The following is a 55,438-nucleotide window of genomic DNA, read 5'->3' on the forward strand; positions in this document are numbered from 1 at the left end:
GAAAGGGTCATGGTGATTCGGACCTGCAGCCCTCACCCTTCGGGCTGCCTGCGGCAGTCCAAACGGCGTTGCCGTTTGTCAGGCTTCTAAATAAAAGAAAGGGCCACCCAATCGGGTGGCCCTTTTTTTATTTACAGTGCCCGACGATGTCGTATTGCCTGGCATCGTGAGAGTAGGGCCAGGGGGCGCGTTGGCGAAGCAATGCTTCGCGCGCCCCATAGCGACCGGCCAAGGATGGCCGGGCCGGGGCCCGACCGAGCGCACAGCAGTAGCGCCAGGGAAGGCGACTGCAAGGCTAGTCATCACTGCACACATGCTTTCATTCCAAAGGCCCTGCCTGCCGATGACCCGGACGGCGTTCCGCTACTTTCGCTGTGCGAAAGAGTCAAGGTGATTCCGGCTACCCCCTTCACCCTCGGTTCTGCGCCACCCAAATCCACATGTAGTCTAAGCCGCTACCCCGATGGCTCAGTCTCCACAACTTGGAACCAGTTACCCTGACGTAATTTTCACCATTATCGCCTGCTCCACGGTATGCCTGCCCATCCTGTAACTTTCCAACGCTTATGCACAGATGTTTCCAGTCTCTCTGTTGGTAACTGAGCAGTTGGTTTGAGGGTGGCATCAGCTGGTAAATATGCGGAAGGAATGTTCACAGACAAAGTTGGCTGTGGGGATAACTCCGGGGTTGGAACCGGATCTCTGAACTCGTATCGAGCGTGCAATAATTTTCTGCCCTGTGAGTTGATTTAAAAATACTGTTTGTACATACAGGCTCGTGCTGGCTCGCGGCCAACGGTGTTTTTTTATGCGCCCTTCTGCAAGCCTCGGCATTTCGAATCCCGCGGTGGCTATTCCATGGTTATGCACAGATCCTTCCAGTGAATCTGTGGGCAACCGGGGAGACGAAGTCAGTGAACAGAGTGTCCACCAGGGTGGGGTATGGTTGTGAATAGACCGGGGCTTATTCCAGAGCAGCGTCGCCCAGCGTGTTGCAAAGAGAATCAGCAAATGGAGACGGCTGCAAAGTGCCGGAGGGGCCTCTACAATGCGCACCTTCCTGATCGAGGTGCGCCCAAAGGGTTGGCCTTCTTCACATCGTAATTGTTAGCGAGTTTTCTATGCAGAGAGTGACGTCCCGGTTAAACAGTGAGTTTTCCATGTCCCGCGTGGCCATGGGGTTGTGGCGAATGGATAGCTGGGAAATGAATCCGCAAGAGCGATTGGGCCTGGCCGAGCAGCTGCTCGAGCTGGGTGTGACGACATTCGATCTCGCCGACATCTATGGTGATTACCAGTGTGAAGCGCTGTTTGGAGAGGCGCTCCAAATCGACCCGTCCGTCCGTGCACGTATGGAGATCGTCAGTAAATGTGGGATCAAGCTGTGCGGTAGCCGCAATGACTATCGGCTGAACCATTACGACTCAGGTGAAGCGCACGTGCGGCGCTCGGTTGAGAGCAGCCTCAGCAATCTCGGAACCGACTATCTGGATCTGTTGCTGTTGCATCGCCCAGATCCATTAATGGATGCGGCAGAGCTTGCTGCGGTGCTGGACGACCTCGTAGATACGGGAAAAGTGCGGTCAGTGGGTGTCTCGAACTTCCTGCCCCATCAGGTGGAGCTCCTCCAGTCGCGTTTGAAGGCGCCGCTGGTGGTCAACCAGATCGAGGTTTCCCTGCTGCACAGTACGCCCATGTTCGATGGCCAACTCGATCACTGCCAGAAGGAGGGTATCCTGCCCATGGCCTGGTCGCCCTTTGCCGGCGGAGATCTCTTTACCGGCGGTGCCGAGGCAGCAGCCCGGGTTCGGGGCTGCATGGAGTCCCTGCGTGGGGAGTTGGGTATGGATGCCCAGCAGATTGCACTGAGCTGGCTGTTGAGGCATCCGAGCCGGATGGTGCCGGTGCTTGGCAGCGGTAACCTGGAGCGTTTGAAGGGAGCCCTCGCCGCAGCTGACCATGAAATGCCGCTTGAGCCCTGGTTCATGCTGTTGCGCGCCGCCCGCGGCCGGGATGTTGACTGACGTCAGCGATCCCGGGCGTTCTCGGGAACCAGGTCGAAGGTAGGCTTGCCGAGGTCGAACTCTTCCAGTGGCGCCAGGTGGGTGGGTACCGAGAGCCTGCGCAGGGGCTCGAGGCCGCGGCAGTCCATGACCTCCAGCATATTGCCTTCAATGCCCTGAATCAGGCTCTCGGGATCGCCCATGGCCTCTGCAACCAGGCTGCGGTAGTCCTGGGTGTTGCCCAGGCGGATAAAGCGGGACTCCTCCCCGGCCTGCTCCACCCGTAGCCAGGCCACCCCGCATTCGCCATTGCCCTCGGCAAGCAAGAGCGGGCCCCGGTCGTCCTCGAAGAGGGGGGTGAATTCCGCCCTCGCGGGCGGTTGCTCAAGATGGCCGACCCAGACCCAGCCGGACAGGCCGATACGGCCGAGGTGCCATTCGCTCAGCCACACGGTCTGTTGATCATCGATACGAAGCTCGCCCCACTCGCGCGGACCATTGCCCGGGTCGAGGCGGATCTCTGCGGAAGGGTTCTCCTGACGGAACTGATGCAGTTGCCGCGTCATCTCGTAATTCACTTCCCAGTGCTTCCGCAGGCGCCATTGAATCGGGTAGGCCCCCCACTCAACGATATATTCCTGGCCGGGCTTCACCGTTTCTGCGACGCGCCACAGAGATCCGTCAATCAGGATACAGGTGTCTCCAGGCCTGCTGCCCGGGGCAATGATGCTGCAGTCCGGGGAGGGTTCGGAGGCATTGACCACGAATTGATTGCGCCCTTCGATGACCTCGTACCAGGGGAATCCGTGGCGGAGCGGCGGTGGGAAGGTCAGGGCCGGTCGGCCTGCCAGCAGTCGGCGGAACAGGACCGATTTCTCGATCTCCAGGTCCGACAACTCAAAGCCCTCCTGGTGGGCAATCTGTCCCCAGGCAAAAGCGGCCCGGATCAGCTGTTTCTCTCGGTCGGAAAAATTCATGGCTGTGGTCGAGTGAGGAGCAAAATGCGACCTTACCACTGCGCCGCCGGCTGCGCTAATGGCCTTGACGGCGACGGCAGGGCGGTTTTTTCGATAAACTGGGCCGGCTTATTTGAGGAACACTGGGAGAAGTGGCTGATGGCAAAGGAATTGGCCAGAAAACGCGCGGGGTTCACCATCCTTGCGCTGTTGTTGGCTAACGTTGCGCTGCTGCGCAGTGCGGACGTTTTCGCCGGGGAGTCCGGGGAGAAAACCTGTTTTCTCGACGGCTGGTCCCAGCCTCTGCATTGTTACCAGGTCCCGGTCGGGGCAGGGGAGCAACCTGCAGAGCTGGCCGTGGCGGTTGCACCTGCGGTGAACCCGGACGGCAGTGAGCCGCTCTATCTGCTGGCGGGAGGCCCGGGCCAGGCCGCCAGTGACCTGGTTCCGTTGCTGCCCAGCTTCAACAGGATCAATCGCAACCGGGACATCGTGATGGTGGACCGCCGTGGCGCGGGTCGCTCCGGTGCCTTTGATTGTGGCCTCGAGGAGGAGCTCCCGGCAGATCTGGATGCATTTGCGATGCACCTCAGTGGCTGCTTTCAGGAGCAGCGTGCTCGCACCGAAGATCTTTACAGTCGGCGGACCGTGGACGACCTGGAGGAAGTGCGGACCCATCTCGGCCACGAAAAGATCGTCCTGTGGGGCGGCTCCTGGGGAACGCGGACGGCACTGCTGTACCAGCAATGGTATCCGGAGTCCCTCAGCGCCCTGGTGCTGGATGGAGTCGCACCGATTGAAACGAAGGTTTTTCTCAGTGCGCGCGCTGCAGAACAGGCGCTGCAGCAATTGCAGGATGCCTGTCGGGAAGATCCGTCCTGTGCCGGGTTTGGAGACTGGCGAAAGGATCTCGACCGCCTGCTGGCGGAGTGGGGCTCGGGTGACGCCCGGCTGGCGGACCCGCTGACCGGTGCCGCGATCGGAAGACGGGTGCCGCGCTGGGAAGTGGCCAATGCCGTGCGGACTGCCCTGTACGATCCGGGCGTCGCCGCACAGTTGCCCTACGTCATTCACCAGGCTGCCCGCGGTAACCTTCTGCCCCTGTCGGGGCTTTCCAGTCTGTTCCTGCCCGCCAGTGACACCATGTCCATGGGGCTGACTTTTTCTGTCGCCTGTGCGGAGGAACTCAATCGCATCAGCGCGGAAGAGGTGGCCGCTGACAGTCGCGAGACATTTCTGGGCAGCGGTTTTTACGACCTGTTCGAGGCCGGCTGCAGGGTGTGGCCGGTGGCGGAGCGCTCCTACCCCACCCCTGAGCCCAGAGACCACCCGGTATTGCTGATTTCCGGCAGCGCCGACCCGATTACCCCGCCGGATTATGCGGATACCCGGCTTGACTACCTGACTCACAAACAACACCTGGTGGTGGCTGGCGGGGGGCATATCAACTCTGCGCGGGGTTGCATCCCTGATCTGATCGCTGAGTTCCTCGATACACCGGACGAGCCGCTGGATACACAGTGTGTCGGGGAGATTCGTCGCCCGCCGTTCATGGCCGATGCCTTCGGCCCTGCGCTGGACGCGGCACCGCAAAAAAACTCAGGGGGAGAGGGCTGATGATCGAGGTGAAATCCCTGCGCAAGCAGTTTGCAGGACGGCCGGTGCTGCGCGACCTGAGTTTTGAGATTCCCGACGGCCGTATTACTGCATTGCTCGGTGCCAACGGCGCGGGCAAAACGACCTGTCTGAGAATTGTTTCCGGGCTGCTGAACGCTGACGCGGGCGAAGTCCGCGTGGGCGGTATCGACGTGGCCCGGGATCCCCTGGCAGTGCGTCGGCAGCTGGGTGTGGTGGGTGATCGGGAGGGGCTCTACGAGCGACTCTCCGTGGAAGAATACCTGACCCTGTTTGCGCAGATGCAGGGATTGCGCGGCAGTGACCTCTCCCGCTCCCTCGACGGAGTCCGTTCTGAACTGGAGCTGGGGGACCTGTGGGATCGGCGTACCGTCGGCTTTTCCCAGGGCGAGCGGATGAAGGTTTCCCTCGCCCGCGCCCTGGTGCATCGACCGCAACACCTGATCCTCGATGAGCCGACCCGGGGGCTGGACGTGCTCGCTGCGCGGCTCCTGCGGCGCACACTGCTGCGCCTGAAAGAGGCCGGTACCACCATCGTGTTTTCCAGTCATGTGATGTCAGAGGTGCTGGAGCTGTCGGATCGCGTGCTGGTCATGGCGGAAGGCCGTCTTGTTGGCGATGGCGAGCCCGCTGCCCTGATGGCGCAGGCTGGCTGTGACAACCTCGAAGACACTTTTGTCTCCCTGGCGTATGGCCAGAGCAAATTAACCGAGCAGGAGGCGCTGGCATGAGGATGGTCAGGCAATGGCTGCGGGGGCCGATGGGAGCGCTGCTCTACAAGGAGCTTCTGGAAGCGTGGAGAGACAAGCGGGCCCTGCTCACGGCAGTGACTTTTGCATTGTTATTCCCCGCCATGATCACCGGAGCTACGGTGTTCATGTTCAAGGTCAAGTCGGAGAACGAGTCCCGGCTGGCCCTGATCGGCGCCGAGCGGCTTCCCCTGCTGGCGCAGCAGCTGGCCGGAGAGCAGCTGCTGGTGGATGTACTCGAAGCCGGCGAACCCGCAGAGCTGTTGGCCGGAGAATACGATCTGGTTCTGCAGGTGGGCGAGGATTTCGCCAGTGAATACCGCCAGTTCGGGGTGCCGCGGCTGTATGTGTATATGGACGGCGCTTCCAAGGATGCTGGCCGGGCGCGGCGGCAGCTGCAGGAGCGTCTCGCTCCGCTGCAGCAGCAGGTCGTACAGCAGCGGTTGGTCGCCCGCGGCGTGGCGCCACAGTTGCTGGCGCCCTGGCGTATGGAGATGCGGGACATCAGCACGCCGTCAGACCGCGGCAAAATGATTCTCGCCTCGGTGCCAGCACTGTTGATCATGACGTTGTTCGTGGCCAGCCTGGCCACCGCGGTCGACGCCTCTGCCGGCGAGCGCGAGCGCCTGAGCCTCGAGCCCCTTTTGTTGCAACCACTGCCCCCCTGGCAGGTGGTGTTGGCCAAGACCCTGGCGGTCGCCAGCCTGGGCTGGCTCGCGGGACTGCTGTCGGTGTCCGCCTTGACGGCACTGATGCCATTGATGCCCATGGCGGAGCTGGGGATGCAGCAGGCCACCAGCCTGTCCGGCGTGCTGGCGATGGGCTTGCTGTTATTGCCGTTGGCACTGCTGGTGGCAGTAGTACAGCTGCTGCTGGCACTGGGATCCAAATCGTTCAAGGACGCGCAGATGCGCCTCAGTATCCTCCAGGTTGCGCCGCTCTTCCTGTTGATGGCCCTCGATATGTCACAGGTCCAGTTGGACCGACCGGCCTGGCAGCTGCTGCCGCTGGTGGGCCAGCAGCAATGGCTCAAGGCGCTGCTGGTGGGCGATTCTGTCTCCCTGTTCGCAGTGCTGGCGGGCTCGGTGGTCACCCTGGCGCTGGTGGCGGCGTTCATTCTCATTGGTGCCCGCGCGCTGCGCCGGGAATCCCTGTTGGGGGCGACCTGAAAATGAAGCATCCCCGGGAGCAGTCATGGGGGCCTGGTGACGAAGGGCTGTTACAGATAGACCTCGGCGCGATCGGCCGCAATTACGACCTGCTGCAACGCAGGGTCGGGTCGGTGGAGCGCTGCGGTGCGGTGGTGAAGGCGGATGCCTATGGGCTGGGCATGAGCCGGGTGGCGCCGGTGCTCTGGGCGCGGGGATGTCGCCACTTTTTTGTCGCCACCCTGGAGGAGGGCACTGTACTCCGGCGGCTTCTGGGTGGTGATGCTGAAATCGTGGTGCTCACGGGCGCTCGTCCAGGGACCGAGCGGGACTTTCTGGAAACGAACCTGGTGCCGACCATTTTTACGACGGCAGGGCTGCGGTCCTGGGCGGATACCCTGCAGGCGACGGGCCGGGCAGGGCGTTGCGCGCTCAAGATCGATACCGGCATGACCCGCCTCGGCATGGGGGCCGAGGAGTTCGACCTGTTGTGCCACGACCGGGGCCTGCTCGAGGCGGCACAGGTCGATCTGCTGATGAGCCATCTCGCCTGTGCTGACGAACCGCGCCACCCGCAGAATCTCCTGCAGCTCGACGCTTTCCAGCGCGCCGCGAGACAGTTGCAGGCGTTGCTGCCTTCAGTGCGGCTCAGCCTGGCCAACTCGTCGGGGGTGTTTCTCGATGAGGCCTATCACTTCGACCTGGCGCGGCCGGGCTCTGCGCTCTACGGCGTCAACCCGGTGCCTGGCACGCAAAACCCGATGACTGCGGTCGTCACATTGGAGTTGCCGGTGATCCAGGTGCGCGAGGTGACGCGGGATTGTCGGGTCGGTTACGGTGCCACCGAGGCCGCTGCGGCGGGTTCATGGCTGGCAGTGGCCCGCGGTGGCTACGCCGATGGCGTGTTGCGGGCCCAGGGCGGGCGCGGTTGCGCCTGGGCCTGTGGTCAGCGGGTACCGATGATCGGGCGGGTGTCCATGGATAGTGCCACCTACGACATCACCGGCCTGTCCCCGGAAAAGCGGGGCTCCCTGGAGCATATCCAGCTGCTGAATCAACAGCTTACCGTCGATGAGGTCGCCGGCTATGCCGGCACCATCGGCTACGAGATCCTGACCAGCCTTGGGTGGCGTTACCGGCGCCAGTACCTGGAAACCGCCCGTGAGCCAGAAAGTCGTGACAAGTAATCCCATGGCATCACTGCGCCCATTGCTGGAACTGCTGGCCGATGGCCAGCAGCATTCCGGCGAATCCCTCGGGGCGGCGCTCGGCATCAGTCGTGCGGCGGTATGGAAACAACTGCAGAAGCTGGAGCAGCTTGGCCTGTCGGTGGAGTCGGAAAAGGGGCGCGGTTATCGCCTGCCGGGTGGGCTCGACCTGCTGGCAGCCGATCAAATCCGCGCATTCATGAGTCGCTCCGGCCAGGCGCTTCTCGGTACGCTGCAGGTCCTGGATCAGGTCGACTCCACCAATGCCCGGGTGCTCGCACAGATGGATGCCGGTGAGGGTCACGGCCTGGTGATGTTGGCCGAGCAGCAGACGGCCGGCCGCGGGCGTCGCGGGCGCCAGTGGGTGAGCCCTTTTGCGGGCGGGATTACCCTCTCAATCGGCTGGGAGTTTCAGGGGGGCGTGCAAATCCTTGAGGGACTCAGCCTGGCGGTCGGCGTTGCGCTGGCGCGGGCGCTTGAGCGTTTTGGCGTGCCAGACGTGCGGCTGAAATGGCCAAACGATGTCTGGTGTCGGGGGCGAAAGCTCGCCGGGGTGCTGCTGGAGCTCAGCGGCGACCTTACCGACCGCTGTGGTGTGGTGGTGGGGGTCGGCCTCAACGTCGGCCTGGCTGAAGGCGCAGGGCGGGACATTGACCAGCCTTGGATCGACCTGGAGTCCGTGCGGCCCGGTGTCGCGCGAAACCACCTGGCGGCAGCCATGCTGGAGGAGTTGCTGACCCTGCTGAGCACTTACCCCAATGCCGGTTTTGCCGCTTATCGGGACGCGTGGAAGGGCCTGGACCAGTTTGCCGGCCGGCAGGTCACTGTGCACAGCGGTCCCCGGCAGTGGGTCGGGGCCAGCCGGGGGGTTGATGAGAGCGGGGCGCTGCTACTGGAAATCGACGGTGAACTGCAACGTTTTCACGGCGGTGAGGTGTCGTTGCGCAGCGGGGAGGCGGGCGAATGATTCTCGAAGTGGATCTCGGTAATACCCGTAGCAAGTGGCGCCTGGCGGAAGCAAAGGCGCCACGCTCCGGTGTGGTGGATACCGCCAGTCTCCGTGCCTCTGTTGTACCGGAGGCCTGGCTGGATCTGCCGGTGAGCCGCGTGCGGGCAGTCAATGTGGCCGGCGCTGAGGCAGCGGCGGGACTCACCTGGGTGATCCGGTCGCTCGGTTGGGCTGTGGAGTTTGCCCGGGTGCAGCGGGAGTGTGCCGGGGTCACCTGTGGGTACCGGGACCTTTCCCGGCTGGGCGTGGATCGCTGGCTGGCGGTGCTGGCGGCGCACAGGCAGTTTCGGCAGCCGTGTGTGGTGGTTGACTGCGGAAGTGCGGTCACTCTGGACCTTCTTGGGGCTGGTGGGCGGCACCTCGGCGGCTATATAGTCCCCGGTCTGGCATTGATGCGCGGCGCCCTGTTTCGCGATACGGCTGCGGTGAAGGTCGCCGACACCATCGAGCCGGGGATGAGTCTGGCTCCCGGGTGTGATACCGGCGATGCGGTCAATCGCGGGCTGATGCTGATGGTGATCGGGGCTATCGACGTGGCCATGCAGCAACTCTCGACAGAGGCGGCGAATCCATTACTGGTGCTGACCGGAGGCGACGGCCCGGTCGTGGCTTCATTGACCCGTCACCCGGCAGAGCTGGTGCCTGAGTTGGTGCTGGATGGGCTGGCGCTCAGTAATCCGTAATACAAACAGAATCAGGACAGAAACCCCTTCGGGCCATTTATGCGCTGGATAGTTCTCGCTCTTGTTATAGGCAACCTGGCAACCTTTGCCTGGTTCAGGTTTTTTGCCGAACCCGCCGCCGAGGCGCAACCCGCGACAGCGCCTGTGCGTCAGGAGGGTGCCCGTATTGACCTGGTGGACGAGGTCCCGGCGGAGTCCCTGGGGCCTCCGCAGCCGGCCCCACCGCCGGTAGAGCGGCCCGCCAGCAAGGCGGAACGCGATGGTCAGACGCTGTGCACCATCATCGGGCCGGTAGGCGAGGAGTACCAGGGCAGTGACATCGTTGAGCGCCTGGGCGCGCTGCAGGTCGCAGCAGAGCTGCGGGAAGTCGAGATGGGGGGGCAGATGCGCTACTGGGTATACCTGTCCCCGCTCGGATCCCGTCGCGAGGCGTTCCGCAAGTTGCGGGCACTCCAGTCCGAGGGTATCGATAGTTACGTGATTCCGAAGGGTTCGCTGACGAATGGCATCTCGTTCGGGATATTCTCCGAGCGCGACCGGGCCGAGACTCTGGCCAGCGAGTTACAGGAGCGGGGATACCCGGCGTTGACCCGCGAAGAGCCCCGCACCTATCTCGAGCGCTGGGTGGTGCTGGCGGCCGGGGGCGAGGCGCAGCTGGCTGACGCCTTCTGGCAGCAGCTGCAGCTTGACTATCCGGAGATGGAGCGCAGGCAAAATCTGTGCGAGGAGCTAGAGTCAGACTAGGTGGGCAGTAATCCGCCAGCCAGACTGATTCTCCCGGGCTGAAAAAAGTGCTTTCGCAACAGTTGCTTGTCAGCGGAAGTTCCCCTAGAATCCCGCCCTCACTTGAGGAGGTCGACATTCGACACCTTGGGGAAAGAGACGAAGCTGGCGTAGCTCAGTTGGTAGAGCAGCTGACTTGTAATCAGCCGGTCGGGGGTTCGACTCCTCTCGCCAGCTCCATTTTTTGTCTCTGCGTTGTCACATGAAGTTTTGCGGCTAAGTCTGTGAAATTGAAAGAAAAAGTGTTGACAGCGACGTGGCCGGTGTAGAGAATGCACACCGCTTTCGAGCAGGGGTTCCCGAGTGGCCAAAGGGATCAGACTGTAAATCTGACGCGCAAGCTTCGGTGGTTCGAATCCACCCCCCTGCACCATTTTGAGATGCCTTTTTAAGGTATCGCCAGCGGAAGGTTTGAAGTGAGGCCTTTTGCCTGGAGCTCCCGCATGCGGGCATAGTTCAATGGTAGAACCTCAGCCTTCCAAGCTGATGATGCGGGTTCGATTCCCGCTGCCCGCTCCATGCCTTTTTGGTGTGTTGTGCGAGGATCTGGTCACCAGGATGGTGGCCTGATAGCCGGTCCAACCGGTTGTCGATCCGCTGCCCTTTGGGGTGGCAGGATGTGGCAGTAATATGCTCATGTAGCTCAGGGGTAGAGCACACCCTTGGTAAGGGTGAGGTCGGCGGTTCAAATCCGCCCATGAGCTCCATTTTTCGATGGCCGCGGGGGCAGGTGTCTCTGCGGCTATTTGTATCCGGGTGTTGCGTTTCTGGTGCCCGGTTCGGCGGGTTCTGCGAATAGGTGTCGCCCCGGCGGGCCTATCTTTAGGAGGCTAGCAATGTCAAAAGAAAAGTTTGAGCGTTCCAAGCCCCACGTAAACGTGGGCACCATCGGTCACGTTGACCACGGCAAGACCACCCTGACTGCAGCCCTGACCCGCGTATGTGCGGAAGTCTGGGGCGGTGCTGCCGTTGCTTTCGACGGTATCGATAATGCGCCGGAAGAGAAGGAGCGTGGTATCACCATCGCTACCTCCCACGTTGAATACGAGTCCCCGACCCGTCACTACGCGCACGTTGACTGCCCGGGACACGCTGACTACGTGAAGAACATGATCACCGGTGCGGCCCAGATGGACGGCGCTATCCTGGTATGTTCCGCTGCTGATGGTCCCATGCCGCAGACTCGCGAGCACATCCTGCTGTCCCGTCAGGTAGGTGTACCGTACATCGTGGTATTCCTGAACAAGGCCGACATGGTCGACGACGAAGAGCTGCTCGAGCTGGTGGAAATGGAAGTTCGCGAGCTGCTGGACCAGTACGACTTCCCGGGTGACGACACCCCGATCATCGTTGGTTCCGCTCTGATGGCCCTGAACGGCGAAGACGATAACGAAATGGGTACCACTGCTGTCAAGAAGCTGGTTGAGACCCTGGACGAGTACATTCCGGAGCCGGAGCGCGCGGTAGACCAGCCGTTCCTGATGCCGATCGAAGACGTATTCTCCATCTCCGGTCGCGGTACCGTAGTAACTGGTCGTGTTGAGCGTGGCATCCTGAAGACTGGCGACGAGATCGAGATCGTTGGTATCAAGGAAACCACCAAGACCACCTGTACTGGTGTGGAAATGTTCCGCAAGCTGCTGGACGAAGGCCGTGCTGGTGAGAACATCGGTGCACTGCTGCGTGGCACCAAGCGTGACGAAGTGGAGCGTGGCCAGGTTCTGGCTCAGCCGGGCTCCATCACTCCGCACACCAAGTTCGAGTCCGAAGTATACGTGCTGTCCAAGGATGAAGGTGGTCGTCACACTCCGTTCTTCAAGGGCTACCGTCCGCAGTTCTACTTCCGTACCACCGACGTAACCGGTGACGTACAGCTGCCGGAAGGTACCGAGATGGTAATGCCGGGCGACAACGTCCAGATGACCGTTACCCTGATCGCTCCGATCGCCATGGAAGAAGGTCTGCGCTTCGCGATTCGCGAAGGTGGCCGTACCGTTGGTGCCGGTGTGGTATCCAAGATCGTCGAGTAATCGCTGATCGAGAAGCCGCTCTGGCAGGACCCTGTCGGGGCGGCTTTGCCAAATCGAGGGGAGGGTGCTAAGATCCGCCCCCTCGTTTTCAGGTGCCAAGGCGCCTGAATGTGTTTCTAGGCCAGTAGTTCAATTGGTAGAGCACCGGTCTCCAAAACCGGCTGTTGGGGGTTCGAGTCCCTCCTGGCCTGCCAACTTTTCAATCGCCCCGCCTTTCTGAGTGCCTGAGGGCGTCGCAAGCTCCAATCAGTGAGTGTGGCTTGTGTTTGTAAGCGCTAAGGGCTTCTTTGTATGAATGCTAAAGTAGAGGCGAAAACCTTTCGTCTTGACGGCCTGAAGTGGCTGCTGGTGGTTCTGCTCGTCGGCGCTGCCGTGGCGGGTAACTCCTACTACGCCGAATTCCCCCTGTTGTACCGTGTGCTGGCGATCGTGGCTCTGTGTCTCGTTGCGCTGGTGGTGGCCGTGAAGACGGAGAAGGGGCATGCGCTCTGGACCCTGCTTCGTGAGGCGCAGACAGAAGTGCGTCGCGTTGTATGGCCTACCCGTCAGGAGGCGACCCAGACCACCGCTATCGTGGTGGTGTTCGTACTGATCATGGCGCTGATTCTGTGGGCGCTGGATTCTGCCCTTGGCTGGGCGGCTTCCAAGATCATCGGCTGAAGGATGACGCATGTCTAAGCATTGGTACGTAGTGCAGGCCTATTCTGGCTATGAAAAGCGTGTTGCCTCCTCCCTGAAGGAGCGCATCGAGCTGCACGAGATGGATCACCTTTTTGGTGAGGTTCTCGTGCCCACTGAGGAAGTGGTGGAAATGCGCGCCGGCCAGAAGCGTAAGAGTGAGCGCAAGTTTTTCCCCGGTTATGTGCTGGTGGAGATGGAGCTCAATGACGATACCTGGCACCTGGTCAAAGAGACCCCGCGGGTGTTGGGTTTTATCGGTGGCAAGGCAGACAAGCCCGCTCCGATCACGGACCGTGAGGCCCAGGCGATCCTGAATCGCATCGACGACTCTGTCGACAAGCCCAAGCCTAAGACCCTGTTCGAGCCCGGTGAGATGGTTCGGGTAATCGACGGTCCGTTTAATGATTTCAATGGCGTGGTGGAAGAAGTCAACTACGAAAAGAGCCGCCTGCGTGTGGCGGTGTTGATCTTCGGGCGTTCCACCCCGGTCGAGCTGGAGTTCGGTCAGGTCGAAAAGACCTGAGTCTGAGCTGAAGGATCAGGCCCTCTCCCGCCCATGGTGGGGGAGGGCTTTCGCGTCCCTGAAACATGCTGCCTGTGTGGTCATTTCAGGGGGAAAGGGGAGCCGAGCGTTGCAGCCTTGTCGCTGTCCAGCGCAGGCGCTAACACCCAAACTGAGAGGAAGCTGTAATGGCTAAGAAAGTAGAAGCTTATATCAAGCTGCAAGTTAAGGCCGGTCAGGCCAACCCGAGCCCGCCCGTCGGCCCCGCGCTGGGTCAGCACGGCGTGAACATCATGGAGTTCTGTAAGGCGTTCAACGCACAGACCCAGGGTCTGGAGCCGGGCCTGCCCGTGCCGGTCGTGATCTCTGTATACAGCGATCGCTCCTTCACCTTCATCATGAAGTCCCCGCCCGCTGCAGTACTGCTGCGCAAGGCTGCGGGTATCAAGAGCGGTTCCGGCCGCCCGAACACTGAGAAAGTAGGCAAAGTGACCCGCGCCCAGCTGGAAGAGATCGCCACCACCAAGATGGTCGACCTGACAGCAGCCGATATGGACGCAGCCGTGCGCACCATCGCCGGTTCTGCCCGCAGTGCCGGTATTGAAGTGGAGGGTGTGTAAATGGCCAAGCTGAGCAAGCGTCAGCGCGCGATCGCTGAAAAAGTAGAGTCCGGCAAAGCCTACGGCATCGATGAGGCCGTTGCTCTGCTGAAGGAGCTGTCCAACGTCAAGTTCGCCGAGACTGTGGACGCGTCCGTCAATCTGGGTATCGACCCGCGTAAATCCGACCAGGCTGTTCGCGGTGCGACCACCCTGCCGCACGGCACCGGTAAAGACGTGCGTGTCGCCGTCTTCACCCAGGGCGCCAATGCCGACGCCGCCAAAGAAGCAGGTGCTGACCTGGTGGGCATGGACGAGCTGGCTGCTGAAGTGAAAGCCGGCAAGATGGATTTCGATGTCGTCATCGCCTCTCCGGACGCCATGCGTGTTGTCGGTCAGCTGGGTCAGATCCTCGGTCCGCGCGGCCTGATGCCGAACCCGAAGACCGGTACCGTGACTCCGGACGTCGCCACTGCCGTCAAGAATGCCAAGGCTGGTCAGGTGCGTTTCCGCGCTGACAAGGGCGGCATCATTCACGGTGGCATCGGCAAGGTAAGCTTCGACGCCAAGCTGCTGAAAGAAAACCTGGAAGCCCTGATTGCTGACCTGAAAAAGGCCAAGCCGGCTTCCGCGAAGGGTGTCTACCTGAAGAAGGTCACCCTGAGCACCACCATGGGCCCGGGTCTGACCATCGACCAGGCCTCCCTGGACATCAAGTAATCCCGTCCAGGGGAACCGAACTTTGGGGTCCGCGTGAGAGCGCGGGCCGTCAAAGACCGTAGGCGACGGGAGGGTCGGCAAGCCGGCCCGAACGACTTAATTCAGTGGTGGCTTTGTGCCATGCCCTGTGCCTACGCAGACGGTGACGCCCAAACCAGTATTTTTGCTGGATTTGAGCTGTAAGCACCGGAACGGATCGGGGCGGAAGCGCCGGTCTTTTTTCAAATCCAGGAGTGACACTATGGCTATTGGACTCGAAGACAAGAAAGCGATTGTCGCAGAAGTCCAGCAAGCTGCTTCGAGCGCTCTGTCAGCGGTAGTTGCGGATTCCCGCGGCGTTACCGTGAATGACATGACCGCTCTGCGCAAAGAGGCGCGCGACAACGGCGTTTGGTTGAAAGTCGTCCGCAACACTCTGGCGCGTCGCGCTCTGGCCGGTACCGAATACGAATGTCTCATAGAGAAGTTCGTCGGTCCCAGCATCATTGCATTCTCCAACGAACACCCGGGTGCCGGTGCGCGCATCCTGAAGGAGTTCGCCAAGAAGAATGACAAGCTGGAACTGAAGGGTGCCGCCTTCGAAGGCGTGGTCACCGACGTCGCAATGTTGGCAAGCCTGCCGACTTACGACGAGGCGATCGCCAAGCTGATGAGCGTGTTGAAAGAAGCATCTGCTGGCAAGCTGGTCCGCACTATTGCGGCCATTCGCGACCAGAAAGAGCAAGAAGCTGCTTAATTACTTCGCCAGTCGAAGTCGCAGTTTTCAAAACTTATTTGAGCAGTTTGCTGCTCACACAAATCAGGTACTGACTCATGTCTCTGACTAAAGAAGATATCATCAATGCTGTTGCCGAAATGTCCGTCAAGGACGTTGTCGAGCTGATCGAGGCGATGGAAGAGAAGTTCGGCGTAACTGCCGCTGCTGCTGTTATGGCCGCTCCGGGTGCTGGCGAAGCTGCTGCCGAAGAGAAAGACTCTTTCGACGTGATCCTGGCTTCTGCCGGCGACAAGAAAGTAAACGTGATCAAGGTTGTTCGCGGCATCACCGGCCTGGGCCTGAAAGAAGCCAAGGCACTGGTAGACGGCGCTCCGAGCCCGCTGAAAGAAGGCGCTACCAAGGAAGAAGCCGAAGACGCCAAGAAGCAGCTGGAAGAAGCTGGCGCAACTGTAGAGCTGAAGTAATTCGGCTGTTGCGACTCTCCGCTGTCCGTCGGCAGGTTCGACGGTCAGCGGCAAGGCTGGTGGACTTTTGTCCGCCGGCCTTTTTGCCGTTTGCGGCAGTGGTGTTTTTCTGCGCCAGCGTGACCGAAAAGGCAGCGTCTGGGGCTGGTGAAATTACCTTAACGCATTACGAGCGCGACTGAAAAGCGCCGGTAGCAGAGAGGTTTCCGACCAGTGTAGCGAGCTGCACTGCTCAGAGGCTTCTCGCCCGGGCGAATCCCGTACCGCCGGATGACCGGCCGGGGTTCCACTGAAGTCTTGTCACTGATCAAGCTGGGGAATATGAATGGCTTACTCATACACTGAGAAAAAACGTATCCGCAAGGATTTTGGCAAACTGCCAAAGGTCATGGACGTGCCTTTCCTGCTTGCGATACAGCTGGATTCTTATCGCAAATTTACACAGGCCGATTCTCGCCCTGACGACAGACTGGATGTCGGACTGCAAGCGGCGTTTAAGTCCGTATTTCCGATTGTTAGCTACTCCGGCAATGCCGCGCTGGAGTTCGTAAGTTACACGCTGGGCAAGCCGGCATTCGATGTGCAGGAATGTACCCTGCGGGGCGTCACCTACGCCTGTCCGCTGCGCGTGCGCGTGCGGCTGATCATTTACGATAAGGAATCTGCCAACAAGTCCATCAAGGACATCAAAGAGCAGGAAGTGTACATGGGCGAGATTCCGCTCATGACTGAAAACGGTACCTTCGTGATCAATGGTACCGAGCGCGTGATCGTGTCCCAGCTGCACCGTTCCCCGGGTGTATTCTTCGATCACGACAAGGGCAAGACTCACTCTTCCGGCAAGCTGCTGTACGCCGCCCGCGTGATCCCCTACCGCGGTTCATGGCTCGATTTCGAGTTTGACCCGAAAGACCTGGTTTACGTGCGTATCGACCGTCGCCGCAAGCTGCCGGCGACCATTCTCCTGCGTGCCCTCGGCTTCAGCTCCGAGGAAATGCTGGAAATGTTCTTCGACACCAGCAAGTTCGAGCTGCACGACGACTCTGTCAGCCTCGAGCTGATCCCGTCCCGCCTGCGCGGTGACGTTGCCTCCTTCGACATCAAGGATGGCAAGGGCAACGTGATCGTTGAGGATGGACGCCGTATCACCCCGCGCCATATCCGCCAGCTGGAAAAGGCCGGCGTCGACCGCCTGGATGCGCCACTGGATTACCTGAACGGCCGCGTGCTGGCGCACGACATCGTCGACGAGTCCACCGGTGAAGTGGCGGTCGAGTGTAATACCGAGATCACCGACGAGGTGGTGGCCAAGCTGCGCGCCCTGAACGTCAAGAAGTTCGAGACGCTCTACACCAATGACCTGGACCGCGGTCCGTTCATTTCCGACACCCTGCGAACTGACCCGACCCGCACCCAGCTCGAGGCGCTGGTCGAGATCTACCGCATGATGCGCCCGGGTGAGCCGCCGACCAAGGAGTCCGCGGAGTCCCTGTTCGAAAACCTGTTCTTCACTGACGAGCGCTACGATCTGTCTGCCGTTGGCCGCATGAAGTTCAACCGCCGCCTCGGCCGCGAGGACGAGACCGGCCAGGGTACTCTGAGCAAGGAAGACATCGTCGACGTGCTCAAGACCCTGGTGGAAATCCGCAACGGCAACGGCATGGTGGACGATATCGACCACCTGGGTAACCGCCGTGTGCGCTCCGTAGGTGAAATGGCCGAAAACCAGTTCCGCGTGGGCCTGGTGCGCGTCGAGCGCGCCGTAAAAGAGCGCCTGTCCATGGCGGAGTCCGAGGGCCTGATGCCGCAGGACCTGATCAACGCCAAGCCGGTGGCCGCTGCCGTGAAGGAATTCTTCGGTTCCTCGCAGCTGTCCCAGTTTATGGACCAGAACAACCCGCTGTCGGAAGTGACCCACAAGCGCCGGGTTTCCGCGCTTGGCCCGGGCGGTCTGACCCGCGAGCGTGCCGGCTTCGAAGTGCGGGACGTACACCCGACCCACTACGGCCGCGTGTGCCCGATTGAAACGCCGGAAGGCCCGAACATCGGCCTGATCAACTCCCTGGCGACCTATGCCCGTGCCAACCACTACGGCTTCCTCGAGAGCCCGTACCGCAAGGTGGTCGATGGCCAGGTGACCGACGACGTGGAATACCTGTCTGCGATCAACGAAGCCAACTACGTGATCGCCCAGGCATCTGCTGCGGTGGATGACGAGGGTCGCTTCACCGACGAACTGGTCAGCGTCCGTTTCAAGAACGAATTCAGCCTGAAGCCGCCGGCAGAAATCCAGTACATGGATGTTTCCGCCAAGCAGGTGGTTTCCGTGGCTGCAGCAATGATTCCGTTCCTCGAGCACGACGATGCCAACCGCGCCCTGATGGGCTCGAACATGCAGCGTCAGGCCGTGCCGACCCTGCGCGCCGAAAAGCCGCTGGTGGGGACCGGTATGGAGCGCACTGTTGCCCGCGATTCCGGCGTGTGTGTGGTTGCCCGTCGCGGCGGTGTAATCGAGCGCGTCGATGCCAGCCGTGTCGTAGTACGCGTGCACGACGACGAGGTGGAAGCCGGTGAGGCCGGTGTGGATCTGTACAGCCTGACCAAGTACACCCGCTCCAACCAGAACACCTGCATCAACCAGCGCCCGATCGTGAAGACCGGCGACGTGGTTGCCCGCGGCGATATCCTCGCCGACGGCCCGTCCGTGGATCTGGGTGAGCTGGCACTGGGCCAGAACATGCGCATCGCGTTCATGCCCTGGAACGGCTACAACTTCGAGGACTCCATCCTCATCTCCGAGCGCGTGGTGCAGGAAGATCGCTTCACCACCATCCACATCCAGGAGCTGACCTGTATCGCCCGTGATACCAAGCTGGGCAGCGAGGAAATCACCGCGGATATCCCCAACGTGGGCGAGTCTGCCCTGAACAAACTGGATGAGTCCGGCATCGTCTATATCGGTGCGGAAGTAGGCGCTGGTGACATCCTGGTCGGTAAGGTGACGCCGAAGGGCGAAGCCCAGCTGACTCCGGAAGAGAAACTGCTGCGCGCCATCTTTGGTGAGAAGGCGTCCGACGTGAAGGACACCTCCCTGCGTGCGCCGAGCGGCACCCGCGGTACCGTGATCGACGTGCAGGTCTTCACCCGCGACGGCCTGCAGAAGGACCAGCGCTCCCTCGACATCGAGAAGGCGCAGATGGACCAGGTACGCAAGGACCTGAACGAGGAGTACCGTATCGTCGAAGCGGCAACTTTCGAGCGTCTGCAGTCTGCTCTGGAAGGCCAGAAAGTAGCCGGTGGCAAGGGCGTCAAGAAAGGCGACGTGCTGTCTGCTGATGTGCTGGCCAACCTGCCGCGCGAAGACTGGTTCAAGCTGCGCATGGCCGAAGAAAGCCTGAACGAGCAGCTGGAAAAAGCCGAAGCGCAGCTCAAAGAGCGCCGCAAGCTGCTCGACGAGCAGTTCGAGGACAAGAAAAAGAAACTGGAGTCCGGTGATGACCTGGCGCCGGGCGTGCTGAAGATCGTCAAGGTTTACCTGGCGATCAAGCGTCGCATCCAGCCGGGCGACAAGATGGCCGGTCGCCACGGTAACAAGGGTGTGATCTCCGTGATCAAGCCGGTGGAAGACATGCCGTACGACGAGAACGGCGAGCCGGTCGACATCGTCCTGAACCCGCTGGGCGTACCGTCTCGTATGAACGTGGGTCAGGTTCTGGAGATGCACCTGGGTATGGCTGCCAAAGGCCTGGGTGTGAAGATCGACCGTATGATCAAGGAGAAGCAGGAAGCCGAGAAGATCCGCGGATTCCTGGGTGAGGTTTACAACTCCACCGGCGGTCGTCAGGAAGAGCTGGACGACCTGACCGACGAAGAAGTGCTGGCGATGTCCGAGAACCTGCGTCGCGGTGTACCCATGGCGACCCCGGTCTTCGACGGTGCCGACGAAGGTGAGATCAAGAAGCTGCTGCGTCTGGCGGACGTGCCTGACTCCGGTCAGATCACCCTGTACGACGGCCGTACCGGTGATGCCTTCGAGCGTCCGGTAACTGTCGGCTACATGTACATGCTGAAGCTGAACCACCTGGTGGACGACAAGATGCATGCGCGTTCCACCGGTTCCTACAGCCTGGTTACCCAGCAGCCGCTGGGTGGTAAGGCACAGTTCGGTGGCCAGCGCTTCGGTGAGATGGAGGTATGGGCACTGGAAGCATACGGTGCTGCCTACACCCTGCAGGAAATGCTCACGGTCAAGTCCGATGACGTGGAAGGCCGGACCAAGATGTACAAGAACATCGTGGACTCCGACCACCGCATGGAGCCGGGTATGCCCGAATCCTTTAACGTACTGGTCAAGGAAATCCGTGCGCTCGGCATGAATTTCGAGCTGGAGCACGACTGAGACCCGTAGCGGTGTGAGCGCCTGTCAAAGGCGATAGTGATTGAACGCCGGCAGTCCCAGGGGTAATCGGGACGCCGGCTGGCCCGGCCGAGGCCGGGTTGACTACCTCAACTGGAGGAAAGGCCTTGAAAGATTTGTTAAACCTGGTGAAAGCCCAGGAGCAGCTGGAAGAGTTTGACGCCATCCGTATCGGCCTGGCGTCGCCGGACATGATCCGTTCCTGGTCCTACGGCGAAGTGAAGAAGCCGGAGACCATCAACTACCGTACCTTCAAGCCCGAGCGTGAAGGCCTGTTCTGCGCCAAGATTTTTGGTCCGGTGAAGGACTACGAGTGTCTCTGCGGCAAGTACAAGCGGATGAAGCACCGCGGCATCATCTGTGAGAAGTGTGGTGTTGAAGTCACCAAAGCCAAAGTGCGCCGTGAGCGTATGGGCCATATCGAGCTGGCAAGCCCGGTCGCGCACATCTGGTTCCTGAAGTCCCTGCCGTCCCGTATCGGTCTGCTGCTGGACATGACCCTGCGCGATATCGAGCGGGTGCTGTACTTTGAATCCTACGTGGTCACCGATCCGGGCATGACCACCCTGGAGCGCGGTCAGCTGCTGAACGACGAGCAGTACTTCGAGGCGATGGAAGAGTTCGCCGACGAGTTCGAAGCCAAGATGGGCGCCGAGGCGATCCAGGAGCTGATGCACGACATCGACCTGCCGGCGGAAATCCAGCGCCTGCGGGAAGAGATTCCGGCCACCAACTCCGAGACCAAGATCAAGAAGCTGTCCAAGCGTCTGAAGCTGCTGGAAGCTTTCTACAAGTCCGGTAACAACCCGGAGTGGATGATCATGCAGGCACTGCCGGTTCTGCCGCCGGATCTGCGCCCGCTGGTACCGCTGGATGGTGGTCGCTTTGCGACTTCTGACCTGAATGACCTGTATCGCCGGGTGATCAACCGCAACAACCGCCTGAAGCGCCTGCTCGAGCTGAATGCGCCGGACATCATCGTGCGCAACGAAAAGCGCATGCTGCAGGAGTCCGTGGATGCCCTGCTGGACAACGGCCGTCGTGGCCGCGCCATCACCGGTTCCAACAAGCGCCCGCTGAAGTCCCTGGCCGACATGATCAAGGGTAAGCAGGGTCGTTTCCGTCAGAACCTGCTGGGTAAGCGTGTGGACTACTCCGGTCGTTCCGTGATCGTGGTTGGTCCGACCCTGCGTCTGCACCAGTGCGGTCTGCCGAAGAAAATGGCGCTCGAGCTGTTCAAGCCGTTTATTTTCGGCAAGCTGGAAGCCCGCGGCCTGGCGACCACCATCAAGGCGGCCAAGAAAATGGTCGAGCGCGAAGAAGCGGTGGTATGGGATATCCTCGACGAAGTGATTCGCGAGCACCCGGTACTGCTGAACCGTGCACCGACCCTGCACCGTCTGGGTATCCAGGCGTTCGAGCCGGTGCTGATTGAAGGTAAAGCGATCCAGCTGCACCCACTGGTGTGTGCGGCGTACAACGCCGACTTCGACGGTGACCAGATGGCGGTACACGTACCGCTGACCATCGAGGCGCAGCTGGAATCCCGCGCGCTGATGATGTCCACCAATAACATCCTGTCGCCCGCCAACGGTGAGCCGATCATCGTGCCGTCTCAGGACGTGGTACTGGGCCTGTACTGGATGACCCGTGAGCGCGTGAACGACAAGGGTGAAGGCATGGCCTTCTCCGACGTCAAGGAAGTGAGCCGTGCCTACTACGCCAAGCAGGTTGGTCTGCAGGCGAAGATCAAGGTGCGCATCCGCGAAGTGATCGTCGGTGAAGACGGCGAGAAGCACGAGAATACCGCGCTGCAGGACACCACTGTCGGCCGTGCACTGCTGTGGAACATCGTACCCGACGGCCTGCCCTTCGAGCTGGTGAACCAGCCGATGAAGAAGAAGGCCATCTCGCGCATCCTCAACGAGTGTTACCGCAAGGTGGGCCTGAAGGCGACCGTCATCTTTGCCGACCAGCTGATGTACACCGGTTTCGATTTCTCCACCAAGTCCGGTTCCTCCATCGGTGTGAACGACTTCGAAATCCCCGCCGCCAAGGCCGAGCTGATCGCCGCCGCGGAAGAGGAAGTGAAGGAGATTGAAAGCCAGTTCGCTTCAGGCCTGGTAACTGCGGGCGAGAAGTACAACAAGGTGATCGACGTCTGGTCCCGGACCAACGACAAGGTCACCCAGGCGATGATGGCCGGCATCAAGAAAGAGAAGGTCATCGATCGCGAGGGCAACGAGGCCGAGCAGGACTCCTTCAACTCCGTGTACATGTACGCGGACTCCGGAGCCCGGGGTAGTGAGGCGCAGATTCGCCAGCTGGCCGGTATGCGTGGCCTGATGGCGCGTCCGGACGGTTCCATTATCGAGAACGCCATTACCGCGAACTTCCGTGAAGGCCTGAGCGTACTGCAGTACTTCATCTCCACCCACGGTGCCCGTAAGGGTCTGGCGGATACCGCGCTGAAGACCGCCAACTCCGGTTACCTGACCCGCCGTCTGGTAGACGTGGCGCAGGACGTGGTAATCACCGAAGTGGACTGTGGTACCGACAGTGGTCTGACCATGGCGCCGGTGATCGAGGGTGGCGACGTGATCGAGTCCCTCGGTGACCGCATCCTCGGCCGTGTCGTAGCCCGTGATGTGACCAAGCCGGGCAGCGACGAAATCGCCGTGCCCGCTGGCACCATGATCGACGAGAAGTGGGTCGAGCGCATCGAAACCATGGGTATCGACGAGGTGCTGGTACGCTCTCCGATCACCTGTGAGACTGCCCACGGTATCTGCTCCCAGTGTTACGGCCGTGACCTGGCCCGAGGCCACCGTGCCAACTCCGGTGAGTCTGTGGGCGTCGTTGCCGCGCAGTCCATTGGTGAGCCGGGCACCCAGCTGACCATGCGGACCTTCCACATCGGTGGTGCGGCGAGCCGTGCGTCTGCCGCGGACAGCATCCAGGTGAAGCAGGGCGGTACCGTCCGTCTGCACAACGTGAAAGTGGTCGAGACCACCAACAACACCCTGGTCGCAGTTTCCCGTTCCGGTGAGCTGGCACTTGCCGACAGCGCCGGCCGTGAGCGTGAGCGTTACAAGCTGCCGTACGGTGCCAACATCAGTGTCCGTGAAGGCGCTGAGGTCGATCCGGGCCAGATCGTGGCCAAGTGGGATCCGCATACCCACCCGATCATCACCGAGGTGGCCGGCTGGGTGAAACTGTCCGGCATGGAAGACGGGCTGTCGATCCGCAAGCAGACCGATGAGATTACCGGGCTGTCCTCGATCGAGGTCATCGACCCGGCTGAACGTCCCTCTGCCGGTAAGGACCTGCGTCCTGCTGTGACCCTGGTGGACGAGAACGGCGAGGAGCTGACACTGGCGAACAGCAATGCGCCGGCGCACTACGCACTGCCGCCGCGTGCGATCCTGAGCCTGAAAGACGGTGACAAGGTGAGTGTCGGTGACGTTATCGCCCGTATTCCGCAGGAATCCGGCGGTACCAAGGACATCACCGGTGGTCTGCCGCGGGTTGCCGACCTGTTCGAAGCGCGTAAGCCGAAAGAGCCGTCCATTCTGGCGGAAATCTCCGGAACCGTTTCCTTCGGTAAGGAGACCAAGGGCAAGGTTCGCCTGCAGATTACTCCGCAGGACGGCAAGCCGCTGCCGAACGGTAAGGATCACTACGAGGTACTGATTCCAAAGCACCGTCAGCTGACCGTGTTCGAGGGTGAAACCGTGGAGAAGGGCGAAGTTATCTCCGATGGTCCGTCCAACCCACACGACATCCTGCGCCTGAAAGGCGTGGAAGAGCTGGCGCGCTATATTACTAATGAGATCCAGGAGGTTTACCGCCTGCAGGGTGTTGGCATCAACGACAAGCACATCGAAGTGATCGTGCGTCAGATGCTGCGCAAGGTGGAAATTCTGGAGATGGGCGATTCCGAGTTCATCAAAGGTGATCAGGTGGAGTACCAGCGGGTCATCGAAGAGAACGAGCGTCTGCGTGCCGAAGACAAGCAGCCGGCTCAGTTCGAGCGTCTGTTGCTGGGTATCACCAAGGCCTCTCTGGCTACCGAGTCCTTCCTGTCCGCGGCCTCCTTCCAGGAGACCACCCGCGTGCTGACCGAGGCAGCGGTGACCGGCAAGGAAGACAACCTGCGTGGCCTGAAGGAAAACGTAGTCGTGGGGCGTCTGATCCCGGCTGGTACCGGCCTGGCGCACCACCTTGAGCGCAAGCGCAAGCGCAGCCTGCAGATGACTGAAGGCTATGCCGAGGGGCCGTCTGCCGCTGAAGTGGAAGCAGCGCTGACCGAGGCTCTGAAGTCTTCCGGGGAGTAACCCCGGCGGCGGGACTGGATTCCCGCCACAGTGGGGCCCTGACCCTGATGGGTGGGGCTCCGCTGCAGTTGGCAGCAGGAGTGAGTACTCACAAATCTGCCAATTGACTCGCGGGGTGACCGCTTATAGAATGCGGCCCCCGCTTATGTGGGGTCTGCTGTCCGGCGAGCGCGTTTACGTGCCCGGGCTGCATACACTGACGACTGGCCCTCACTGTTAGAGGTGGGGGCGTTTTATTTTTTGGAGTGATTTTTAATGGCAACGATCAACCAGTTGGTTCGTAAGCCGAGAAAACGCAAAGTCGAAAAAAGCGACGTTCCCGCTCTGCAGGCCAGCCCGCAGCGTCGTGGAGTTTGCACTCGTGTGTACACCACCACACCGAAGAAGCCGAACTCTGCACTGCGTAAGGTTTGCCGTGTACGTCTGACCAACGGTTACGAAGTAACTTCGTACATCGGTGGTGAGGGTCACAACCTGCAGGAGCACAGCGTGGTACTGATTCGCGGCGGTCGTGTAAAAGACCTGCCGGGTGTGCGCTACCACACTGTACGCGGTGCACTGGACTGTGCCGGCGTAAACGATCGCAAGCAGGGCCGTTCCAAGTACGGCGCCAAGCGACCCAAGTAAGGTTTATTCCTTATTTGACCCAATGCGTTTCGGTTTCCAACCGGAGTAAGGCTGAGCTCGCCGATTTGTATTTGTACGGCGGCGTCTCAGAGCAACCCTGAAGAGAGGCAATTACAATGCCAAGAAGACGAGTAGTCGCCAAGCGCGAAGTGCTCCCCGATCCCAAGTTCGGGAATGTCACCCTGGCCAAGTTCATGAACCACGTCATGATCAGCGGCAAAAAATCAGTAGCCGAGAGCATCGTATACGGCGCCCTGGACCTGATCTCAGAAAAGCTCAACAAAGACCCGATCGAAGTTTTCGAAGAGTCCCTGGAAAACATTGCGCCGATGGTGGAAGTAAAGTCCCGCCGTGTTGGTGGTGCGACTTACCAGGTGCCGGTAGAAGTGCGTCCTTCCCGTCGCATGGCGCTGGCAATGCGTTGGCTGGTGGAGTTCTCCCGCAAGCGCGGTGAGAAGTCCATGGCCCAGCGCCTGGCCAACGAAATGATCGATGCTTCCCAGAACAAGGGCGGCGCGGTCAAGAAGCGCGAAGACGTACACCGCATGGCGGAAGCCAACAAGGCGTTCTCTCACTACCGCTTCTAAGCCTCATGACTTTTTTCAAACTGCTGAAAAACAGTGTGAGACATTAATACCGAAAGGCAGCTTGGGCTCTATTCCACGGCTGCCTTTTGCCGTTATATCGAGGATACAACTGTGGCACGTAAAACGCCTATCGCACGCTATCGTAATATCGGTATCTGTGCCCACGTAGACGCGGGCAAGACCACCACCACCGAGCGCGTACTTTTCTATACCGGCCTGTCCCACAAGATTGGTGAGGTGCACGAAGGCGCCGCAACCATGGACTGGATGGAGCAGGAGCAGGAGCGTGGTATCACCATTACTTCTGCCGCAACAACCTGTTTCTGGGCTGGTATGCAGCAGCAGTTCGACCAGCACCGCATCAACATCATCGACACCCCCGGACACGTTGACTTCACCATCGAGGTGGAGCGCTCCCTGCGTGTACTGGACGGCGCTGTTGTGGTTCTGTGTGGTTCTTCCGGTGTGCAGCCGCAGACCGAGACCGTATGGCGTCAGGCCAACAAGTACGAAGTACCGCGCATGGTCTTCGTCAACAAGATGGACCGCGCCGGCGCGGACTTCCGCAGGGTTGTCGGCCAGCTGAAGACCCGACTGAACGCCAACGCGGTACCGCTGCAGATGACCATCGGTTCCGAAGACGAGTTCAAGGGTGTTGTCGACCTGGTCAAGATGAAAGCCATCCTGTGGAACGAAGAAGACATGGGGATGACTTTCGACTACGCCGACATTCCGGCTGACATGCAGGACGAGTGCGATGAAATGCGCGAGTTCCTGGTTGAAGCTGCGGCGGAAGCCAGCGAAGAGCTGATGGAAAAGTACCTGGAAGAAGGTGAGCTGACCGAAGAAGAGATCAAGGCAGCAATCCGTCAGCGTACCCTGGCCAACGAAATCGTACCGGTTCTGGGCGGTTCCGCGTTCAAGAACAAGGGCGTACAGGCCATGCTGGATGCGGTCATCGAGTACCTGCCGGCACCGACCGAAGTTCGTGCGATTGAAGGTACCCTGGAAGATGGTGAGACCGTCGAGCGCCGTGAAGCCGACGACAACGCGCCCTTCGCCGCGCTGGCGTTCAAGATCGCGACCGACCCCTTCGTGGGCACCCTGACCTTCTTCCGTGTTTACTCCGGTAAGCTGGAAAGCGGTACCGCGGTTTACAACTCTGTGAAGATGAAGAAAGAGCGCGTCGGCCGTATGGTGCAGATGCACTCCAATGATCGTAAAGAGATTAAGGAAGTACTGGCGGGTGACATCGCTGCCGCAATCGGCCTGAAGGATGTGACCACTGGTGACACCCTGTGTGCCGAAGATGCGAAAATTGTTCTCGAGCGCATGGAATTCCCGGAACCGGTAATTTCCGTAGCGGTGGAGCCGAAGTCCAAGCCCGACCAGGAAAAAATGGGTATTGCACTGGGCAAGCTGGCCCAGGAAGACCCGTCTTTCCGCGTCAAGACCGACGAAGAGACTGGCCAGACCATCATCTCCGGTATGGGTGAGCTGCACCTGGACATCATCGTCGACCGTATGCGTCGCGAGTTCAACGTGGAGGCGAACATCGGCAAGCCGCAGGTGGCTTACCGTGAGGCTATCCGCAACACTTCCGAGATTGAGGGCAAGTTTGTTCGTCAGTCCGGTGGTCGCGGTCAGTACGGCCACGTATGGGTGAAGTTCGAGCCGGCTGAAGACCAGTCTGGTGAGAAGCTGGTCTTCGAAAATGCCATCGTTGGTGGTGTGGTACCGAAGGAATATATCCCGGCGGTACAGAAGGGTATCGAAGAGCAGATGCAAAACGGTGTACTGGCTGGCTACCCGCTGCTGGGCCTGAAGGCCACTCTGTACGACGGTTCCTTCCACGATGTGGACTCCAACGAAATGGCGTTTAAAATCGCCGCTTCCATGGCCACCAAGAAACTGGCTCAGGTGGGTGGCGCAGTGCTGCTCGAGCCGATGATGAAAGTGGAAGTGGTTACTCCGGAAGAAAACATGGGTGACGTGGTTGGCGACCTCAACCGTCGTCGCGGCCTGATTCAGGGTATGGAAGACAGCTCCTCTGGCAAGGTTGTCAACGCGGAAGTGCCGCTGGCCGAGATGTTCGGTTACGCCACTGACCTGCGTTCTGCCACCCAGGGCCGTGCCACCTACACCATGGAGTTCCTGAAGTACGCGGAAGCGCCCAAAAACGTTGCCGATGAAATCATCGCCAAAACCAAAGCCTAAGCTTTAGTACCTTTACAACTTTTTAGTTAGAGGATCCTGAAAATGGGAAAAGAAAAGTTTGAACGTTCCAAGCCCCACGTAAACGTGGGCACCATCGGTCACGTTGACCACGGCAAAACCACCCTGACCGCTGCTCTGACCCGCGTTTGTGCGGAAGTTTGGGGCGGTGCGGCTGTTGCCTTCGACGGTATCGACAATGCGCCGGAAGAGCGTGAGCGTGGTATCACCATCGCTACCTCCCACGTTGAGTACGAGTCCCCGACCCGTCACTACGCGCACGTTGACTGCCCGGGACACGCCGACTACGTCAAGAACATGATCACCGGTGCGGCCCAGATGGACGGCGCTATCCTGGTTTGTTCCGCTGCTGACGGCCCCATGCCGCAGACCCGCGAGCACATCCTGCTGTCCCGTCAGGTCGGTGTACCGTACATCGTGGTATTCCTGAACAAGGCCGACATGGTCGACGACGAAGAGCTGCTCGAGCTGGTAGAAATGGAAGTTCGCGAACTTCTCGACCAGTACGAGTTCCCGGGTGACGACACTCCGATCATCACCGGTTCCGCTCTGATGGCCCTGAACGGCGAAGACGACAACGAGATGGGTACTACCGCTGTCAAGAAGCTGGTTGAGACCCTGGACGAGTACATCCCGGAGCCGGAGCGTGCGGTAGACCAGCCGTTCCTGATGCCGATCGAAGACGTATTCTCCATCTCTGGTCGCGGTACCGTAGTAACCGGCCGTGTAGAGCGTGGCATCATCAAGACCGGCGACGAGATCGAAATCGTTGGTATGAAGGACACCACCACCACCACCTGTACCGGTGTGGAAATGTTCCGCAAGCTGCTCGACGAAGGTCGTGCAGGTGAGAACATTGGCGCCCTGCTGCGTGGCACCAAGCGTGACGAAGTGGAGCGTGGTCAGGTTCTGGCCAAGCCGGGCTCCATCACTCCGCACACCAAGTTCGAAGCGGAAGTGTACGTACTGTCCAAGGACGAAGGTGGTCGTCACACCCCGTTCTTCAAGGGCTACCGTCCGCAGTTCTACTTCCGTACCACCGACGTAACTGGTGCGTGTGAGCTGCCGGAAGGTACCGAGATGGTAATGCCGGGCGACAACGTCCAGATGACCGTTACCCTGATCGCTCCGATCGCCATGGAAGAAGGTCTGCGCTTCGCGATTCGCGAAGGTGGCCGTACCGTTGGTGCCGGCGTGGTATCCAAGATCGTTGAGTAATCACTACTCCTGATCTTGAAGAAAGGCCGCAGTGGAAACACTGCGGCCTTTTCTGTTTACGGGCGGTGCAGTTGTGACTGTTCGGGCACCCACTGCCTTCACTTATGGCCAGTCCTTGCTGATATCACAGTGGTGACTGCCCTGATAAAGCCGGTCGAAATCTTGCCCGTCCATGGCCACCAGGCCTTCGTGGTCGCCGGACTCGAAGTAGACGGTGTCGCAGTGTCCGAAACTCGAGTCCAGCAGGGTGGTAATGCCGTACGCCTGCCCCAGTGGCGGGAGGGCGCCGAGCTCGCAGTCCGGGAAGGTGCGGCCCAAATCGCTCTCGGGCACCATCTCGAGTTGGTTGCGCCCGGTTTCGTCGTGGATCGCCCGCAGGTCGAGGCTGCCGCTGGCGGGTATCACTGCCATCACCAGGCCCTGGTCATCCCGCAGCAGGATCGCCTTGGCGACCCGGTCCTCGCGCACATTGGCGGCATGGGCGGTCTCGCGGCTGGTGGCGCTGTGGGCATGGGGAATGACGCGGTATGAAACTGAGTGGTCATCAAGAAACTGACTGACCGTGGCTGCGATGGTCATTGCTTTTCCCTCCTGTAGCTGGCCGGTGGGGAAAGTGTAGTTTGCCGCCGCTGCGCCCCCGAGCAATTGATGCCTGGCGCGTGGTTGACAGTTGTTCAGATCGCCCGTAGAATTCGCGCTCCTTTTCGCCCGCCCTCGGGGCTGCGTAAAAGGACGTTCTTTAGTTCTTAAGTTGGAGTTTGATTCCATGCAGGGTCAACGCATCCGAATTCGCCTGAAGGCGTTTGATCACAAGCTGATCGACACGTCTACCCAGGAGATCGTAGAGACGGCCAAGCGCACTGGTGCGCAGGTTCGCGGTCCCATTCCGCTGCCGACTCGCAAAGAGAAGTACACCGTGCTGATTTCCCCGCACGTCAACAAAGACGCGCGCGACCAGTACGAGATCCGTACTCACAAGCGTTTGCTGGACATTGTTGAGCCCACCGAGAAGACTGTCGACGCGCTGATGAAGCTCGATCTGGCAGCCGGTGTTGAGGTTCAGATCAGTCTCGGCTAACACTTTAAATTAACTACCGAATCCCGGGCGAAAAAGGTCCGGGTAGTGTAACGCTCTGAAACTGGGCGGCCGCAGTGGGTTAAAGCCCCGTGCACTGAGAGGTTAATACGATGACTATAGGTATTGTCGGCCGCAAGAGCGGCATGACTCGCATCTTCACTGAGGATGGCGCTTCTGTTCCGGTTACCGTGATTGAGGTAGCTCCGAACCGTGTCACCCAGGTGAAAACTGTGGAAACTGATGGCTACGCTGCAGTTCAGGTAACTGTGGGTAACCGCAAGGCTTCCCGTGTCTCCAAGCCCCAGGCGGGCCACTTCGCCAAGGCCAACACCGAGGCCGGCTCTCGTCTCTTCGAACTGCGCACTGACGGTTCTGACGAGGCATTCGAAATCGGTTCCGAGATCACTGTTTCCGGCTTTGAAGCTGGTCAGATGATTGACGTAACCGGCACTTCCAAGGGTAAAGGTTTTCAGGGCGGTATTAAGCGCTGGAACTTCAGCACCCAGGACGCAACTCACGGTAACTCCCTGTCTCACCGCGCACCCGGTTCTATCGGTCAGTGCCAGACTCCTGGCCGTGTGTGGAAAGGCAAGAAAATGGCCGGCCACATGGGTGCCGAGCGTGTGACCGTGCAGAACCTGGAAGTGGTTCGCGTTGACGCCGAGCGTAACCTGCTGCTGGTCAAGGGTGCCGTTCCCGGTGCGCCCGGCGGCGATGTAATCGTTCGTCCGGCAGTTAAAGCCTAAGTCTGAGGGGAAATAGATATGGAACTGAATATCGCTACTCCCGAAGGCGCTAAAGGCACTGTAGCTGTCTCTGAAGTGACTTTCGGACGTGAATTCAATCAGGACCTGGTTCACCAGGCGGTCGTTGCCTACATGGCTGGCGCTCGTCAGGGTACCAAGGCCCAGAAGAACCGTTCTGACGTTTCCGGCGGCGGCAAGAAGCCCTGGCGTCAGAAGGGTACTGGTCGCGCTCGTGCCGGTACTATCCGCAGCCCGCTGTGGCGTTCCGGTGGTGTAACTTTCGCCGCTGAGCCGCGCGATCACAGCGTCAAGCTGAACAAGAAAATGTACCGCGCTGCGCTGCGCTGCATCCTGTCCGAGCTGGCTCGCCAGGAGCGTCTGGTGGTGGTCGAGTCCTTCGACGTCGACGCGCCCAAGACCAAGCAGCTGGTCAGCAAGCTGGCACAGTTCGATCTCTCTGATGCGCTGATTATCAGTGAAGAAGTGAGCGAGAACCTCTACCTGGCAGCGCGCAACCTGCACAAGATCGATGTTCGTGATGTGCAGGGTATCGATCCGGTAAGCCTGATCCGCTTCGACAAGGTCGTGGTTACCGTGTCTGCGCTCAAGAAAATTGAAGAGGTGCTGGGATGAACCAAGAGCGACTCTACAAAGTACTGCTGGGCCCGGTAATTTCCGAAAAGGCTGCTGTATTGGCGGATGCCGCCAACCAGGTGGTTTTCAAGGTTACCACTGATGCCACTAAAGCTGAGATCAAGGCTGCGGTAGAAAAGCTGTTCAACGTTTCCGTTGAGCAGGTACGCACCGTGAACGTCAAGGGCAAGACCAAGCGCACCCGCTACGGCATGGGTCAGCGCAATGACTGGAAAAAAGCCTACGTTCGCCTGGCCGAAGGCAGCGACATCAATTTTGAAGCTGCTGAGTAAAGGGGAAAGTTGCAATGCCGATTGTAAAAAGTAAACCGACCTCTGCCGGCCGTCGCCACCTGGTCAAGGTTGTTAACCCTGACCTGCACAAAGGTGCGCCCTACGCGCCTCTGGTAGAGAGCAAGAGCAAATCTGGTGGTCGTAACAACGCTGGCCGCATTACCACCCGTCACGTTGGTGGTGGTCACAAGCAGCATTACCGCGTTGTCGACTTCAAGCGCAACAAAGATGGCATTCCGGCCAAGGTTGAGCGTCTTGAGTATGACCCCAACCGTAGCGCGCACATTGCCCTGGTCTGCTACGCAGACGGCGAGCGTCGTTACATCATTGCACCGAAAGGCCTGAAGGCTGGTGCAACCGTACAGTCCGGTGATGCGGCGCCGATCAGCGTGGGTAACACCCTGCCGCTGCGCAACATCCCGGTTGGTGCCGTGATTCACGGTGTTGAGCTGAAGCCGGGCAAAGGCGCCCAGCTGGCTCGTTCTGCCGGTGCCTCTGTACAGCTGGTAGCCCGCGAAGGTCAGTACGCGACCATTCGTCTGCGCTCCGGCGAGATGCGCAAGGTTCTGTCCGAGTGCCGCGCCACCCTGGGTGAAGTGAGCAACTCTGAGCACAGCCTGCGCAAGCTGGGTAAAGCTGGTGCCAAGCGCTGGCGCGGTGTTCGTCCTACCGTTCGCGGTGTGGCGATGAACCCGGTGGATCACCCGCATGGTGGTGGTGAAGGCCGTACCTCTGGTGGCCGTCACCCGGTAACTCCGTGGGGCGTTCCGACCAAGGGTAAGAAGACGCGCAAGAACAAGCGCACCGATAACATGATTGTACGTCGTCGCGGCAAGTAAGCCGCGCGTCGTCTGAGCAGCTAGAGAGGAATCGACAGTGCCACGCTCATTGAAAAAAGGTCCCTTCATTGATCTTCATCTGATCAAGAAGGTGGAGGCGGCGATTGCAGCCAATGATCGTCGACCGATTAAAACCTGGTCCCGCCGTTCCATGATTATGCCGGAAATGGTGGGTCTGACGATTGCCGTGCACAACGGTCGTCAACACGTGCCCGTCCTGGTCAACGAAGAAATGGTTGGCCACAAGCTGGGCGAGTTCGCCGCTACCCGCACTTACCGCGGTCACGCTGCGGACAAGAAAGCGAAGAAGCGCTAAGCCGAGGTTATAACGATGGAAGTAGCAGCAAAATTACGCGGCGCTCGTCTGTCGGCGCAAAAGGCGCGTCTGGTAGCTGATCAGATTCGCGGCAAAGGTGTCGAGGAAGCCCTGGACATCCTGGCGTTCAGCCAGAAGAAGGGCGCGGCGATCGTCAAGAAAGTTCTGGAGTCGGCCATTGCCAACGCCGAGCACAATGAAGGTGCAGACGTTGACGAGCTGAAGGTTTCTACGATTTTCGTAGATGAAGGTATGACCATGAAGCGCATTAAGCCGCGTGCCAAGGGTCGTGCCGATCGGATTCTTAAGCGTACTTGTCACATCACTGTGAAAGTGGCCGAGAAATAAGAGAGCAGGCGAGAAAACCATGGGACAAAAAGTACATCCTACCGGCATTCGTCTGGGTATCGTTAAAAAGCATACTTCTGTTTGGTATGCCGGCAGCGACGAGTACGCAGACAAGCTGTACACGGATCTGAAAGTTCGCGAATTCATTCGCAAGAAGCTGGCCCACGCCTCCGTGAGCCGTATCGAGATCGAACGTCCGGCCAACACCGCTCGTGTGACTATTCACACTGCGCGCCCGGGCATCGTGATCGGTAAAAAAGGCGAAGACGTTGAGCGTCTGCGCAACGAGGTAAGCGCTCAGATGGGTGTGCCTGTGCACATCGACATCGAAGAAGTGCGCAAGCCCGATCTGGACGCTGCGCTGGTTGCCCAGAACGTAGCCCAGCAGCTGGAGCGTCGTGTGATGTTCCGTCGCGCCATGAAGCGTGCGGTTCAGAACGCAATGCGCCAGGGTGCCGAAGGTATCAAGATTCAGGTTAGTGGCCGTCTCGGTGGTGCGGAAATCGCGCGTACTGAGTGGTATCGCGAAGGTCGTGTGCCCCTGCACACCCTGCGTGCCAATATCGACTATGCCACTCATGAAGCGATGACCACTTACGGCATCATCGGTATCAAAGTCTGGATCTTCAAAGGTGAAGTAATCGGTGACGAAATTCCCGATGAGAAGCCTGCGAAGACCCGCAAGAAAGCTTCTAAGTAAGGGGTGCGCAGATGCTACAACCGAAGCGTACAAAATTCCGCAAGGTACAGAAGGGTCGCAACCGCGGTCTTTCCCAGCGCGGCTCTAAGGTGAGCTTTGGCGAGTTCGGCCTCAAGGCCATCGGTCGCGGTCGTATCACCGCCCGTCAGATCGAAGCAGCTCGTCGCGCAATGACTCGTCACGTTAAGCGTGGCGGTAAGATCTGGATTCGTGTGTTTCCGGACAAGCCCATTTCCAGTAAGCCCCTCGAAGTTCGGATGGGTAAAGGTAAGGGTAACGTAGAATACTGGGTAGCTCAGATCCAGCCGGGTAAGGTCCTCTATGAAATGGAGGGTGTTTCCGAGGATCTGGCTCGCGAAGCTTTCGAGCTCGCTGCAGCCAAGCTGCCTGTGAAGACAACTTTCGTTAAGCGTTCGGTGATGTAATGAAGACTGCAGATCTACGCGAAAAGTCAGTTGAAGAGCTGAACCAGGAATTACTGAATCAGCTCGAGGCTCAATTCAAGCTTCGCATGCAAAAGTCCACCGGTCAGCTGACTCAGACCCATCTGCTGAAGCAGGCTCGTCGCGACATTGCTCGCATTAAGACTGTGTTGACCGAGAAGGCAGGTAACTAATCATGGCTGAAGCAAAACTGAAGCGCACACTCACCGGTAAGGTAGTGAGTGACAAGATGGATAAAACCATCACCGTTTTGATCGAGCGCCGTGTTAAGCACCCGATCTACGGCAAAATTGTGAGCAAGTCCACCAAGCTCAAGGCCCATGACGAGAACAATGAGTGCAGCATCGGTGATGTTGTAACCATCGAGGAATCTCGTCCGCTGTCCAAGAGCAAATCCTGGTCTTTGCAAAAAATTGTAGAGCGTGCGGCGAAGGTTTAACCCCTAGCGCATTGAAGAGTTTCGGAGAGAGACGATGATTCAAGCGGAATCCTACTTAGAAGTAGCTGACAACAGTGGGGCTCGCCGCGTCATGTGCATCAAGGTGCTGGGCGGCTCCCATCGTCGGTATGCTGGCGTGGGCGACATTATCAAGGTGACCGTTAAGGAAGCCATCCCCCGCGGTAAAGTAAAGAAAGGTCAGGTGATGAACGCTGTTGTGGTTCGCACCAAGAAAGGTGTGCGTCGCCCGGACGGCTCCCTGATCAAGTTTGACGAAAACGCAGCGGTACTGCTGAACCAGCAACATGCGCCGGTCGGCACCCGTATTTTTGGCCCGGTAACTCGCGAGCTGCGCAGTGAGAAGTTCATGAAGATCATCTCGCTGGCCCCCGAAGTTATCTAAGCCTGGAGCGGAGATAGAGTAATGCGCAAGATCAAGCGTGACGACGAAGTCATCGTTATCGCCGGTCGCGACAAGGGCAAGCGCGGCACCGTACGCAAGGTGCTGAACGACGGCCGACTGATCGTATCCGGTGTACAGATGATCAAAAAACACCAGAAGCCGAACCCGCAGATGGGCATTTCCGGCGGTATCGTTGAGAAGGAGGCCGCTATCCAGGCTTCCAATGTGGCGATTTTCAATCCGTCAACCCAGAAAGCTGACCGTGTGGGCTTCAAAGTACTGGAAGACGGCACTAAGATTCGCGTCTTCAAATCCAACGGCGAAGCCGTCGACGCATAAGCAGGTTGGGTATTTATCATGGCAAAGCTAAAAGAGCTCTACGTTAAAGAACTCGCGCCCAAGCTGAAAGAAGAGCTGGGGCTCGAGAATGTGATGGCAGTGCCGCGTATCACCAAGATCACCATCAATATGGGTGTTGGTGAGGCGATTGGTGACAAGAAGGTACTGGAACACGCTGTCAGTGACATGACAGCGATTACTGGTCAGAAGCCCATCGTGACCAAAGCGCGCAAGTCTATTGCGGGCTTTAAGATCCGTGATGGTTGGCCGATCGGCTGTAAGGTAACTCTGCGCGGCGAGCGCATGTATGAGTTCCTTGAGCGCCTGGTCGACATCGCGATCCCGCGTATCCGCGACTTCCGTGGCATCAGCCCGAAGCAGTTCGACGGGCGCGGCAACTTCTCGATGGGTGTGACTGAGCAAATCATCTTCCCGGAAATTGACTACGACAAGGTAGACAAGCTCCGCGGTCTGGATATTTGCATTACAACCACAGCAGCCAACGACGACCAAGGTCGCGCACTGCTGAAAGCGTTTAACTTCCCTTTCAAGGGTTAAGAGGATTCCATGGCGAAGAAATCCATGATTGCGCGTGAGAACAAGCGCGCTCGAACCGCAGCTAAGTACGCCGAAAAGCGTCAGGAGCTGAAGGCGATCATCGCCAGTCCCACTGCTTCCGATGAGGAGAAGTGGGAGGCTCAACTCAAGCTGCAGAAACTGCCGCGCGATGCAAGCCCGGTACGTCAGCAACGCCGCTGTCGTATTACTGGTCGCCCCCACGCTGTCTACCGTAAGTTCGGCCTGTGCCGTAACAAGCTGCGCGAAGCGGCCATGCGTGGTGATGTTCCCGGCCTGGTTAAGTCCAGCTGGTAAAGGCAGACTTGAGGAGTCTTTATAAATGAGTATGCAAGATCCGTTGGCAGATATGCTGACTCGCATCCGCAACGCCCTGGGCCGCGGAAAGGCGAGTGTTTCTCTGCCTTCATCCAAACTGAAAGTAGCGGTAGCCAAAGTCCTGAAAGACGAAGGCTACGTTGCTGACTACGCCGTAAGCGAGGGCGCCAAGCCCGAACTGACCATTGACCTGAAGTACTTCCAGGGCAAGCCGGTTATTGCTGAGCTGGATCGGGTATCCCGTCCTGGCCTGCGCGCTTACTCTGGTAAGAAAGCTCTGCCTTCCGTGCGCGGTGGTCTGGGTATCGCTATCGTCTCCACCTCAAAGGGTGTGATGACCGATCGTGCTGCCCGTCAGGCCGGCGTCGGTGGCGAAGTGCTCTGCACCGTATTCTAAGCGGGGGTTGGTATGTCTCGAGTAGCAAATGATCCAGTAAGCATCCCCGCCGGCGTTACCGTTGACCTCAAGGGTCAGGATATCGCCGTCAAGGGTGGAAATGGCAACCTGAGCATGGTCATCCACAACGATGTGGAAGTGGCCGAGGTTGAAGGCAAGCTGACTTTCGTAGCCCGCAATGGCTCCAAGCAGGCAAAGGCCCTGTCTGGTACCACTCGCGCTCTGGTCAACAACATGGTTGTTGGCGTGAGCCAGGGCTTCGAGAAGAAACTGCAGCTGTTGGGTGTTGGTTACCGCGCGAAAGCAGCGGGCAAGACCGTCAACCTGACTCTGGGCTTCTCCCACCCGATCGATTATCAGCTGCCGGAGGGCGTAACTGCCGAAACCCCGAGCCAGACTGAAATCGTACTGAAGAGCAGCGACAAGCAGCTGCTGGGCCAAGTGGCCGCCGAGATCCGCGCATTCCGTCCGCCGGAGCCCTACAAAGGTAAGGGTGTCCGCTACGCCGAGGAACGCGTGTATCGCAAAGAGGCCAAGAAGAAGTAGGTAGGGCATTGAAATGAACGTTAAGAAGCAATCTCGCTTGCGTCGTGCACGTCGTGCCCGCGCCAAGATCCGCGAGCTCGGCGCTGTTCGCCTGACCGTGAACCGCACGCCGCGCCACATTTACGCACAGATCCTGTCCGCTGACGGCGACAAGGTATTGGCCTCCGCCTCTACCCTCGATAAGGACCTGCGCGCAGGTAAAACCGGTAACGTCGACGCCGCAACAGCGGTTGGCTCCCTGATCGCCGAGCGCGCCAAGGCAGCCGGCGTTGAAGAAGTCGCCTTCGACCGCAGCGGTTTCAAGTACCACGGCCGCGTCAAGGCCCTGGCTGACGCTGCCCGCGAAGCCGGTCTGAAATTCTAAGGGTTGAGTTATGGCTAGAGAGAAAGACAAAAGCAACGACGAAGGCCTGCAGGAAAAGCTGGTCCAGGTCAATCGCGTTGCCAAGACTGTAAAAGGTGGTCGCATCTTCGCTTTCACCGCGCTGACTGTTGTCGGTGATGGTAATGGCCGCGTCGGTTTCGGTCGCGGTAAAGCCCGCGAAGTACCGGTCGCTATCCAGAAGGCGATGGAAGCTGCGCGTCGCAACATGATTCAGGTTGACCTGAATGGCGACACCATCCAGTACGCCACCAAGGGTATCCACGGTGGTTCCAAGGTATACATGCAGCCGGCCTCCCAGGGTACCGGTGTCATCGCCGGCGGTGCCATGCGCTCCGTACTGGAAATGGCAGGCGTACACAACGTACTGGCAAAGTGCTACGGCTCCACCAATCCGGTGAACGTAGTGCGCGCTACTTTCGACGCGCTGGCTCAGATGAGCAGCCCGGAAGACGTGGCGGCCAAGCGTGGCAAGTCTGTTGAAGAAATCCTGAACTGATCGCGGTTCGGACCAAAGGTTATTTAGTGGGTAAGACCATGGCTAAGAAGACCATTAAAGTCACCCAGATCAAAAGCATCGCCGGACGCCTGAAAAACCATCAGGCGTGCGTTGCCGGTCTGGGTCTGCGCCGCATCGGTCACACTGTGGAAGTGGAAGACACTCCGGCTGTGCGCGGCATGATCAACAAAGTGAACTACCTGGTGAAGGTGGAGGGGGAATAACATGCGTTTGAATGAACTTTCTCCCGCTGAAGGTCACAAGCATTCTGCCAAGCGCGTTGGTCGCGGTATCGGCAGTGGCCTGGGCAAGACCGGTGGCCGTGGCCACAAGGGTCAGAAGTCCCGTTCCGGTGGCAGCGTTCGTCCGGGCTTCGAAGGCGGTCAGATGCCGCTGCAGAAGCGCCTGCCGAAGTACGGCTTCACTGCGTACACCTCCCGCTTTGCGGCGGAAGTACGTCTGGGCGAGCTGAACAAGGTAGATGCGGACGTAATCGATTTGGCAGCGCTGAAGAATGCCGATATTATCGGCAGCCACGTAAAACGCGCCAAAGTGTTCCTTTCTGGCGAGCTGACCAAGGCAGTGACTGTCAAGGGTCTGGGCGTCACCAAGGGTGCGAAAGCGGCCATCGAAGCTGCTGGCGGTAAAGTAGAAGACTAATTGAGGCCCCAATGGCACGACCAGGATCCGGCGTAAATTCCCTGGGTAACAGCAAGGGATTGGGCGAGCTTTGGGCTCGCCTTCGTTTTCTGTTCCTCGCGATACTCGTGTACCGCGTAGGTACCCATATTCCGGTGCCCGGCATTGATCCGGAGAAGCTGTCCAACCTGTTCAACCAGAACCAGGGAACCATCCTTGGCCTGTTCAACATGTTCTCGGGCGGCGCACTGGAGCGCATGAGTATTCTGGCTCTGGGCATCATGCCGTACATCTCCGCGTCCATCATCATGCAGTTGATGACCGCGGTGACTCCGTCCCTCGAAGCCCTCAAAAAAGAGGGTGACGCGGGACGGCGCAAGATCAACCAGTACACCCGGTATCTCACCGTCGTACTGGCCCTGATCCAGGGCATCGGCATGACATTTGGCCTCGCTGGCCAGAACCTCGCCTATTCGGCGGAGCCGGCATTCGGTTTCTACTTTGTGGCCGTGGTGTCACTGGTGACCGGTGCTGTCTTCATGATGTGGCTGGGTGAGCAGATCACCGAGCGCGGTGTTGGCAACGGCATTTCCATGCTGATTTTTGCCGGTATCGTAGCCGGGCTGCCCAGTGCCATCGGTCAGGCGTTTGAACAGGCCCGTCAGGGCGAGCTGCATATCCTGCTGCTGTTGGCGATCGGCTTTGTTGCCATCGCTGTGGTCTACTTCGTCGTCGTGATGGAGCGTGGCCAGCGCCGGATTACCATTAACCATGCCCGCCGTCAGGCCGGTCGCTACTCAGCTGCTCCCGCAGCTCAGTCCAGCCACCTGCCGCTGAAGGTCAACATGGCTGGTGTAATCCCGGTGATCTTTGCCAGCAGTATCCTGCTGTTCCCTGCGACTCTGGCGCAGTGGTTCGGTCAGGGCGGCGAGGGACTCGGCGCACAGATCCTGCAGTGGATGGCTCTGCAGCTTGGCCCTGGCCAGCCGCTGAACATCATCCTGTTTGCGCTGCTGATCGGATTCTTCTGCTTCTTCTATACGGCATTGATGTTCAATCCGAATGAAGTGGCCGACAACCTGAAAAAGTCTGGCGCGTACGTGCCCGGCATTCGTCCCGGTGAGCAGACGGCCCGCTATATCGACAGCGTGCTGACCCGTCTCACCCTGGTCGGAGCCGTGTATATCGCACTGGTCTCCCTGCTGCCGCAGTTCCTGGTGGTAGGGCTGAACATACCCTTCTATCTGGGTGGTACATCGCTGCTGATCGTTGTGGTCGTGGTGATGGACTTCATGGCTCAGGTGCAGTCGCACTTGCTGTCGCACCAGTATGAAGGCTTGATGAAAAAGGCGAACCTGCAGGGCTACGGTCGCCGCTGATAGCGGTGCCGGCATGCGGTTTAAGTGAACTGAGGTAGGATCATGAAAGTACGCGCTTCTGTTAAAAAGATCTGCCGTAACTGCAAGATCGTGCGCCGCAAGGGCGTTCTGCGGGTTATCTGCAGCGCTGAGCCGCGCCACAAGCAGCGGCAGGGCTAAGCACGGAACCTGCAAGCTCTGCTTTGCACCGTGTTTGGAGTCCGGCCATGGATGGCCGGGCAGGCGTCGCTCCAGGAAGGGGTTCCAGGCGCCAGTATTCGAACCAGCCAGTGACTGCGGCCCCCGCGGTGACCGGCGACACCGGTAGCCTTGGCTGCTGGTGGGGACTGAAAAGTCATCTTTTTGGTTCCAATTGGGGGCGTTGACTGTCGTCCGCTTCTCTCCACGATCGGTTCGGGGAGAGGGCGGGCTATTGCAATTTAGTGTCTGAAAAGCTATTCTTGCGCGCCTTTTTGGTGGCGCAGGCCGTTTTTTAGTCGCTGTCAGCGCCGAATTCTAAGTTGAGTCACATTTGAGAGTGGCTCCCAATACGTGGAGTATGCCTCTATGGCACGTATTGCTGGTGTCAATGTACCAGACCACAAGCACGCCGTGATCTCCCTGACCCATATCTATGGGGTTGGTCGCACTACGGCTAAGTCTATTCTGGCAGCGGTTGGTATCGCTGAATCCACCAAAATCCGCGATCTGTCTGAAGAGCAGATTGAAACCATCCGTGGCGAAGTTGCAAAACTGACCGTGGAAGGTGATCTGCGCCGCGAAGTTTCCATGAACATCAAGCGTTTGATGGACCTGGGTTGCTTCCGCGGTCTGCGCCACCGTCGCAGCCTGCCGCTGCGTGGTCAGCGCACCAAGACAAATGCCCGTACCCGTAAGGGTCCGCGCAAGCCGATTCGCAAGTAAGACGCGGAATCGCGGTTTAACAAGCCCCTCTCCTCGGTTGAGATGGGGGGATTTGATACAGGATTTAGGATACAGGTATGGCTAAGCCAAAAACTACTGTTCGCAAAAAGGTCAAAAAGACCGTTGTCGACGGTATTGCCCACATCCACGCATCGTTTAACAATACGATCGTAACGATCACTGATCGTCAGGGTAATACCCTCAGCTGGGCCACTGCTGGTGGTTCCGGTTTCCGCGGCTCTCGTAAGAGCACGCCGTTTGCAGCCCAGGTTGCCGCAGAGCGCGCAGGTAATGCCGCTCAGGAATACGGCCTGAAAAACCTCGATGTCGAAGTTAAGGGCCCTGGCCCGGGTCGCGAATCCGCTGTTCGCGCACTGAATAACTGCGGCTTCAAGATTACCAACATCACCGACGTGACGCCGATCCCACATAATGGTTGTCGTCCGCCCAAGAAACGTCGCGTGTAAGAGGGGGCTGACAAAATGGCACGTTATATTGGACCAAAATGTAAGCTTTCCCGTCGGGAAGGTACCGATCTGCAGCTGAAAAGTGGTGTTCGCCCGCACGATTCCAAGTGTCGCGCGGAAACCAAGCCGGGCCAGCATGGCGCCGGTCGTGGTCGCCTGAGCGACTACGGTGTACAGCTGCGTGAAAAGCAGAAAGTTCGCCGCATCTACGGCGTACTGGAAAAGCAGTTCCGCAACTACTATAAGGAAGCGGCGCGCCTCAAGGGTGCTACCGGTGAAAACCTTCTGCAACTGCTGGAAAAACGCCTGGACAACGTGGTTTACCGCATGGGCTTTGGCGCTACCCGCGCTGAGGCGCGCCAGCTGGTTTCCCACAAGGCGATTCTGGTCAACGGCAGCGCGGTCAACATCCCGTCTTACCAGGTCAAGGCTGGTGACGTGATTTCCATCCGCGAGAAAGCCAAGAAGCAGATGCGTATCCAGAATTCCGTTTCCCTCGCCGCCCAGCGTGGCGATGTCGAGTGGGTAGACGTCAACGCGAGCAAGCTGGAAGGCACGTTCAAGCGTGTTCCGGATCGCGTCGATCTGCCGGCAGAGATCAACGAAAACCTTATTGTGGAACTCTACTCCAAGTAAGGGATACAACTTTAAACAGGTATGGCTATGCAGACTGCTGTCAACGAGTTTTTGACACCGCGTCGTATTGACGTCACCGAGTACAACCCGAATCACGCCAAGGTGGTTCTGGAGCCGCTGGAGCGTGGTTTCGGCCACACTCTGGGCAACGCACTGCGTCGCATCCTGCTGTCCTCCATGCCGGGCTGCGCCGTCACTGAAGTCGAGATCGACGGTGTTGAGCACGAGTACAGCGCGATCGAAGGTGTGCAGGAAGATGTAATCGAAATCCTGCTCAACCTGAAAGACATCGCTGTGGTCATGCACGGCAAGGATCAGGCCGTTCTGAGCCTGAGCAAGAAGGGACCGGGTGCAGTGACTGCCGGTGATATCCAGGTAGATCACGACATCGAGATCATCAATCCCGAGCACGTGATCGCCAACATCACCGGTGACGTTGAACTCAATCTGCGTCTGACCGTCGCGCGCGGCCGTGGCTACCAGCCCGCCGACGCCCGTCGCGACGACGAGGAAGAGACCCGTTCAATCGGCCGTCTGCAGCTGGATGCATCTTTCAGCCCGGTGCGCCGCGTTTCCTACAGTGTGGAATCCGCACGTGTAGAGCAGCGCACCGACCTGGACAAGCTGGTTCTGGACCTGGAAACCAACGGTACCCTGGATCCTGAAGAGGCTATCCGTCGCGCCGCGACCATCCTGCAGCAGCAGCTGGCCGTGTTCGTGGACCTGGAGGACAATCGTCCGTCCGACAAGCCGGCGGAAGAGCCGGAAGTCGATCCGGTTCTGCTGCGCCCGGTTGATGACCTGGAGCTGACCGTACGTTCGGCCAACTGTCTGAAAGCAGAAAACATCTACTACATCGGTGACCTGATTCAGCGCACCGAAGTGGAGCTGCTGAAGACCCCGAACCTGGGCAAGAAGTCCCTGACCGAAATCAAGGACGTTCTGGCCTCCCGCGGTCTGTCCCTGGGTATGCGCCTTGAGAACTGGCCGCCGGCCAGCCTCAAGGGCGACAGCAAGCTGAGCCCCCTGTAAGTATCTGGTAGGCGCGGCTACTGGCCGCGTGCTTAGAAAGAACCCGAGCGGTGCCTGCCCTGGCATTCACCGCTCCAGCACGACTTGCTGAGACAGCACCGTCGTTAGCAATATGTCGTAAGGAATTGAGTTATGCGTCATCGCTATAGTGGCCGTAAATTCAGCCGTACCAGCGCCCATCGCAAAGCCATGTTCAAGAACATGACCGCGTCGCTGGTTGAACACGAACTGATCAAAACCACACTGCCGAAAGCCAAGGAGCTGCGTCGCGTTGCCGAGCCGCTGATCACCCTGGCCAAGAAAGACAGTGTTGCCAACCGTCGTCTGGCTTTTGCCCGCCTCCGTGACAAGGATGCGGTCAAGAAGCTCTTTGAAGAGCTGGGTCCTCGCTACGAGGCCCGTCCGGGCGGTTACATCCGTATCCTGAAGTGCGGCTTCCGCGCCGGCGACAAGGCCCCGATGGCTTTCGTCGAGCTGGTTGACCGTCCCCAGGTTGAGGATGATGCAGCCGAAGCTGCTGAGGCGTAAGCACCAGTCAGCACCGAGAGGTCCGCATGGTCGGCCCTCTGCAGAAAAGCCGGTCTCTGACCGGCTTTTTTTTCGCCGGTTTGTTGTAAAATTGGCCGCCTTGGCGCATGCAGCGCCTGTCGTGATACCGGAGGTTTCCATGACCCTGCAGCAGTTGCTGGACAACCTGAATCCCCAGATCGTGGGTAGCCTGAAGCGCGCCATCGAGCTTGGCAAATGGCCGAACGGCCAATTACTGACAGACCAGCAGCGCGCACTGTGCGCCGAGGCCGTCGCCAGCTGGGAGGCGAGGAATCTTCCCGAAGAAGCGCGCATTGGTTACGTGCCCCCCAAGAAGACCCCCTGCGGCGATGACGACGAGAAGCCGCTGACCTGGGCTTAATCTCCACTGGCAACGCCGTCATCGATCGGGGCCGTTGGCGCGCGGAACAGCCATGACCCGCTATCCGCTCGGGCTTTCAGCGGTGTATACGGGGCGCGCATCACGTCCCGCCAGTTTCTGCTTCTGAAGCTTCCAGCCCCTTTTTGACTGACCGCTGGAACCCCTCAAGCGCTGTCCAGCCCTGAGCTCAGGAGCAGCAATGCGCAGCCATCCACAAGGTTCGATCCAGCCTGCACGGCTTTTTTGGCGATGCCGCTATCATCCCCCCTTGCCCAAATTACCCGTCGAGTAGTCGTCCTGCCAGGTAGCGCGTAAAGCTACCCAATTGGTGTGCTGAATCTGGGCAGTTGTTGCGGCAATAGCAGATATCTTCCTTTCTGTCCCCGCCGGACTTTATTTCGCCTCTACGCCCGGTAAAACTGGGGCATCAAGAAGTCGCCATCCTGATTCCGGAGCCGTCATGCGGTTATTGCTTTCTGTCACTTTGCTGTTGTCACTGGTATTGGCTGTAGCAGTCGCTCACCAGCCGCCCTCCGTCGAGAGTCAGGTGGCGGCCGCAGACTACCTCGAGCGGGGCCGTGGCTATGCTGTGGAAATTCTCCGTGACCAGTGGGGTGTCCCGCATATTTACGGTGCGACCGATGCGGATGCCGCTTTCGGGCTGGCGTTTGCCCATGCAGAAGATGACTTTGCCACCATTCAGGACGTGATCCTCGCCACCCGCGGCACTCTGGCGGCCGAGCGGGGATTGTCGGCGGCAAAAACCGACTACCTGGTGCAGTGGATGGCCGTCTGGGATGCGGTGGAGCGGGATTATCCCCGCCTGTCCGCCAACGCCCGTGCGGTCGCGGAGGCCTACGCCGACGGCATCAATGTCTATGCCGCGCAGAACCCGGCGCGGGTTTCCCGCTATCTGTTGCCGGTGACCGGCAAGGACCTGGTGGCCGGTTTCGCGTTCAAGACGCCGATGTTTTACGGTTTCGACAAAATTCTCGGGGAACTCCTCGATCCGCAGCAGCCGCGTGAAATAGCCAAGGCCGGTGAAGCTGCGTCAACCTGGAGCGAGACCCGCAGCCTGCCCATCGGCAGCCAGGGGATCGCGGTGGCGCCCCACCGCAGCGCCGATGGTGCCACCCGCCTGCTGATCAATTCCCACCAGCCGCTTACGGGCCCGGTAGCCTGGTACGAGGCGCGGGTGCACTCGCAGCAGGGCTGGAATATGGCCGGTGCTACCTTTCCCGCCTCACCGGTCATCCTGCACGGCCACAACGAAAACCTGGGCTGGGCGAACACGGTCAACAAGCCGGACCTGGTGGACATTTACCGCCTGACCGTCAATCCGGAGAATTCGGACCAATACCTGCTCGATGGGCAGTGGCGGACATTCGACAGGCGCGAGGCGCGCATCCGGGTAAAACTCCTGGGTCCGTTGCACTGGACGGTGACGCGGGAGATCCTGCTAGCTGAACACGGTCCGGTTTTCCGTACGGAACACGGCACCTACGCGGTGCGCTGGGCCGGCATGGGCGAAGCGCGCACGCTCGACTTTATGCTGGCGCTGAACAAGGCGAAAAACCGCCATGATTTTGAGCGTGCGCTGAAAATGCAGGCCATGCCCAGCATCAATTACGTCTACGCCGATCGCGAGGGCAATATCGGTCATTACTACAATGCCATGTTCCCGCAACGGTTGGATGGCCCGGATTGGGGCCCGGATCTGCCCGGCGATCGCTCAGAGCTGATCTGGCGTGGCTATCGGGATTTCCAGTGGATGCCGAAAACCCGCAACCCGGACTCCGGCCTGGTCTACAACGCCAACAATCCCCCGTTCCAATCCACGGACGGCGATGACGATCCGCGCAGGGCGGATTTCCCGGCTTCCATGGGTATCGAGACCCAGCTGACCAACCGTGCACTGCAGATCGAGGCGCTCTATGGCAGCCGGGAAAAAATCTCGGCAGCGGATTTTGAGCAGCTGAAGTACGACCACCACTATCACCCCGACAGCTACCAGGTCCGGCGACTGCGGCAGTGGCTGGCGGCGGACAAGCCAGAGAAGCTGAGACAGGGCGAGTACGCGTCCGCGCTACAGGCCCTGCGGGGCTGGAATTTGTCCACCGATCGCGACAACCTGCGCGCGGCGCTGGCGATTCTGACCCTCGCGCCGGTGCAGGAGGCCCGGGGAAAAGAAGTGGCTGACCACGAGCTGGATACTGCGTTCACTGATGCTGTGGATGCTCTGCGGCGGACTCACGGGCGCGTGGAGGTTCCGTTTGGCCAGATCAACCGGCACGTGCGAGGCGAACAGAGCTGGCCGCTGGATGGCGGACCGGACACTCTGCGGGCGGTTTACGGTGGCCCGCTGAATGACAGCGGCACCTTTGAAAACCGCGCCGGTGACAGCTTTATCATGGTGGTGGAATGGGATCCTGAAGGGCGGGTCAGCTCCCGGGCCATCCATAATTTCGGCTCGGCGACCCTGGATCCGGACTCTCCCCATTATGCGGACCAGGCGTCGCTGTTTGCCGACGAGCAGCTGCGCGGGGTGCCCTTCCGGAGGCAGGCGCTCGAGGAACGGGTGAGCCGACAGTATCGTCCCGGCACCGCCAGTGTGCTGGCACAGAGCAGCGGCGACTGATCCGGGAACGCGCGGCCTCAAAGCATCCCGAAAGCGGACAACAGGCTGCGTCCGCCGAGCAGCACGGTAACAAGGAGCACCACGCAACCCAGCAGGTTCTGCCAGTGGCTGTTGCGGTGGGCGCCCAGCCTCGGGGTGTTCATCTCCCACAGCAGGAAGCCCGTGACGATCGGCAGCAAGAGCCCATTGGCCACCTGCGCGAACCAGATTACCTCTACTGGGCGAACACCGAGGGTGGCAATGAGGCCGCCGCAAAGCAGCACCGCCAGCCACGCGAGCCTGAAGCCCGTGGCATTCATACCCCTTTGCAGGCCCAGCACGCCACGCAGGGCAAAAGCGGCGGCCAGGGGCGCGGTCAGTGCAGACGAGATGCCGGCGGCAAACAGGCCGATGCCGAGCAGGATCGAGGCCGCACTGCCGAATAGTGGTGACAGTGCACCGGCAAGCTCTCCAGCGTCCTCCAGCTGAATCTGGTGCCGGAAAAAGGCCGATGCCGCGGTGGCAAGGATGGCAATGGAAATGAGTCCGCCCAGGGGGATGGAAAAAAACAGGTCGCGTCGGGCCTCCGGCAATTGCTTTGCATCGTGCCACTTTTCGCTGACGCTGGCGCTGTGCAGGAACAGGTTGTACGGCACCACCGTGGTGCCGATCAGTGCGATGACCGTCAGTGCTGCGCCATCCGGAATGCCCGGGATCAGCAGCCCCTGTATCAGCTCACCGAGGTTCGGGCGGGTAACGGCAAAAGTAGCGAGAAACGCGAGACTCATCAGCGCCACCAGGGCGACCAGCGCCTGCTCGATCACGCGGTAGTTTCCCTTCCACAGCAATCCAAACGCGATGGCAGTGATCAACACCGCGGGCACATTGAGTGTGGTACTTTCCGTTGCGAACAGGTCACCGGAAAACGCGGTCACACCCACCGAAGCGCCGGCAATATTGCCGCCCTGGTAGGCGGCATTGCCAATGAAAATGGCACTGACCACCAGCGCCGTAGCTGACCAGCGGGCGAACGGGTGCTGGAAGCTCTCGCGGATATTTTCCCCCAGGCCCCGCTGGGTGACGATACCGAGGCGGGCCGCCATCTCCTGCAGGACCATGCTGGCGCAGACCGAAAAAAGCAGTGCCCAGAGCAGTGCGTAACCGAAATTGGCCCCGGCGAGGGAGGCGGTGATCACAGTGCCGGGCCCGATAAAGGCTGCGGTCACCATGGTGGCGGGGCCGATTTCCCGCAGCTTGCCGATTTTCATTATTGTTATGCTCGTGCCGGTTTTCGTTTTTCAGGGCTGGGCGACGGGCCGGCTCACCGATCGCCCCGCAGCATTCAGAACAACATGGGCTTCAGGAAGCGGCCGGTGTGTGAAGCCTTGTTTTCAGCCACATCTTCCGGGGTGCCGGTGGCGATGATTTCGCCACCGCCGGAACCGCCCTCGGGGCCCAGGTCCACGATCCAGTCCGCGGTCTTGATTACGTCCAGGTTGTGTTCGATCACCACGATGGTATTGCCGTGGTCGCGCAGGCGGTGCAGGACATCCAGCAGCAGCTGGATATCGGCAAAGTGCAGGCCGGTGGTGGGTTCGTCGAGGATATACAGGGTCTTGCCGGTGTCGCGCTTGGAAAGCTCCCGCGACAGTTTCACCCGCTGCGCCTCACCGCCGGACAGGGTGGTGGCCGCCTGTCCGAGCTTGATGTAGGAGAGGCCCACGTCCATCAGGGTCTGCAGTTTCTTGGCAATGGCCGGTACCGCATCGAAGAACTCCCGCGCTTCTTCGACGGTCATCTCCAGCACCTCATGGATGCTCTTGCCCTTGTAATGCACTTCCAGGGTCTCGCGGTTGTAGCGCTTGCCCTTGCAGGTGTCGCAGGGCACGTAGATGTCTGGCAGGAAGTGCATTTCCACCTTGATCACCCCGTCGCCCTGGCAGGCCTCACAGCGGCCGCCCTTGACGTTGAAGCTGAAGCGCCCCGGCTTGTAGCCCCGGGAGCGTGCCTCCTGGGTGCCGGCAAACAGATCACGGATGGGGGTGAAGATCCCGGTGTAAGTGGCCGGGTTGGAGCGCGGTGTGCGGCCGATCGGGCTCTGGTCGATGTCCACACACTTGTCGAAGTGCTCGAGGCCTGCCACTTTCTTGTAAGGTGCGGCCTTGAGGGTGGTGGCCTTGTTCAGTGCCGTTGCGGCCAGCGGGTAGAGGGTGGTGTTGATCAGGGTGGATTTGCCCGATCCGGATACGCCGGTGACACAGGTAAACAGCCCCACCGGAATTTCCAGGGTCACGTCCTTCAGGTTATTGCCGCGGGCGCCGTCGATGCGCAGCATAAAGTCCGGGTCCGCCACATAGCGTTCCTCGGGCACCGCAATTGATTTCTTGCCGGACAGGTACTGGCCCGTCAGTGAGCGCTCGCTCTCGGCGATCTTTTCTGCCGTGCCGGCCGCCACCACTTCGCCACCGTGCACCCCGGCACCGGGGCCGATATCGACAATGTAATCGGCGCTGCGGATGGCGTCCTCATCGTGCTCCACCACGATCACCGTGTTGCCGAGATCGCGCAGGTGGGTAAGCGTATTGAGCAGCCGCTCATTGTCCCGCTGGTGCAGGCCGATGGAGGGCTCGTCGAGAATGTACATCACGCCCACGAGCCCGGCGCCGATCTGGCTGGCCAGACGGATACGCTGCGCTTCACCGCCGGAGAGGGTCTCGGCACTGCGGTTCAGGGTCAGGTAGTTCAGGCCCACATCCACCAGAAAGCGGAAACGATCGCGCAGTTCCTTGAGAATCTTGTCAGCGATCTCCTTCTGGGCGCCGGTGAACTGGAGCTGGTTGGCAAAATAGTCAAAGGCGTCCCCCACCGGCAGTTCGGTAATCTGGGAGAGGGTGCGGTTGTCCACGAACACATTGCGGGCTTCCCGGCGCAGGCGGGTGCCGCCGCACTCCGGGCAGCTCTGGGTGCTGAGGTATTTGGCCAGCTCGTCGCGCACCGACTGGGATTCGGTGTCGCGGTAGCGTCGCTGAAAATTTGGGATGATGCCCTCGAAGGTATGGCGACGCACGGTGACATCGCCGCGGTCGTTGACGTAGCTGAAGTCGATCACGGTGTCGCCGCTGCCGTGCAGGATCACCTGGCGGTCCTTCTTGCGCAGTTTCTGCCACGGGGTATCCAGGTCGAAGCCGTAGTGATCCGCCAGGGAATCCAGCATGTGGTAGTAGTAGATGTTGCGCCGGTCCCAGCCGCGGATGGCGCCCTCGGAGATGCTGCTCTCCGGATCGAGGATCACTTTCTCCTCATCGAAGAACTGCTTTACGCCCAGACCGTCACAGCTGGGGCAGGCGCCGGCCGGGTTGTTGAACGAGAACAATCGCGGTTCCAGTTCATTCAGTGAGTAATCACACACCGGGCAGGCATGGCGGGCAGAGAACAGGCGCTCTTCCTCATCGCCTTCCATAAAGGCAATGGAGGCGATGCCATCGGTCAGGGTGAGGGCGGTTTCAAAGGACTCGGCCAGGCGCAGCTGCAGGTCGTCCCGCACCTTGAAGCGGTCCACCACCACCTCGATGGTGTGTTTCCTGCGCTTGTCCAGGGTGGGGGTGTCGTCCAGGTCACAGACCACGCCGTCGATGCGTGCGCGCACGAAGCCGTCACGGCGCAGGCGCTCGAACACGTGCAGATGCTCACCCTTGCGGTCGCGCACCACCGGCGCCAGCAACATGATCTTGGTGCCTTCCGGCAGAGCCAGCACCTGGTCCACCATCTGGCTGATGGTCTGCGCCTGCAGGGGCTCGCCGTGATCCGGGCAGCGGGGCTCGCCCACGCGGGCGAACAGCAGGCGCAGGTAGTCGTAGATCTCGGTGATGGTGCCCACGGTGGAACGCGGGTTGTGGGAGGTGGACTTCTGCTCGATGGAGATGGCCGGGGACAGGCCCTCCACGGTATCCACGTCCGGCTTTTCCATCATCGACAGGAACTGTCGCGCGTAAGTGGACAGTGACTCCACGTAACGGCGCTGCCCCTCGGCATAGAGGGTGTCGAAGGCGAGTGAGGACTTACCGGAGCCGGACAGCCCGGTAATCACGATCAGCTTGTCGCGGGGAATATCCAGGTCGATATTCTTCAGGTTGTGGGTGCGCGCACCCCGTACGTAAATCGTGTCCACGCTCTACCTATCAGTTGGCCGGAAAAACAGCGAAGTATAAGCCCGCCGTCAAGTGCGCCAAAACCACCCCGCGGGGTGAAGGCCGGATCCCCGTGCTTACGTTAGGGATCCGGTGGGCGGATTCCAAGCGGCGTTGCTGGAGCTGACGGGAGTGTGACGGTGGAGTCGGGGAGCTCGCGGAGTCGCCACTGACCAACCCGTGCGCCACTGGTACAATGCGCGCCCTCAGCCAACAGTCGTGTCCCGGATTGCCATGAATTCCACTGAGCGCCGCGCCCTCGCGGGCCTCGCGTCCCTGTACGTATTTCGCATGCTAGGCCTGTTCATGGTGCTGCCGGTGCTGTCCGTCTATGGTGCGGACTACGAGGGCAGCACCCCGGCCCTGCTCGGCATTGCACTGGGCGCCTACGGCCTGAGCCAGGCCCTGCTGCAGATCCCGCTGGGCATGCTGTCCGATCGCTGGGGGCGCAAGCCGGTGATCTACATGGGGCTGGCTGTCTTTGCGCTGGGCAGCCTGCTGGCGGCTCAGACGGACTCGGTTTACGGGCTGATTGCCGGCCGGGTCCTGCAGGGCTGCGGCGCCATTGCCGCGGCCACCATGGCGCTGATGGCGGACCTGACCCGCTACGAGAACCGCGGCAAGGCCATGGCGGCCATCGGCGCGGCGATCGGGCTCGCTTTCATGCTGGCGGTGATCCTCGGTCCGTTGCTGGCGGGGATCGGTGGCCTCGCGGCCATCTTCTGGCTGACCGCCGCGCTGGCCCTGCTGGGACTGCTGATCGCCTGGCGGCTGGTGCCCGACCCACAACAGGCGCAGGGCCCAGGCGTGTATCGGGGCGGCTTCCGCGCCGTGCTCGGCAATGGCGAAATCTGGCAGCTGGTCAGTGGGGTCTTCTTCTCACACCTGCTGCTCACCGCGCTGTTCGTGCCGCTGCCACCGCTGCTGGTGGACCTGCTGGACCTGCCGGGGGCACAGCACTGGAAGCTTTACGGACCGCTGATGTTCGGCTCGTTTGTGTTGATGCTGCCGCTGATGCGGCTTGCTGAGCGCAGTGGTCGTGTACCGCTGGCACTGGGACTGGCGGTCGCCGGGCTCGGCGCAGGTATCCTGGCATTGTGGGCAGGCAGCCGCTGGCTGTTGGTGGGCCTGCTGGCGGTGTTCTTCATTGCCTTCAACCTGCTGGAGGCCCTGTTGCCGGCACAGCTGACCCGCTCGGCCCCGGCTGAGGCCCGCGGCGGTGCGTCCGGGCTCTACGCCACGCTGCAGTTCCTGGGGGCTTTTGTCGGTGGTGTGCTCGGCGGTTACCTGTACGGTGCGGGCGGCGCCGGGGCGGTCGCGCTGATGGGGCTCGCGGTGGTGGTGTTGTGGGCGCTGCTCTGGTGGCGGCTGGGGGCGCGCCTGTTGTATGCTGCTGGATAAATATCCAAATAAATGCCGCCGGTCTGCTGGACGGATTGGCGGTGCTGTCCAACCCGAATTCAATTCCGCGGATCGCTGATCCGCACGCACGAGAGAGGAGAGGCCAATGGCCCGGGGAATCAATAAAGTCATCCTGATCGGCAATCTGGGCGCAGACCCGGAAACCCGCTACATGCCCAGCGGCGGCGCTGTTACCAATGTGAACCTGGCGACTTCCGAAACCTGGAAGGACAAGCAGACCGGCCAGCAGCAGGAGCGCACCGAGTGGCACCGGGTAGTGTTCTTCAACCGCCTGGCAGAGATCGCCGGCGAGTACCTGCGCAAAGGCAGCAAGGTCTACATCGAGGGCAGCCTGCGCACCCGCAAGTGGCAGGACAAGCAGTCCGGTCAGGACCGCTACACCACCGAGATCGTCGCCAGCGAAATGCAGATGCTGGATGGCCGCGGTGAGCAGGGTGGCTACAACCAGGGCATGGGTGGCTATGACCAGCAGCAGGGCGGCGGCTACGGCCAGCAGCAGGGCGGTGGTTTCCAGCAGGGCGGTGGCCAGGCTGACTACGGCCAGGGCCGCTCCGCACCGTCCCCGATGGCGCCCTCCCAGGGCGGTGGTCACTCCGGTAACCAGGGTGGTGGCAATCAGGGCGGCAACCAGGGCCCTGCCGGCGGTTTCGATAACAGCTTCGACGACGATATCCCGTTCTAAGGGCCGGAACATCCCGTGCAAGTCCATCACACCGGGTATACACCGGATTCGGTCGCGGTTGTCGGCTCCGGTGGCAAGGTCGACGGCATGCTGCAGAAACGCCTGCAGCGAGCCGGCTTTCGTGTGCAGCTGCTGACCACTGCAGAGCTGGAAAAGCTGCGGCCGGGAGCGATCGTGGTGAATGCGATCTGCCTCGGCGGCACGGAAGCGATGGACGCTGCGCTGGCCACCTGCCGCACGCTGGCAGCTGCCAATGCGGGCCCGCTGGTGCACATTTCTTCCTACCGGGTGTTCCCCGGGGGTACCCGCAAACGCTATGACGAGGACGATGAGCCGGCCCCTGTCTCAGAGCGGGGGGAGCTGTGGCTCGCCTGTGAAGAAGCCCTGCGCGGCAGCCCGGCAGTGACCCTCCTGCGCTTTGGCTGGCTGGTCGATCGCAGCGAGCAGGCCCTGCTTGGTCGTATCCTGAAGGGTATTCTGTCCGGGGAGTCCCTGGCGCTCGATGACCAGAGTGCCGGGAGTCCGGTGACCCTGGCAGATCTCTGTCGGGTGGTCGTGGCGGTGGTGCAGCAGCTGGCGAGCGGTGCCCCCAGATCGGGCACCTACCACTATGGTGCGGCAGACGCCTGTACTGCCCTCGAATTCGGGCGCGAGGTGCTCGAGCGGGCCCAGTCGTTTTACGATGAGGACTTCGGCGTGACGCTGGAAGCGGTGCCGGGCACAGAAAACCGGAGCCGGGTGCTGGCCGCCGAAAAGCTGCGGGATGTGTTTGGTATCCAGCAGCGCAGCTGGCGGCAGGGCCTGACCCGACAGGTGGAGCTGTGGCTCGAGCGCCTGGGAGCCGGTAACCAGTAAGCCCCGGGAGATAGGGTCGGGATCAATGAAAAAGGGCGGAACCGTTGCCGGTTCCGCCCTTTTTGCGTTTCAGCGAGTGGCTGCTATCAGACCTTGTCGAATACCAGACAGGCGTTGGTGCCGCCGAAGCCGAAGCTGTTGGACAGGGCACGCTGGATCTTCGCGTCGCGTTTTTCGGTCACCAGGTCCATGCCCTCGGCCTCCGGATCGCGATTCTCCACGTTTGCAGAAGCGGCAATGAAGTCGTTCTGCATCATCAGCAGGCAGTAGATCGCCTCCTGAACGCCGGCGGCACCGAGGGAGTGGCCGGTCAGTGACTTGGTGGAGGCGAAGGGCGGTACCTTGTCGCCGAAGACTTCGCGCATGGCGCGCAGCTCGGCCACGTCGCCCACCGGGGTGGAGGTGCCGTGGGTGTTGATGTAGTCCACGCCGCCTTCCAGGCCCTTGCCGTCCATGCCAGCCAGCGCCTGCTGCATGCAGCGCACGGCGCCCTCACCGCTGGGGGCCACCATGTCGTAGCCGTCGGAGGTGGCGCCGTAGCCGGTCAGCTCCGCGTAGATGGTGGCGCCGCGGGCCTTGGCGTGCTCCATCTCCTCCAGCACCAGGCAGCCGCCACCACCGGCGATCACGAAGCCGTCGCGGTCCGCATCGTAGGGGCGGGAAGCGCGCTCGGGCGTGTCGTTGTACTTGCTGGACAGGGCGCCCATGGCGTCGAACAGGTGCGTCAGGCTCCAGGCCAGCTCCTCACCGCCACCGGCAAAGACGATGTCCTGCTTGCCCATCTGGATCAGTTCGGCGCCGTTGCCGATACAGTGTGCACTGGTGGCGCAGGCGGAGGAGATGCTGTAGTTCACCCCCTTGATCTTGAACGGTGTGGCCAGGCACGCGGAGACGGTGCTGCCCATGACCTGGGGTACGCGGTAGGCACCCACGCGACGGACGCCCTTAGCTTTCAGGGTCTGCGCCGCGTCGATGATGGCGGCGGTAGAGGTTCCGCCGGAGCCCATCACCAGGCCGGTGCGCGGGTTGGAGATATCACTCTCCTCCAGCCCGGAGATGCGGATGGCCTCCTGCATGGCGATATAGGCATAGGCGGCGGAGTCGC

Annotated in this window: 59 protein-coding genes and 5 tRNA genes (1 of these 64 cut by a window edge); 59 read left to right on the forward strand and 5 right to left on the reverse strand. The window is 60.3% G+C overall.

Going from position 1 to position 55,438, the window contains the following annotated elements; all coding sequences use genetic code 11:
- Window positions 1–1,175: 1,175 nt before the first annotated feature.
- Entirely contained in the window at window positions 1,176–2,024 is an 849-nt protein-coding gene (locus LVD12_RS15455; RefSeq protein WP_255771980.1) for an aldo/keto reductase, read from the forward strand.
- A gap of 2 nt (window positions 2,025–2,026) precedes the next feature.
- Here LVD12_RS15455 and LVD12_RS15460 read toward each other — a convergent pair whose 3' ends face one another.
- On the reverse strand, window positions 2,027–2,980 hold the full coding sequence (locus LVD12_RS15460) for a hypothetical protein (protein ID WP_237068633.1): 954 nt from the start codon (window positions 2,978–2,980) through the stop codon (window positions 2,027–2,029).
- A gap of 138 nt (window positions 2,981–3,118) precedes the next feature.
- On the opposite strand from LVD12_RS15460, the gene LVD12_RS15465 reads away from it, so the two are divergent.
- The 25 genes from LVD12_RS15465 (at window position 3,119) to tuf (LVD12_RS15585) (ending at window position 29,309) form a co-directional block, all read left to right on the forward strand.
- Window positions 3,119–4,576: an alpha/beta hydrolase gene (locus LVD12_RS15465; protein WP_237068634.1), complete on the forward strand. Its 1,458-nt coding sequence runs from the start codon at window positions 3,119–3,121 to the stop codon at window positions 4,574–4,576.
- A complete protein-coding gene (locus LVD12_RS15470) occupies window positions 4,576–5,325 on the forward strand; it encodes an ABC transporter ATP-binding protein (RefSeq protein ID WP_237068635.1) in 750 nt (249 codons plus the stop codon). The genes LVD12_RS15465 and LVD12_RS15470 overlap by 1 nt, the downstream gene beginning before the upstream one ends.
- The gene (locus LVD12_RS15475) at window positions 5,322–6,512 is read left to right on the forward strand and encodes an ABC transporter permease (RefSeq protein WP_237068636.1); all 1,191 of its coding nucleotides are present in this window, start codon (window positions 5,322–5,324) and stop codon (window positions 6,510–6,512) included. Before LVD12_RS15470 ends, LVD12_RS15475 begins: the two co-directional genes overlap by 4 nt.
- Before the next feature lie 2 nt (window positions 6,513–6,514).
- Entirely contained in the window at window positions 6,515–7,678 is a 1,164-nt protein-coding gene (alr, locus tag LVD12_RS15480) for an alanine racemase (RefSeq protein WP_237068637.1), read from the forward strand.
- On the forward strand, window positions 7,653–8,666 hold the full coding sequence (gene birA / locus LVD12_RS15485; RefSeq protein WP_237068638.1) for a bifunctional biotin--[acetyl-CoA-carboxylase] ligase/biotin operon repressor BirA: 1,014 nt from the start codon (window positions 7,653–7,655) through the stop codon (window positions 8,664–8,666). Before alr ends, birA begins: the two co-directional genes overlap by 26 nt.
- Complete coding sequence (locus LVD12_RS15490; RefSeq protein ID WP_237068639.1) at window positions 8,663–9,391, forward strand: type III pantothenate kinase; 729 nt, start codon at window positions 8,663–8,665, stop codon at window positions 9,389–9,391. The genes birA and LVD12_RS15490 overlap by 4 nt, the downstream gene beginning before the upstream one ends.
- A gap of 39 nt (window positions 9,392–9,430) precedes the next feature.
- A complete protein-coding gene (locus LVD12_RS15495; protein ID WP_237068640.1) occupies window positions 9,431–10,135 on the forward strand; it encodes an SPOR domain-containing protein in 705 nt (234 codons plus the stop codon).
- 143 nt (window positions 10,136–10,278) lie between these two features.
- Window positions 10,279–10,354, forward strand: a tRNA-Thr gene (locus tag LVD12_RS15500).
- A gap of 109 nt (window positions 10,355–10,463) precedes the next feature.
- Window positions 10,464–10,547: transfer RNA gene (locus tag LVD12_RS15505), tRNA-Tyr, on the forward strand.
- A gap of 72 nt (window positions 10,548–10,619) precedes the next feature.
- Window positions 10,620–10,693 (forward strand) — tRNA-Gly (locus tag LVD12_RS15510).
- 113 nt (window positions 10,694–10,806) lie between these two features.
- Window positions 10,807–10,881, forward strand: a tRNA-Thr gene (locus LVD12_RS15515).
- A gap of 129 nt (window positions 10,882–11,010) precedes the next feature.
- Window positions 11,011–12,204, forward strand: a complete 1,194-nt coding sequence (gene tuf / locus LVD12_RS15520; RefSeq protein ID WP_237068641.1) for an elongation factor Tu — start codon at window positions 11,011–11,013, stop codon at window positions 12,202–12,204.
- A gap of 118 nt (window positions 12,205–12,322) precedes the next feature.
- A tRNA-Trp gene (locus LVD12_RS15525) sits at window positions 12,323–12,398 on the forward strand.
- Window positions 12,399–12,495: 97 nt separating this feature from the next.
- The gene (secE, locus tag LVD12_RS15530) at window positions 12,496–12,864 is read left to right on the forward strand and encodes a preprotein translocase subunit SecE (RefSeq protein ID WP_237068642.1); all 369 of its coding nucleotides are present in this window, start codon (window positions 12,496–12,498) and stop codon (window positions 12,862–12,864) included.
- A 10-nt stretch (window positions 12,865–12,874) separates the two neighbouring features.
- Window positions 12,875–13,408 (forward strand): transcription termination/antitermination protein NusG, encoded by a 534-nt coding sequence (gene nusG / locus LVD12_RS15535; protein WP_091517132.1) that lies wholly within the window; start codon window positions 12,875–12,877, stop codon window positions 13,406–13,408.
- A 167-nt stretch (window positions 13,409–13,575) separates the two neighbouring features.
- On the forward strand, window positions 13,576–14,007 hold the full coding sequence (rplK, locus tag LVD12_RS15540; protein WP_237068643.1) for a 50S ribosomal protein L11: 432 nt from the start codon (window positions 13,576–13,578) through the stop codon (window positions 14,005–14,007).
- The gene (rplA, locus tag LVD12_RS15545; protein WP_237068644.1) at window positions 14,008–14,706 is read left to right on the forward strand and encodes a 50S ribosomal protein L1; all 699 of its coding nucleotides are present in this window, start codon (window positions 14,008–14,010) and stop codon (window positions 14,704–14,706) included.
- A 241-nt stretch (window positions 14,707–14,947) separates the two neighbouring features.
- Complete coding sequence (gene rplJ, locus LVD12_RS15550) at window positions 14,948–15,442, forward strand: 50S ribosomal protein L10 (RefSeq protein ID WP_237068645.1); 495 nt, start codon at window positions 14,948–14,950, stop codon at window positions 15,440–15,442.
- A 77-nt stretch (window positions 15,443–15,519) separates the two neighbouring features.
- The gene (rplL, locus tag LVD12_RS15555; RefSeq protein WP_237068646.1) at window positions 15,520–15,888 is read left to right on the forward strand and encodes a 50S ribosomal protein L7/L12; all 369 of its coding nucleotides are present in this window, start codon (window positions 15,520–15,522) and stop codon (window positions 15,886–15,888) included.
- 325 nt (window positions 15,889–16,213) lie between these two features.
- Window positions 16,214–20,287 carry a DNA-directed RNA polymerase subunit beta gene (gene rpoB, locus LVD12_RS15560; protein WP_237068647.1) on the forward strand — a complete coding sequence of 1,358 codons (4,074 nt, stop codon included), beginning with the start codon at window positions 16,214–16,216 and terminating at the stop codon, window positions 20,285–20,287.
- Between the two features lie 125 nt (window positions 20,288–20,412).
- Window positions 20,413–24,642 (forward strand): DNA-directed RNA polymerase subunit beta', encoded by a 4,230-nt coding sequence (rpoC, locus tag LVD12_RS15565; protein ID WP_237068648.1) that lies wholly within the window; start codon window positions 20,413–20,415, stop codon window positions 24,640–24,642.
- A 255-nt stretch (window positions 24,643–24,897) separates the two neighbouring features.
- Window positions 24,898–25,269: a 30S ribosomal protein S12 gene (rpsL, locus tag LVD12_RS15570; protein WP_067087076.1), complete on the forward strand. Its 372-nt coding sequence runs from the start codon at window positions 24,898–24,900 to the stop codon at window positions 25,267–25,269.
- A gap of 116 nt (window positions 25,270–25,385) precedes the next feature.
- Window positions 25,386–25,856: a 30S ribosomal protein S7 gene (gene rpsG, locus LVD12_RS15575; RefSeq protein WP_237068649.1), complete on the forward strand. Its 471-nt coding sequence runs from the start codon at window positions 25,386–25,388 to the stop codon at window positions 25,854–25,856.
- A gap of 111 nt (window positions 25,857–25,967) precedes the next feature.
- Entirely contained in the window at window positions 25,968–28,073 is a 2,106-nt protein-coding gene (gene fusA / locus LVD12_RS15580; RefSeq protein ID WP_237068650.1) for an elongation factor G, read from the forward strand.
- Window positions 28,074–28,115: 42 nt separating this feature from the next.
- The gene (tuf, locus tag LVD12_RS15585) at window positions 28,116–29,309 is read left to right on the forward strand and encodes an elongation factor Tu (RefSeq protein ID WP_237068651.1); all 1,194 of its coding nucleotides are present in this window, start codon (window positions 28,116–28,118) and stop codon (window positions 29,307–29,309) included.
- 102 nt (window positions 29,310–29,411) lie between these two features.
- Here the strand turns inward: tuf (LVD12_RS15585) and LVD12_RS15590 are convergent, their stop codons facing one another.
- Complete coding sequence (locus tag LVD12_RS15590; RefSeq protein WP_237068652.1) at window positions 29,412–29,888, reverse strand: aminoacyl-tRNA deacylase; 477 nt, start codon at window positions 29,886–29,888, stop codon at window positions 29,412–29,414.
- Between the two features lie 187 nt (window positions 29,889–30,075).
- On the opposite strand from LVD12_RS15590, the gene rpsJ reads away from it, so the two are divergent.
- The 30 genes from rpsJ (at window position 30,076) to LVD12_RS15740 (ending at window position 47,208) form a co-directional block, all read left to right on the forward strand.
- Window positions 30,076–30,387: a 30S ribosomal protein S10 gene (rpsJ, locus tag LVD12_RS15595; protein ID WP_066967210.1), complete on the forward strand. Its 312-nt coding sequence runs from the start codon at window positions 30,076–30,078 to the stop codon at window positions 30,385–30,387.
- Between the two features lie 110 nt (window positions 30,388–30,497).
- Window positions 30,498–31,133 carry a 50S ribosomal protein L3 gene (rplC, locus tag LVD12_RS15600; protein ID WP_237068653.1) on the forward strand — a complete coding sequence of 212 codons (636 nt, stop codon included), beginning with the start codon at window positions 30,498–30,500 and terminating at the stop codon, window positions 31,131–31,133.
- 18 nt (window positions 31,134–31,151) lie between these two features.
- A complete protein-coding gene (gene rplD / locus LVD12_RS15605; protein WP_237068654.1) occupies window positions 31,152–31,766 on the forward strand; it encodes a 50S ribosomal protein L4 in 615 nt (204 codons plus the stop codon).
- Entirely contained in the window at window positions 31,763–32,059 is a 297-nt protein-coding gene (rplW, locus tag LVD12_RS15610) for a 50S ribosomal protein L23 (protein ID WP_067087051.1), read from the forward strand. The genes rplD and rplW overlap by 4 nt, the downstream gene beginning before the upstream one ends.
- 14 nt (window positions 32,060–32,073) lie before the next feature.
- Window positions 32,074–32,898, forward strand: coding sequence for a 50S ribosomal protein L2 (gene rplB / locus LVD12_RS15615; protein ID WP_237068655.1), 825 nt, complete (start codon window positions 32,074–32,076; stop codon window positions 32,896–32,898).
- 37 nt (window positions 32,899–32,935) lie between these two features.
- Complete coding sequence (gene rpsS / locus LVD12_RS15620; RefSeq protein ID WP_069946924.1) at window positions 32,936–33,214, forward strand: 30S ribosomal protein S19; 279 nt, start codon at window positions 32,936–32,938, stop codon at window positions 33,212–33,214.
- 15 nt (window positions 33,215–33,229) lie between these two features.
- The gene (gene rplV / locus LVD12_RS15625; protein WP_069946925.1) at window positions 33,230–33,562 is read left to right on the forward strand and encodes a 50S ribosomal protein L22; all 333 of its coding nucleotides are present in this window, start codon (window positions 33,230–33,232) and stop codon (window positions 33,560–33,562) included.
- A gap of 19 nt (window positions 33,563–33,581) precedes the next feature.
- Window positions 33,582–34,262 (forward strand): 30S ribosomal protein S3, encoded by a 681-nt coding sequence (gene rpsC / locus LVD12_RS15630; protein ID WP_237068656.1) that lies wholly within the window; start codon window positions 33,582–33,584, stop codon window positions 34,260–34,262.
- Window positions 34,263–34,273: 11 nt separating this feature from the next.
- Window positions 34,274–34,687 (forward strand): 50S ribosomal protein L16, encoded by a 414-nt coding sequence (gene rplP / locus LVD12_RS15635; RefSeq protein ID WP_067087034.1) that lies wholly within the window; start codon window positions 34,274–34,276, stop codon window positions 34,685–34,687.
- Entirely contained in the window at window positions 34,687–34,878 is a 192-nt protein-coding gene (rpmC, locus tag LVD12_RS15640; protein WP_193166393.1) for a 50S ribosomal protein L29, read from the forward strand. Before rplP ends, rpmC begins: the two co-directional genes overlap by 1 nt.
- A gap of 2 nt (window positions 34,879–34,880) precedes the next feature.
- Complete coding sequence (rpsQ, locus tag LVD12_RS15645; protein ID WP_069946928.1) at window positions 34,881–35,144, forward strand: 30S ribosomal protein S17; 264 nt, start codon at window positions 34,881–34,883, stop codon at window positions 35,142–35,144.
- 34 nt (window positions 35,145–35,178) lie between these two features.
- On the forward strand, window positions 35,179–35,547 hold the full coding sequence (gene rplN / locus LVD12_RS15650) for a 50S ribosomal protein L14 (protein ID WP_067087024.1): 369 nt from the start codon (window positions 35,179–35,181) through the stop codon (window positions 35,545–35,547).
- A 21-nt stretch (window positions 35,548–35,568) separates the two neighbouring features.
- Window positions 35,569–35,886, forward strand: coding sequence for a 50S ribosomal protein L24 (gene rplX, locus LVD12_RS15655; RefSeq protein WP_069946930.1), 318 nt, complete (start codon window positions 35,569–35,571; stop codon window positions 35,884–35,886).
- 18 nt (window positions 35,887–35,904) lie between these two features.
- Window positions 35,905–36,444, forward strand: coding sequence for a 50S ribosomal protein L5 (gene rplE, locus LVD12_RS15660; protein WP_237068657.1), 540 nt, complete (start codon window positions 35,905–35,907; stop codon window positions 36,442–36,444).
- Between the two features lie 9 nt (window positions 36,445–36,453).
- Complete coding sequence (gene rpsN, locus LVD12_RS15665; RefSeq protein ID WP_237068658.1) at window positions 36,454–36,759, forward strand: 30S ribosomal protein S14; 306 nt, start codon at window positions 36,454–36,456, stop codon at window positions 36,757–36,759.
- 25 nt (window positions 36,760–36,784) lie between these two features.
- Window positions 36,785–37,177: a 30S ribosomal protein S8 gene (rpsH, locus tag LVD12_RS15670; RefSeq protein ID WP_237068659.1), complete on the forward strand. Its 393-nt coding sequence runs from the start codon at window positions 36,785–36,787 to the stop codon at window positions 37,175–37,177.
- A 12-nt stretch (window positions 37,178–37,189) separates the two neighbouring features.
- A complete protein-coding gene (gene rplF, locus LVD12_RS15675) occupies window positions 37,190–37,723 on the forward strand; it encodes a 50S ribosomal protein L6 (RefSeq protein WP_237068660.1) in 534 nt (177 codons plus the stop codon).
- A 13-nt stretch (window positions 37,724–37,736) separates the two neighbouring features.
- A complete protein-coding gene (rplR, locus tag LVD12_RS15680) occupies window positions 37,737–38,087 on the forward strand; it encodes a 50S ribosomal protein L18 (RefSeq protein WP_237068661.1) in 351 nt (116 codons plus the stop codon).
- A gap of 10 nt (window positions 38,088–38,097) precedes the next feature.
- Window positions 38,098–38,604, forward strand: coding sequence for a 30S ribosomal protein S5 (gene rpsE, locus LVD12_RS15685; protein ID WP_237068662.1), 507 nt, complete (start codon window positions 38,098–38,100; stop codon window positions 38,602–38,604).
- A 38-nt stretch (window positions 38,605–38,642) separates the two neighbouring features.
- Window positions 38,643–38,828, forward strand: a complete 186-nt coding sequence (rpmD, locus tag LVD12_RS15690; RefSeq protein WP_067086993.1) for a 50S ribosomal protein L30 — start codon at window positions 38,643–38,645, stop codon at window positions 38,826–38,828.
- A 1-nt stretch (window position 38,829) separates the two neighbouring features.
- Complete coding sequence (rplO, locus tag LVD12_RS15695) at window positions 38,830–39,264, forward strand: 50S ribosomal protein L15 (protein ID WP_237068663.1); 435 nt, start codon at window positions 38,830–38,832, stop codon at window positions 39,262–39,264.
- An 11-nt stretch (window positions 39,265–39,275) separates the two neighbouring features.
- Window positions 39,276–40,622 carry a preprotein translocase subunit SecY gene (secY, locus tag LVD12_RS15700; protein WP_237068664.1) on the forward strand — a complete coding sequence of 449 codons (1,347 nt, stop codon included), beginning with the start codon at window positions 39,276–39,278 and terminating at the stop codon, window positions 40,620–40,622.
- A 42-nt stretch (window positions 40,623–40,664) separates the two neighbouring features.
- A complete protein-coding gene (gene rpmJ / locus LVD12_RS15705) occupies window positions 40,665–40,781 on the forward strand; it encodes a 50S ribosomal protein L36 (protein WP_010133825.1) in 117 nt (38 codons plus the stop codon).
- Window positions 40,782–41,168: 387 nt separating this feature from the next.
- On the forward strand, window positions 41,169–41,525 hold the full coding sequence (gene rpsM, locus LVD12_RS15710; protein ID WP_069946939.1) for a 30S ribosomal protein S13: 357 nt from the start codon (window positions 41,169–41,171) through the stop codon (window positions 41,523–41,525).
- A 77-nt stretch (window positions 41,526–41,602) separates the two neighbouring features.
- Complete coding sequence (rpsK, locus tag LVD12_RS15715; protein ID WP_069946940.1) at window positions 41,603–41,992, forward strand: 30S ribosomal protein S11; 390 nt, start codon at window positions 41,603–41,605, stop codon at window positions 41,990–41,992.
- Window positions 41,993–42,007: 15 nt separating this feature from the next.
- On the forward strand, window positions 42,008–42,628 hold the full coding sequence (gene rpsD / locus LVD12_RS15720; RefSeq protein ID WP_237068665.1) for a 30S ribosomal protein S4: 621 nt from the start codon (window positions 42,008–42,010) through the stop codon (window positions 42,626–42,628).
- A gap of 27 nt (window positions 42,629–42,655) precedes the next feature.
- A complete protein-coding gene (locus LVD12_RS15725; RefSeq protein ID WP_237068666.1) occupies window positions 42,656–43,660 on the forward strand; it encodes a DNA-directed RNA polymerase subunit alpha in 1,005 nt (334 codons plus the stop codon).
- Window positions 43,661–43,792: 132 nt separating this feature from the next.
- Window positions 43,793–44,188: a 50S ribosomal protein L17 gene (rplQ, locus tag LVD12_RS15730; RefSeq protein ID WP_069946943.1), complete on the forward strand. Its 396-nt coding sequence runs from the start codon at window positions 43,793–43,795 to the stop codon at window positions 44,186–44,188.
- 139 nt (window positions 44,189–44,327) lie between these two features.
- Window positions 44,328–44,570, forward strand: a complete 243-nt coding sequence (locus tag LVD12_RS15735; protein WP_237068667.1) for a DUF1315 family protein — start codon at window positions 44,328–44,330, stop codon at window positions 44,568–44,570.
- 460 nt (window positions 44,571–45,030) lie between these two features.
- A complete protein-coding gene (locus LVD12_RS15740; RefSeq protein ID WP_237068668.1) occupies window positions 45,031–47,208 on the forward strand; it encodes a penicillin acylase family protein in 2,178 nt (725 codons plus the stop codon).
- Window positions 47,209–47,225: 17 nt separating this feature from the next.
- Here LVD12_RS15740 and LVD12_RS15745 read toward each other — a convergent pair whose 3' ends face one another.
- Together LVD12_RS15745 and uvrA are read right to left on the reverse strand one after the other, a co-directional pair.
- Window positions 47,226–48,455 (reverse strand): Nramp family divalent metal transporter, encoded by a 1,230-nt coding sequence (locus LVD12_RS15745; RefSeq protein ID WP_237068669.1) that lies wholly within the window; start codon window positions 48,453–48,455, stop codon window positions 47,226–47,228.
- Between the two features lie 74 nt (window positions 48,456–48,529).
- A complete protein-coding gene (gene uvrA / locus LVD12_RS15750) occupies window positions 48,530–51,355 on the reverse strand; it encodes an excinuclease ABC subunit UvrA (RefSeq protein WP_237068670.1) in 2,826 nt (941 codons plus the stop codon).
- A 253-nt stretch (window positions 51,356–51,608) separates the two neighbouring features.
- Here uvrA and LVD12_RS15755 point away from each other — a divergent pair, with 253 nt between their 5' ends.
- The 3 genes from LVD12_RS15755 (at window position 51,609) to LVD12_RS15765 (ending at window position 54,333) form a co-directional block, all read left to right on the forward strand.
- Entirely contained in the window at window positions 51,609–52,775 is a 1,167-nt protein-coding gene (locus tag LVD12_RS15755; RefSeq protein ID WP_237068671.1) for an MFS transporter, read from the forward strand.
- A gap of 106 nt (window positions 52,776–52,881) precedes the next feature.
- Entirely contained in the window at window positions 52,882–53,478 is a 597-nt protein-coding gene (ssb, locus tag LVD12_RS15760; RefSeq protein WP_237068672.1) for a single-stranded DNA-binding protein, read from the forward strand.
- A 15-nt stretch (window positions 53,479–53,493) separates the two neighbouring features.
- Window positions 53,494–54,333: a sugar nucleotide-binding protein gene (locus tag LVD12_RS15765; protein WP_237068673.1), complete on the forward strand. Its 840-nt coding sequence runs from the start codon at window positions 53,494–53,496 to the stop codon at window positions 54,331–54,333.
- Window positions 54,334–54,419: 86 nt separating this feature from the next.
- Here the strand turns inward: LVD12_RS15765 and fabB are convergent, their stop codons facing one another.
- Window positions 54,420–55,438, reverse strand: partial view of a beta-ketoacyl-ACP synthase I gene (gene fabB / locus LVD12_RS15770; RefSeq protein ID WP_237068674.1) — the 3' portion only. Its footprint extends 205 nt past the window's final position; 1,019 of the gene's 1,224 nt are visible here — the last part of the coding sequence; the start codon falls outside the window, past its right edge; its stop codon occupies window positions 54,420–54,422.

Origin of the sequence: Microbulbifer guangxiensis (assembly GCF_021729075.1) — a bacterium.
Lineage (GTDB): Bacteria > Pseudomonadota > Gammaproteobacteria > Pseudomonadales > Cellvibrionaceae > Microbulbifer > Microbulbifer guangxiensis.

Coding starts and splice junctions, on each gene's coding strand:
- LVD12_RS15455 (WP_255771980.1), top strand. CDS start 1,176: ATGGGGTTGTGGCGAATGGATAGCTGGGAAATGAATCCGCAAGAGCGA.
- LVD12_RS15460 (WP_237068633.1), bottom strand. CDS start 2,980: ATGAATTTTTCCGACCGAGAGAAACAGCTGATCCGGGCCGCTTTTGCC.
- LVD12_RS15465 (WP_237068634.1), top strand. CDS start 3,119: ATGGCAAAGGAATTGGCCAGAAAACGCGCGGGGTTCACCATCCTTGCG.
- LVD12_RS15470 (WP_237068635.1), top strand. CDS start 4,576: ATGATCGAGGTGAAATCCCTGCGCAAGCAGTTTGCAGGACGGCCGGTG.
- LVD12_RS15475 (WP_237068636.1), top strand. CDS start 5,322: ATGAGGATGGTCAGGCAATGGCTGCGGGGGCCGATGGGAGCGCTGCTC.
- alr (WP_237068637.1), top strand. CDS start 6,515: ATGAAGCATCCCCGGGAGCAGTCATGGGGGCCTGGTGACGAAGGGCTG.
- LVD12_RS15490 (WP_237068639.1), top strand. CDS start 8,663: ATGATTCTCGAAGTGGATCTCGGTAATACCCGTAGCAAGTGGCGCCTG.
- LVD12_RS15495 (WP_237068640.1), top strand. CDS start 9,431: ATGCGCTGGATAGTTCTCGCTCTTGTTATAGGCAACCTGGCAACCTTT.
- tuf (WP_237068641.1), top strand. CDS start 11,011: ATGTCAAAAGAAAAGTTTGAGCGTTCCAAGCCCCACGTAAACGTGGGC.
- secE (WP_237068642.1), top strand. CDS start 12,496: ATGAATGCTAAAGTAGAGGCGAAAACCTTTCGTCTTGACGGCCTGAAG.
- nusG (WP_091517132.1), top strand. CDS start 12,875: ATGTCTAAGCATTGGTACGTAGTGCAGGCCTATTCTGGCTATGAAAAG.
- rplK (WP_237068643.1), top strand. CDS start 13,576: ATGGCTAAGAAAGTAGAAGCTTATATCAAGCTGCAAGTTAAGGCCGGT.
- rplA (WP_237068644.1), top strand. CDS start 14,008: ATGGCCAAGCTGAGCAAGCGTCAGCGCGCGATCGCTGAAAAAGTAGAG.
- rplJ (WP_237068645.1), top strand. CDS start 14,948: ATGGCTATTGGACTCGAAGACAAGAAAGCGATTGTCGCAGAAGTCCAG.
- rplL (WP_237068646.1), top strand. CDS start 15,520: ATGTCTCTGACTAAAGAAGATATCATCAATGCTGTTGCCGAAATGTCC.
- rpoB (WP_237068647.1), top strand. CDS start 16,214: ATGGCTTACTCATACACTGAGAAAAAACGTATCCGCAAGGATTTTGGC.
- rpsL (WP_067087076.1), top strand. CDS start 24,898: ATGGCAACGATCAACCAGTTGGTTCGTAAGCCGAGAAAACGCAAAGTC.
- rpsG (WP_237068649.1), top strand. CDS start 25,386: ATGCCAAGAAGACGAGTAGTCGCCAAGCGCGAAGTGCTCCCCGATCCC.
- tuf (WP_237068651.1), top strand. CDS start 28,116: ATGGGAAAAGAAAAGTTTGAACGTTCCAAGCCCCACGTAAACGTGGGC.
- LVD12_RS15590 (WP_237068652.1), bottom strand. CDS start 29,888: ATGACCATCGCAGCCACGGTCAGTCAGTTTCTTGATGACCACTCAGTT.
- rpsJ (WP_066967210.1), top strand. CDS start 30,076: ATGCAGGGTCAACGCATCCGAATTCGCCTGAAGGCGTTTGATCACAAG.
- rplC (WP_237068653.1), top strand. CDS start 30,498: ATGACTATAGGTATTGTCGGCCGCAAGAGCGGCATGACTCGCATCTTC.
- rplD (WP_237068654.1), top strand. CDS start 31,152: ATGGAACTGAATATCGCTACTCCCGAAGGCGCTAAAGGCACTGTAGCT.
- rplW (WP_067087051.1), top strand. CDS start 31,763: ATGAACCAAGAGCGACTCTACAAAGTACTGCTGGGCCCGGTAATTTCC.
- rplB (WP_237068655.1), top strand. CDS start 32,074: ATGCCGATTGTAAAAAGTAAACCGACCTCTGCCGGCCGTCGCCACCTG.
- rplV (WP_069946925.1), top strand. CDS start 33,230: ATGGAAGTAGCAGCAAAATTACGCGGCGCTCGTCTGTCGGCGCAAAAG.
- rpsC (WP_237068656.1), top strand. CDS start 33,582: ATGGGACAAAAAGTACATCCTACCGGCATTCGTCTGGGTATCGTTAAA.
- rplP (WP_067087034.1), top strand. CDS start 34,274: ATGCTACAACCGAAGCGTACAAAATTCCGCAAGGTACAGAAGGGTCGC.
- rpmC (WP_193166393.1), top strand. CDS start 34,687: ATGAAGACTGCAGATCTACGCGAAAAGTCAGTTGAAGAGCTGAACCAG.
- rpsQ (WP_069946928.1), top strand. CDS start 34,881: ATGGCTGAAGCAAAACTGAAGCGCACACTCACCGGTAAGGTAGTGAGT.
- rplN (WP_067087024.1), top strand. CDS start 35,179: ATGATTCAAGCGGAATCCTACTTAGAAGTAGCTGACAACAGTGGGGCT.
- rplX (WP_069946930.1), top strand. CDS start 35,569: ATGCGCAAGATCAAGCGTGACGACGAAGTCATCGTTATCGCCGGTCGC.
- rplE (WP_237068657.1), top strand. CDS start 35,905: ATGGCAAAGCTAAAAGAGCTCTACGTTAAAGAACTCGCGCCCAAGCTG.
- rpsN (WP_237068658.1), top strand. CDS start 36,454: ATGGCGAAGAAATCCATGATTGCGCGTGAGAACAAGCGCGCTCGAACC.
- rpsH (WP_237068659.1), top strand. CDS start 36,785: ATGAGTATGCAAGATCCGTTGGCAGATATGCTGACTCGCATCCGCAAC.
- rplF (WP_237068660.1), top strand. CDS start 37,190: ATGTCTCGAGTAGCAAATGATCCAGTAAGCATCCCCGCCGGCGTTACC.
- rplR (WP_237068661.1), top strand. CDS start 37,737: ATGAACGTTAAGAAGCAATCTCGCTTGCGTCGTGCACGTCGTGCCCGC.
- rpsE (WP_237068662.1), top strand. CDS start 38,098: ATGGCTAGAGAGAAAGACAAAAGCAACGACGAAGGCCTGCAGGAAAAG.
- rpmD (WP_067086993.1), top strand. CDS start 38,643: ATGGCTAAGAAGACCATTAAAGTCACCCAGATCAAAAGCATCGCCGGA.
- rplO (WP_237068663.1), top strand. CDS start 38,830: ATGCGTTTGAATGAACTTTCTCCCGCTGAAGGTCACAAGCATTCTGCC.
- secY (WP_237068664.1), top strand. CDS start 39,276: ATGGCACGACCAGGATCCGGCGTAAATTCCCTGGGTAACAGCAAGGGA.
- rpmJ (WP_010133825.1), top strand. CDS start 40,665: ATGAAAGTACGCGCTTCTGTTAAAAAGATCTGCCGTAACTGCAAGATC.
- rpsM (WP_069946939.1), top strand. CDS start 41,169: ATGGCACGTATTGCTGGTGTCAATGTACCAGACCACAAGCACGCCGTG.
- rpsK (WP_069946940.1), top strand. CDS start 41,603: ATGGCTAAGCCAAAAACTACTGTTCGCAAAAAGGTCAAAAAGACCGTT.
- rpsD (WP_237068665.1), top strand. CDS start 42,008: ATGGCACGTTATATTGGACCAAAATGTAAGCTTTCCCGTCGGGAAGGT.
- LVD12_RS15725 (WP_237068666.1), top strand. CDS start 42,656: ATGCAGACTGCTGTCAACGAGTTTTTGACACCGCGTCGTATTGACGTC.
- rplQ (WP_069946943.1), top strand. CDS start 43,793: ATGCGTCATCGCTATAGTGGCCGTAAATTCAGCCGTACCAGCGCCCAT.
- LVD12_RS15735 (WP_237068667.1), top strand. CDS start 44,328: ATGACCCTGCAGCAGTTGCTGGACAACCTGAATCCCCAGATCGTGGGT.
- LVD12_RS15740 (WP_237068668.1), top strand. CDS start 45,031: ATGCGGTTATTGCTTTCTGTCACTTTGCTGTTGTCACTGGTATTGGCT.
- LVD12_RS15745 (WP_237068669.1), bottom strand. CDS start 48,455: ATGAAAATCGGCAAGCTGCGGGAAATCGGCCCCGCCACCATGGTGACC.
- LVD12_RS15755 (WP_237068671.1), top strand. CDS start 51,609: ATGAATTCCACTGAGCGCCGCGCCCTCGCGGGCCTCGCGTCCCTGTAC.
- ssb (WP_237068672.1), top strand. CDS start 52,882: ATGGCCCGGGGAATCAATAAAGTCATCCTGATCGGCAATCTGGGCGCA.